This is a genomic window from Terrabacter sp. 2RAF25 (assembly GCF_052115265.1).
Taxonomy (GTDB): domain Bacteria; phylum Actinomycetota; class Actinomycetes; order Actinomycetales; family Dermatophilaceae; genus Terrabacter.
The window spans coordinates 563,557-620,616 of sequence record NZ_JBFRGJ010000001.1 but is presented as its reverse complement, the minus strand read 5'-3'; the positions used below and the strand labels follow the sequence as shown (position 1 = coordinate 620,616).

Annotated in this window: 49 protein-coding genes and 1 pseudogene (2 of these 50 cut by a window edge); 22 read left to right on the top strand and 28 right to left on the bottom strand. The window is 71.0% G+C overall.

What is annotated here, in order from left to right; translation table 11 throughout:
- From AB4091_RS02960 to AB4091_RS02945, 4 genes are all read left to right on the top strand, one after another.
- Positions 1–651 carry the 3' portion of an ABC transporter permease gene (locus tag AB4091_RS02960; RefSeq protein ID WP_442290218.1) on the top strand. The gene continues 351 nt to the left of window position 1, outside the view, so 651 of the gene's 1,002 nt are visible here — the last part of the coding sequence; its start codon lies beyond the left edge, outside the window; the stop codon is at positions 649–651.
- Positions 648–1,826: an ABC transporter ATP-binding protein gene (locus tag AB4091_RS02955; protein WP_442290217.1), complete on the top strand. Its 1,179-nt coding sequence runs from the start codon at positions 648–650 to the stop codon at positions 1,824–1,826. Before AB4091_RS02960 ends, AB4091_RS02955 begins: the two co-directional genes overlap by 4 nt.
- Before the next feature lie 67 nt (positions 1,827–1,893).
- Positions 1,894–3,030 (top strand): ABC transporter ATP-binding protein, encoded by a 1,137-nt coding sequence (locus AB4091_RS02950; protein WP_442290216.1) that lies wholly within the window; start codon positions 1,894–1,896, stop codon positions 3,028–3,030.
- A gap of 69 nt (positions 3,031–3,099) precedes the next feature.
- A complete protein-coding gene (locus AB4091_RS02945; RefSeq protein ID WP_442290215.1) occupies positions 3,100–3,819 on the top strand; it encodes a DsbA family oxidoreductase in 720 nt (239 codons plus the stop codon).
- 29 nt (positions 3,820–3,848) lie between these two features.
- Here the strand turns inward: AB4091_RS02945 and AB4091_RS02940 are convergent, their stop codons facing one another.
- Both AB4091_RS02940 and AB4091_RS02935 read right to left on the bottom strand, forming a co-directional pair.
- Positions 3,849–4,256 (bottom strand): SCP2 sterol-binding domain-containing protein, encoded by a 408-nt coding sequence (locus AB4091_RS02940; RefSeq protein WP_442290302.1) that lies wholly within the window; start codon positions 4,254–4,256, stop codon positions 3,849–3,851.
- 33 nt (positions 4,257–4,289) lie between these two features.
- Positions 4,290–4,426: pseudogene (locus AB4091_RS02935) on the bottom strand (winged helix-turn-helix transcriptional regulator); the annotation flags it as partial.
- A gap of 303 nt (positions 4,427–4,729) precedes the next feature.
- Here AB4091_RS02935 and AB4091_RS02930 point away from each other — a divergent pair.
- Positions 4,730–5,572, top strand: a complete 843-nt coding sequence (locus tag AB4091_RS02930; protein ID WP_442290214.1) for a class I SAM-dependent methyltransferase — start codon at positions 4,730–4,732, stop codon at positions 5,570–5,572.
- On the opposite strand, the gene AB4091_RS02925 is transcribed toward AB4091_RS02930, so the two are convergent.
- Genes AB4091_RS02925 through AB4091_RS02910 form a run of 4 tightly spaced genes read right to left on the bottom strand, consistent with a single transcriptional unit; the run spans position 5,567 to position 9,604 of the window.
- Positions 5,567–6,385, bottom strand: coding sequence for an ABC transporter permease (locus AB4091_RS02925; protein ID WP_442290213.1), 819 nt, complete (start codon positions 6,383–6,385; stop codon positions 5,567–5,569). The two genes, AB4091_RS02930 and AB4091_RS02925, sit on opposite strands and share 6 nt — an antisense overlap.
- A gap of 40 nt (positions 6,386–6,425) precedes the next feature.
- Complete coding sequence (locus AB4091_RS02920; protein ID WP_442290212.1) at positions 6,426–7,238, bottom strand: ABC transporter permease; 813 nt, start codon at positions 7,236–7,238, stop codon at positions 6,426–6,428.
- A gap of 27 nt (positions 7,239–7,265) precedes the next feature.
- Complete coding sequence (locus AB4091_RS02915) at positions 7,266–8,480, bottom strand: ABC transporter substrate-binding protein (RefSeq protein ID WP_442290211.1); 1,215 nt, start codon at positions 8,478–8,480, stop codon at positions 7,266–7,268.
- An 11-nt stretch (positions 8,481–8,491) separates the two neighbouring features.
- Positions 8,492–9,604 carry an ABC transporter ATP-binding protein gene (locus AB4091_RS02910; RefSeq protein ID WP_442290210.1) on the bottom strand — a complete coding sequence of 371 codons (1,113 nt, stop codon included), beginning with the start codon at positions 9,602–9,604 and terminating at the stop codon, positions 8,492–8,494.
- A 119-nt stretch (positions 9,605–9,723) separates the two neighbouring features.
- Between AB4091_RS02910 and AB4091_RS02905 the strand changes: the two genes are divergently transcribed.
- Positions 9,724–10,476 carry a FadR/GntR family transcriptional regulator gene (locus AB4091_RS02905; RefSeq protein WP_442290209.1) on the top strand — a complete coding sequence of 251 codons (753 nt, stop codon included), beginning with the start codon at positions 9,724–9,726 and terminating at the stop codon, positions 10,474–10,476.
- Between the two features lie 5 nt (positions 10,477–10,481).
- Complete coding sequence (locus tag AB4091_RS02900) at positions 10,482–11,213, top strand: cache domain-containing protein (protein WP_442290208.1); 732 nt, start codon at positions 10,482–10,484, stop codon at positions 11,211–11,213.
- Positions 11,214–11,235: 22 nt separating this feature from the next.
- Here the strand turns inward: AB4091_RS02900 and AB4091_RS02895 are convergent, their stop codons facing one another.
- Together AB4091_RS02895 and AB4091_RS02890 are read right to left on the bottom strand one after the other, a co-directional pair.
- Positions 11,236–12,087, bottom strand: coding sequence for a hypothetical protein (locus tag AB4091_RS02895; RefSeq protein ID WP_442290207.1), 852 nt, complete (start codon positions 12,085–12,087; stop codon positions 11,236–11,238).
- Positions 12,088–12,093: 6 nt separating this feature from the next.
- A complete protein-coding gene (locus AB4091_RS02890) occupies positions 12,094–12,690 on the bottom strand; it encodes a hypothetical protein (RefSeq protein WP_442290206.1) in 597 nt (198 codons plus the stop codon).
- A 121-nt stretch (positions 12,691–12,811) separates the two neighbouring features.
- On the opposite strand from AB4091_RS02890, the gene AB4091_RS02885 reads away from it, so the two are divergent.
- Together AB4091_RS02885 and AB4091_RS02880 are read left to right on the top strand one after the other, a co-directional pair.
- Positions 12,812–13,567 carry a DUF5995 family protein gene (locus AB4091_RS02885; RefSeq protein ID WP_442290205.1) on the top strand — a complete coding sequence of 252 codons (756 nt, stop codon included), beginning with the start codon at positions 12,812–12,814 and terminating at the stop codon, positions 13,565–13,567.
- Between the two features lie 119 nt (positions 13,568–13,686).
- Complete coding sequence (locus AB4091_RS02880; protein ID WP_442290204.1) at positions 13,687–14,559, top strand: alpha/beta fold hydrolase; 873 nt, start codon at positions 13,687–13,689, stop codon at positions 14,557–14,559.
- Positions 14,560–14,580: 21 nt separating this feature from the next.
- Here AB4091_RS02880 and AB4091_RS02875 read toward each other — a convergent pair whose 3' ends face one another.
- Positions 14,581–15,714 carry an ROK family transcriptional regulator gene (locus AB4091_RS02875; protein ID WP_442290203.1) on the bottom strand — a complete coding sequence of 378 codons (1,134 nt, stop codon included), beginning with the start codon at positions 15,712–15,714 and terminating at the stop codon, positions 14,581–14,583.
- Between the two features lie 87 nt (positions 15,715–15,801).
- Here AB4091_RS02875 and AB4091_RS02870 point away from each other — a divergent pair, with 87 nt between their 5' ends.
- Positions 15,802–17,094: a DUF1479 domain-containing protein gene (locus tag AB4091_RS02870; protein WP_442290202.1), complete on the top strand. Its 1,293-nt coding sequence runs from the start codon at positions 15,802–15,804 to the stop codon at positions 17,092–17,094.
- Positions 17,095–17,141: 47 nt separating this feature from the next.
- Here the strand turns inward: AB4091_RS02870 and arsC are convergent, their stop codons facing one another.
- A complete protein-coding gene (gene arsC, locus AB4091_RS02865; RefSeq protein WP_442290201.1) occupies positions 17,142–17,501 on the bottom strand; it encodes an arsenate reductase (glutaredoxin) in 360 nt (119 codons plus the stop codon).
- 142 nt (positions 17,502–17,643) lie between these two features.
- On the opposite strand from arsC, the gene AB4091_RS02860 reads away from it, so the two are divergent.
- On the top strand, positions 17,644–18,441 hold the full coding sequence (locus AB4091_RS02860; RefSeq protein ID WP_442290200.1) for a hypothetical protein: 798 nt from the start codon (positions 17,644–17,646) through the stop codon (positions 18,439–18,441).
- A 14-nt stretch (positions 18,442–18,455) separates the two neighbouring features.
- On the opposite strand, the gene AB4091_RS02855 is transcribed toward AB4091_RS02860, so the two are convergent.
- From AB4091_RS02855 to AB4091_RS02835, 5 genes are all read right to left on the bottom strand, one after another.
- Positions 18,456–19,298: a DinB family protein gene (locus AB4091_RS02855; RefSeq protein WP_442290199.1), complete on the bottom strand. Its 843-nt coding sequence runs from the start codon at positions 19,296–19,298 to the stop codon at positions 18,456–18,458.
- A 61-nt stretch (positions 19,299–19,359) separates the two neighbouring features.
- A complete protein-coding gene (locus AB4091_RS02850; protein ID WP_442290198.1) occupies positions 19,360–21,585 on the bottom strand; it encodes an acyltransferase family protein in 2,226 nt (741 codons plus the stop codon).
- A 236-nt stretch (positions 21,586–21,821) separates the two neighbouring features.
- Positions 21,822–22,907: a redox-regulated ATPase YchF gene (gene ychF, locus AB4091_RS02845; protein WP_442290197.1), complete on the bottom strand. Its 1,086-nt coding sequence runs from the start codon at positions 22,905–22,907 to the stop codon at positions 21,822–21,824.
- Positions 22,908–22,974: 67 nt separating this feature from the next.
- Positions 22,975–23,514 carry a histidine phosphatase family protein gene (locus AB4091_RS02840; protein WP_442290196.1) on the bottom strand — a complete coding sequence of 180 codons (540 nt, stop codon included), beginning with the start codon at positions 23,512–23,514 and terminating at the stop codon, positions 22,975–22,977.
- A gap of 16 nt (positions 23,515–23,530) precedes the next feature.
- Positions 23,531–24,370, bottom strand: coding sequence for a thioesterase family protein (locus AB4091_RS02835; RefSeq protein ID WP_442290195.1), 840 nt, complete (start codon positions 24,368–24,370; stop codon positions 23,531–23,533).
- An 85-nt stretch (positions 24,371–24,455) separates the two neighbouring features.
- Between AB4091_RS02835 and AB4091_RS02830 the strand changes: the two genes are divergently transcribed.
- Together AB4091_RS02830 and AB4091_RS02825 are read left to right on the top strand one after the other, a co-directional pair.
- Positions 24,456–25,688 carry a DNA recombination protein RmuC gene (locus tag AB4091_RS02830; protein WP_442290194.1) on the top strand — a complete coding sequence of 411 codons (1,233 nt, stop codon included), beginning with the start codon at positions 24,456–24,458 and terminating at the stop codon, positions 25,686–25,688.
- Positions 25,689–25,778: 90 nt separating this feature from the next.
- Positions 25,779–27,467, top strand: a complete 1,689-nt coding sequence (locus AB4091_RS02825; RefSeq protein ID WP_442290193.1) for a substrate-binding and VWA domain-containing protein — start codon at positions 25,779–25,781, stop codon at positions 27,465–27,467.
- Between the two features lie 25 nt (positions 27,468–27,492).
- Here AB4091_RS02825 and AB4091_RS02820 read toward each other — a convergent pair whose 3' ends face one another.
- Positions 27,493–28,527, bottom strand: a complete 1,035-nt coding sequence (locus AB4091_RS02820; RefSeq protein ID WP_442290192.1) for a 4-hydroxy-3-methylbut-2-enyl diphosphate reductase — start codon at positions 28,525–28,527, stop codon at positions 27,493–27,495.
- An 82-nt stretch (positions 28,528–28,609) separates the two neighbouring features.
- On the opposite strand from AB4091_RS02820, the gene xseA reads away from it, so the two are divergent.
- Positions 28,610–30,157 (top strand): exodeoxyribonuclease VII large subunit, encoded by a 1,548-nt coding sequence (gene xseA / locus AB4091_RS02815; RefSeq protein WP_442290301.1) that lies wholly within the window; start codon positions 28,610–28,612, stop codon positions 30,155–30,157.
- Between the two features lie 10 nt (positions 30,158–30,167).
- On the top strand, positions 30,168–30,458 hold the full coding sequence (locus AB4091_RS02810) for an exodeoxyribonuclease VII small subunit (RefSeq protein ID WP_442290191.1): 291 nt from the start codon (positions 30,168–30,170) through the stop codon (positions 30,456–30,458).
- 9 nt (positions 30,459–30,467) lie between these two features.
- On the opposite strand, the gene AB4091_RS02805 is transcribed toward AB4091_RS02810, so the two are convergent.
- Positions 30,468–31,187, bottom strand: a complete 720-nt coding sequence (locus AB4091_RS02805) for a DUF4245 domain-containing protein (protein ID WP_442290190.1) — start codon at positions 31,185–31,187, stop codon at positions 30,468–30,470.
- A gap of 95 nt (positions 31,188–31,282) precedes the next feature.
- On the opposite strand from AB4091_RS02805, the gene glpX reads away from it, so the two are divergent.
- The 3 genes from glpX to AB4091_RS02790 all read left to right on the top strand — a co-directional run bounded on the left by glpX (position 31,283) and on the right by AB4091_RS02790 (position 35,107).
- Positions 31,283–32,275, top strand: a complete 993-nt coding sequence (glpX, locus tag AB4091_RS02800; RefSeq protein ID WP_442290189.1) for a class II fructose-bisphosphatase — start codon at positions 31,283–31,285, stop codon at positions 32,273–32,275.
- A gap of 7 nt (positions 32,276–32,282) precedes the next feature.
- Positions 32,283–33,218 carry a carbohydrate kinase family protein gene (locus AB4091_RS02795; protein ID WP_442290188.1) on the top strand — a complete coding sequence of 312 codons (936 nt, stop codon included), beginning with the start codon at positions 32,283–32,285 and terminating at the stop codon, positions 33,216–33,218.
- Positions 33,219–33,382: 164 nt separating this feature from the next.
- Positions 33,383–35,107 carry a substrate-binding domain-containing protein gene (locus AB4091_RS02790; RefSeq protein WP_442290187.1) on the top strand — a complete coding sequence of 575 codons (1,725 nt, stop codon included), beginning with the start codon at positions 33,383–33,385 and terminating at the stop codon, positions 35,105–35,107.
- Positions 35,108–35,195: 88 nt separating this feature from the next.
- Here AB4091_RS02790 and AB4091_RS02785 read toward each other — a convergent pair whose 3' ends face one another.
- From AB4091_RS02785 to AB4091_RS02775, 3 genes are all read right to left on the bottom strand, one after another.
- Positions 35,196–36,125 (bottom strand): carbohydrate ABC transporter permease, encoded by a 930-nt coding sequence (locus AB4091_RS02785; RefSeq protein WP_442290186.1) that lies wholly within the window; start codon positions 36,123–36,125, stop codon positions 35,196–35,198.
- Positions 36,122–37,105, bottom strand: coding sequence for a carbohydrate ABC transporter permease (locus AB4091_RS02780; protein WP_442290185.1), 984 nt, complete (start codon positions 37,103–37,105; stop codon positions 36,122–36,124). Before AB4091_RS02780 ends, AB4091_RS02785 begins: the two co-directional genes overlap by 4 nt.
- A 78-nt stretch (positions 37,106–37,183) precedes the next feature.
- A complete protein-coding gene (locus AB4091_RS02775; protein WP_442290184.1) occupies positions 37,184–38,509 on the bottom strand; it encodes an ABC transporter substrate-binding protein in 1,326 nt (441 codons plus the stop codon).
- 416 nt (positions 38,510–38,925) lie between these two features.
- Between AB4091_RS02775 and AB4091_RS02770 the strand changes: the two genes are divergently transcribed.
- Positions 38,926–40,638, top strand: coding sequence for a fumarate hydratase (locus tag AB4091_RS02770; protein WP_442290183.1), 1,713 nt, complete (start codon positions 38,926–38,928; stop codon positions 40,636–40,638).
- Between the two features lie 4 nt (positions 40,639–40,642).
- The gene (locus AB4091_RS02765) at positions 40,643–41,158 is read left to right on the top strand and encodes a beta-class carbonic anhydrase (protein WP_442290182.1); all 516 of its coding nucleotides are present in this window, start codon (positions 40,643–40,645) and stop codon (positions 41,156–41,158) included.
- Between the two features lie 48 nt (positions 41,159–41,206).
- Here the strand turns inward: AB4091_RS02765 and AB4091_RS02760 are convergent, their stop codons facing one another.
- The 6 genes from AB4091_RS02760 to rplM all read right to left on the bottom strand — a co-directional run bounded on the left by AB4091_RS02760 (position 41,207) and on the right by rplM (position 49,818).
- Positions 41,207–42,397, bottom strand: a complete 1,191-nt coding sequence (locus tag AB4091_RS02760; RefSeq protein WP_442290181.1) for a low temperature requirement protein A — start codon at positions 42,395–42,397, stop codon at positions 41,207–41,209.
- Between the two features lie 40 nt (positions 42,398–42,437).
- On the bottom strand, positions 42,438–44,471 hold the full coding sequence (locus AB4091_RS02755) for a M3 family metallopeptidase (RefSeq protein WP_442290180.1): 2,034 nt from the start codon (positions 44,469–44,471) through the stop codon (positions 42,438–42,440).
- Between the two features lie 150 nt (positions 44,472–44,621).
- Positions 44,622–45,968, bottom strand: a complete 1,347-nt coding sequence (glmM, locus tag AB4091_RS02750; protein ID WP_442290179.1) for a phosphoglucosamine mutase — start codon at positions 45,966–45,968, stop codon at positions 44,622–44,624.
- 174 nt (positions 45,969–46,142) lie between these two features.
- Positions 46,143–48,560 carry a hypothetical protein gene (locus tag AB4091_RS02745; protein ID WP_442290178.1) on the bottom strand — a complete coding sequence of 806 codons (2,418 nt, stop codon included), beginning with the start codon at positions 48,558–48,560 and terminating at the stop codon, positions 46,143–46,145.
- 271 nt (positions 48,561–48,831) lie between these two features.
- Positions 48,832–49,341, bottom strand: coding sequence for a 30S ribosomal protein S9 (gene rpsI, locus AB4091_RS02740; RefSeq protein ID WP_442290177.1), 510 nt, complete (start codon positions 49,339–49,341; stop codon positions 48,832–48,834).
- A gap of 33 nt (positions 49,342–49,374) precedes the next feature.
- Positions 49,375–49,818 carry a 50S ribosomal protein L13 gene (gene rplM, locus AB4091_RS02735; protein WP_442290176.1) on the bottom strand — a complete coding sequence of 148 codons (444 nt, stop codon included), beginning with the start codon at positions 49,816–49,818 and terminating at the stop codon, positions 49,375–49,377.
- A gap of 265 nt (positions 49,819–50,083) precedes the next feature.
- Between rplM and AB4091_RS02730 the strand changes: the two genes are divergently transcribed.
- Together AB4091_RS02730 and AB4091_RS02725 are read left to right on the top strand one after the other, a co-directional pair.
- Positions 50,084–50,731 (top strand): winged helix-turn-helix domain-containing protein, encoded by a 648-nt coding sequence (locus tag AB4091_RS02730; protein ID WP_442290175.1) that lies wholly within the window; start codon positions 50,084–50,086, stop codon positions 50,729–50,731.
- On the top strand, positions 50,728–52,065 hold the full coding sequence (locus tag AB4091_RS02725) for an MFS transporter (protein ID WP_442290174.1): 1,338 nt from the start codon (positions 50,728–50,730) through the stop codon (positions 52,063–52,065). Before AB4091_RS02730 ends, AB4091_RS02725 begins: the two co-directional genes overlap by 4 nt.
- Here AB4091_RS02725 and AB4091_RS02720 read toward each other — a convergent pair.
- Positions 52,046–52,987: an aldo/keto reductase gene (locus AB4091_RS02720; protein ID WP_442290300.1), complete on the bottom strand. Its 942-nt coding sequence runs from the start codon at positions 52,985–52,987 to the stop codon at positions 52,046–52,048. The two genes, AB4091_RS02725 and AB4091_RS02720, sit on opposite strands and share 20 nt — an antisense overlap.
- A 118-nt stretch (positions 52,988–53,105) precedes the next feature.
- Positions 53,106–57,060, bottom strand: partial view of a pullulanase-type alpha-1,6-glucosidase gene (pulA, locus tag AB4091_RS02715; RefSeq protein WP_442290173.1) — the 3' portion only. The gene runs 1,865 nt beyond the window's last position; only the last 3,955 of its 5,820 coding nucleotides appear in the window; its start codon lies off the right edge, out of view; the stop codon is at positions 53,106–53,108.

The window sequence follows — 57,060 nt, the reverse complement described above, 5'->3', positions numbered from 1 at the left end:
TCGCTCGCCAGCGGAGCCGCCCTCCTGTGGCTCTTCGGCGGCGTCGCCACCGGGGTCGTGTCCGCGCTTCGCCGCGGCAGCGCGCTCGACCGCTCCGCGATGGGCGTCGCCCTCGCGGGCGTCTCGCTCCCGATCTTCTTCACCGGACTGCTCTCGCTGTCGATCTTCAGCTACGGCCTCGGGTGGACCGCCCAGGGCGGCAGCTACACGCCCCTGCAGGAGAACCCTGCCAAGTGGGCCTACGACCTGCTCCTGCCCTGGATCACCCTCTCCTTCCTGTACGCCGCCGCATACGCCCGCCTGACCCGCGCGGGCATGCTGGAGACCATGAACGAGGACTACATCCGAACGGCCCGCGCCAAGGGCCTGCGCGAGCGCGACGTCGTGGTCAAGCACGGTCTCCGCGCGGCGCTGACCCCGATCCTCACGATCTTCGGTCTCGACCTCGGTCTGCTGCTCGGCGGCGCGATCCTCACCGAGACCACGTTCTCCCTCAACGGCATCGGCAAGTACGCCGTCGATGCCATCAACAACAACGACCTCCCCAAGGTGCTGGGTGTGACCCTCATCGGTGCCACGTTCATCATCCTGGCCAACCTGGTCGTGGACCTCCTGTACGCCGTCGTCGACCCGAGAGTGCGCACCGCATGAGCGAGCCCACCGAGCAGACCGCCCCGTCAGCCGACAGCTCGCCTGTCATGGCCGGCGAGGCCTCTCCTGCTCCCGACAAGCTGGACCGCCGGCGCAACCGGAGGGCCGGCACGACGGTCAGCTCCGACGGCATCGGCGGCTTGGGCGCGCCGGCGCCCGATGCCTTCCTGTCGGTGCGCGACCTGCGCGTCCACTTCCCAACGGACGACGGTGTGGTGAAGTCCGTCGACGGGCTCTCGTTCGACCTCGCCAGGGGCAAGACCCTCGGCATCGTCGGCGAGTCCGGCTCGGGCAAGAGCGTCACGAGCATGTCGATCATGGGCCTGCACAAGCCGGGCTCGGTGCGGATGACCGGCTCGATCCGGCTGGGCGGCGAGGAGCTCATCGGCGCCGGCAGCGAGAAGGTGCGCTCGCTGCGCGGCAAGCGCATGGCGATGATCTTCCAGGACCCCCTGTCGGCGATGCACCCCTTCTACACGGTGGGCCACCAGATCGTCGAGGCCTACAAGGTGCACCACCAGGTCAGCAACCAGGTCGCCCGCAAGCACGCTGTCGACATGCTCGACCGCGTCGGCATCCCGCAGCCGAAGACCCGCGTCGACGACTACCCGCACCAGTTCTCCGGTGGGATGCGTCAGCGCGCCATGATCGCGATGGCCTTGTCGTGCGACCCCGACCTGCTCATCGCCGACGAGCCGACGACGGCCCTCGACGTGACCGTCCAGGCCCAGATCCTCGACCTGATCCGCGACCTGCAGTCCGAGTTCAACTCGGCCGTCATCATCATCACGCACGACCTGGGGGTGGTCGCCGAGCTGTCCGACGACATCATGGTGATGTATGCCGGTCGAGGCGTCGAGTACAGCACCGCCGATGCCGTCTTCCGCGAGCCGCAGCACCCCTATACCTGGGGCCTGCTCAGCTCCATGCCGCGCCTCGACCGTGAACGCACCGAGCGCCTCATGCCGATCAAGGGCGCCCCGCCCAGCCTCATCAACGTGCCGTCGGGCTGTCCGTTCCACCCGCGGTGCGCCTACGCCGACCGTACGGGTGGCCTGAGCCAGAGCGAGCGCCCCCCCTTCGCGGAGGGGATCAAGGGGCACTACTCCGCCTGCCACCTCTCCCAGGAGGACAAGAGGTCCATCTGGGAGAACGAGATCCGGCCGACGCTGTGACCACCGCACCGTCCATCCACGCCACGTCCGGTCGCGTGGCACGTGACCTCAGCACAGGAGCCACATCGTGACCAGCACCCACGTCGAGCCGACCGCGTCGAAGCAGGCGGGCGAGGCCCTGCTGCAGGTCCGGGGCCTGACGAAGCACTTCCCGATCCGGCGCGGACTGCTGCAGCGCCAGGTCGGCGCGGTCCAAGCCGTCGACGGCCTGAACTTCGACGTCCGTCGTGGCGAGACGCTCGCGCTCGTCGGCGAGTCCGGCTGCGGCAAGACGACGACGGGGCGCATGCTGACCCGCCTCATCGAGCCGACGGACGGCCAGCTGCTCCTCGAGGGCGAGGACATCACCCACTGGTCCACGTCGAAGCTGCGACCGCTGCGCCGTGACGTGCAGATGATCTTCCAGGACCCCTACGGCTCGCTCAACCCGCGCCACACGGTCGGCACCATCGTCGGGGCGCCGTTCCACCTGCAGAACATCAAGACCGAGAAGGGCATCAAGGCCACGGTGCAGGAGCTGCTCGAGGTCGTCGGCCTGAGCCCCGAGCACTACAACCGCTACCCGCACGAGTTCTCCGGTGGCCAGCGCCAGCGCATCGGAATCGCCCGGTCGCTCGCCCTGAGGCCCAAGCTCATCGTGGCCGACGAGCCGGTGTCAGCCCTCGACGTGTCGATCCAGGCACAGGTCATCAACCTCCTCGAGGACCTGCAGGACGAGCTGGGTCTGACCTATGTCGTCATCGCGCACGACCTGTCCGTGGTGCGTCACATGTCCGACCGCGTGGCCGTGATGTACCTCGGCAAGCTCGTCGAGATCGCTGACTGCGACGACCTCTACACCCGTCCGATGCACCCCTACACGACCGCCCTGCTCTCGGCAGTTCCTGTGCCTGACACCGAGCGCCGCACCAAGCGCGAGCGCATCCGTCTCGAGGGCGACGTGCCGAGCCCGGTCAACCCACCGCCGGCCTGCCGCTTCCACACGCGGTGCTGGAAGGCGCAGGAGATCTGCAAGACCCAGGAGCCGCCGCTGGTCCAGCTCGCCCCGGGCCACGGGGTCGCCTGCCACTTCCCCGAGAACGTCGACACCGTCGCCGGCGACTCGGGCAGGGGCAGCTCGCCCGCGGCGTCGGACGCCACGCCGGCGACCGACCACGGAGGCGGTTCGCACACGCCTGGGGACGGGACCCTCGACAACAGCTGACGGGGGCCCGCGCCACGATGGGACCGGACGGTGGGGAAGCAATCGTCCACGACGCTGGTTGAAGATTCCATGAAGGTCGAGATCTGGTCTGACATCGCCTGCCCGTGGTGCTACATCGGCAAGCGCCGCTTCGAGAAGGCGCTCGCCGCGTTCCCCCACCGCGCCGACGTCGAGGTGCACTGGCGCAGCTACCAGCTCGACCCCACGCTCCCCGACCACCACGACGGCAGCGAGCTCGACTACCTCGTCGACCGCAAGGGCATGTCACGCGCCCAGGTCAGCCAGATGTTCGACCAGGTGACCGCCATCGCCGCCGACGAGGGTCTCGCCTACGACTTCGGCTCGGTCGTCGTCGCCAACAGCTTCGCCGGTCACGAGCTGCTGCACCTGGCCACGGCCCGCGGCGTCGGCGACGCCGTCAAGGAGGCGCTCCTCTCGGCGCACTTCGAGCACGGCGAGGACATCGGCGACCGCGACGTGCTCGTGCGCATCGGTGTCGAGGCCGGCCTGGAGGCCGACGAGATCAGGCGCGACCTCGAGAGCCACACATGGCGCGCGGACGTCGTCGCCGACATCACGGCAGCGCAGCAGATCGGCATCCGCGGCGTGCCCTTCTTCGTGCTCGACGAGAAGTACGGCGTCTCCGGGGCCCAGCCCACCGAGCTCTTCGCGCAGGCGCTCGAGCAGGCGTGGCGCGAGTCGCACCCGCTCGTCATGCTCCAGCCCGCGGCAAGCGGTGTCACAGTCGACGCGACGGATGCCGCAGCCTGCGGTCCCGCCGGCTGCTGAGCGCGCCTGCGCGCCTCCGCACCTCGCGGTCAGGCGCTCGCCGCCGCCACGAACGGCGCTACGGGACTCAGCTGCAGCACCTCGTCGAGACGTCGCGTCACCCGTGTCGGACCCTCGAGCGTGACGCGACCCGAGCGAACGGCGATACCCAGCGGCATACGGCCGAGCCACACGGCATACAGCGACGCGACGTCCGAGCTGATGGTCACGTCGACGGGGAAGCCGGGGTCGGCCATGCACACCGAAGGGGTGCCGTGCTCGACGAGGATCCAGAAGCGGCGGGGGTCGTCGGCGAACCTGAGGTGCAGCACGTGCCGGTCGCCGTCGAGCCCCGATGTGTCCACGCGGGTGTGCATCCACCAGACGAGCAGCTGGGCGTCGAGCTCCTCGGGTTCGGGGTCGTCGCCGAACATCCACTCGGCGCCCCACTGAGCCATGCCGAAGACGATCGGCTCGAGCGCCCGTCCCGAGGGCGACAGCACGTAGCGCGAGCCCGAGCGCTCGACGACGCCGAAGCGCTCGAGGTGGCGCAGCCGCTTCGTCAGCAGGGTGCGTGACAGGCCGGGCAGTCCACGCGCGGGTCGTTGAAGCGGGTCGTGCCGGTCATCATGTCGCGCAGGATGAGCAGCGACCAGCGCTCCCCCACGACGTCGAGCGTGCGCGAGATGGGGCAGTACTGCCCGGCTCCGGGGTCGTGTCGTCCCATGCCCACCTCCGGTCGTGCTGGACGAGCCGGTCGCCACCGGTCCTGCGGGGGCGCCCGCTCCAGTATCGGTCCTGATCCTGCACCGCGTCAGTCCACAACGTGTACTGGGGCACGGCGCCTCGACGTCCGACTCTGGTGAGGACGGCACCGATGCCGTCCGGCCGAGGGGGAAGCACCGGGCCTACCGCGATGGAGGGAAGACGCATGACAACGCACACCGCCGTGTCGGAGGCAGCCGCCGCCGATACCGCCCTGAAGGCTCGGCACGCAGCGATGTGGGCGCTCGGCGACTACCCAGCCGTGGCCAGGGAGGTCATCCCGGATCTCGGCCGGGTCCTCGTCGAGGCGTGCCGCATCACGTCCGGTCAGGACGTCCTCGACGTCGCCGCCGGTTCGGGCAACGCGGCGGTCCCCGCCGCACGGCAAGGGGCTCACGTGACGGCCAGCGACCTCGCGCCCGAGCTGCTCGACGCGGGCCGGGGGCTCGCCGAGGCCGCCGGCGTGACCATCAGGTGGGAGCGGGCCGACGCCGAGGCGCTGCCGTACGCGGACGCGTCCTTCGACGTCGTGATGTCGTGCGTGGGCGTGATGTTCGCGCCGCACCACGACCGCTCGTCGGCGGAGCTCGTGCGGGTCGCGAGGCCGGGCGCGACCATCGGGCTCGTGAGCTGGACGCCGGAGGGTTTCATCGGGCGGATGTTCGCCGCCATGAAGCCGTATGCCGCACCGCCGCCTCCCGGTGCCCAGCCGCCACCCCTGTGGGGCAGCGAGGCGCACGTGCGTGAGCTGTTCCGTGACCGAGTCGAGTCACTGACCGCCGAGAAGCGAACGGTTGCCGTGCCCTTCTCGAGCGGCGAGGAGTTCCGCGACTTCTTCAAGCGGACCTACGGCCCGACGATCGCGACCTACCGGCTCATCGCCGACGACCCCGGCAAGGTCGCCGCGCTCGACGCCGCGCTCGCCGACCTCGGGTCGGAGTCGCTCGCCGACGGCGGCCCGATGCGGTGGGAGTACCTCCTCGTCACCGCTCGGCGGGCGAGCTCATAGGCGGCTCTCGGCGGCGTCCGCGCCACCGAGGCGCTGCGCGAGCCACACCGGCACGATCGAGAGGACGATGAGCACGACGGCGACGACGTTGACGACGGGCGCCTGGTTGGGCCGGAAGAGGTTGTCGAAGATCCAGATCGGCAGGGTCTGGCTCTGGGGGCCGGCCGTGAAGGTCGTCACCACGATCTCGTCGAAGCTGAGCGCGAAGGCGAGCAGTGCTCCGGCCAGCAGGCTCGAACGCAGCAGTGGGAACGTCACTCGGCGAAAGGTCGTGAGTGGCTTGGCGCCGAGGTCGGCCGATGCCTGCTCGAGTGAGCCACCGAGCCTGCGCAGGCGGGCCGTGACGTTGTTGAAGACGATGACGATGCAGAAGGTCGCGTGGCCGACGATGATCGTGAACAGGCCGGCGTCGATGCCGAACACGGGGCGCAGGACGTTCTGGATCACCGACTGGAGGGCGATGCCGGTGACGATGCCGGGCAGCGCGATCGGCAGCACGACGAGGATCGAGATGGCGTGCTTGCCGAAGAAGTCGTAGCGGCTCAGGGCCAAGGCAAGCAGGGTGCCGAGCACGATGGCGATCGCCGTGGCGCCCAGACCCGCTTGCACCGAGGTGAGTAGCGCGTCGCGAGGACCCTGTGCCTGCAGGGCCGCTCGCCACCACTGTGTCGTGAAGCCGGGTGGCGGCCACCCGAAGGTGCGGTCGCTGTTGAAGGAGTTGAGGGCCACCACGACGAGCGGCACGTAGACGAAGGCGAGCACGATGGTCGCGAACGCCGTCAGGGCCACCCTCGCGCCGCGTCCGAGCCTCATCGGAGGCTCCTCCTCGACGTCATACGGTCCATCGCAGGCCTCACAGGTTGTCGAGCGCGCCGGTGCGACGCACGGCGAGCAGGTAGAGGACCATGATCACGACCGACGCCGTGCCGAGCGCGGCCGCGAAGGGCAGGTCGAGCGTGATGTTCTGCAGCACCGCGGTGCCGAGCACCTGGAGCTTGCCGCCGACGATCTGCACCGCGATGTAGTCGCCGAGCGACAGCGAGAACGTGAAGACCGACCCTGCGGCGATCGCCGGCAGCAGTGACGGCACGACGACGCGCCGGAACGTCGCGAACGCGCGGCCCCCCAGGTCGGCGCTGGCTTCGAGGTGGCTCTCCGGCAGGCGTTCGAAGGCTGCGTAGACGGGCAGCACCATGTAGGGGAACCAGAGGTAGGTCAGGGTCATCACCACGGCCGCGAGCCCGTAGCCCGGCGTGGCCCCGAAGGTGCTGTCGATGACGCCTTCGGGCTGCACCATGGCGCGCCATGCGTACGCCTTGACGAGGTAGCTCGCCCACAGCGGCACGAGGATCCCGGCAAGGAGGAGACCTCGCAGGCGGCGCGACGCGACGCGTGCCATGAAGAACGCGAACGGCACCGCGATGAGCACGCACAGCACGGTCACGAGCACGGCGATGAGCAGGGTGCGCCCGATGATGCCGGCGTAGGTCCCACTGAGCAGCTCGCGGAAGTTCTCGAGCGTGAAGGTGCGCACGACGAGGTTCGTGAACGGGTCGGTGGTCCAGAACGCCGTCGCGAAGATGACGGCGAGCGCCCCGAGGTAGGCGACGACGAGCCAGAGCATGGGTGGGCCGAGCAGGGCGGCCAGGCCTCTGCGTCGTCTCATCGTCGCCTCCTCGGTCGGGCGGTGGGGTCAGCTGTTGCGGATCTCGGTCCAGGCCTTGGTCCAGGCCGCGTAGTCCGTGCACTTGACGTCGGTGCGACCGTCGAGGCACGCGCTGATGGGCGTGTTCCAGTAGTGGACCTTGGAGAAGTACTGCTCGTCGTCGGCGTGGAACACCTTGCAGTGGTTGGGGTCCGCCGTCTCGGCGCACGCCTTCCTGTTGCCGGGTGCCTCACCGAAGAACTCGGCGATCTGCGCGTTGACCTTCGGTGAGACGAGGTGGTCGATGAGCAGGTACGCGCACGTCTTGTTCTTCGACTTGGCCGACACCATCCAGGTGTCCGACCAACCGGTCGAGCCCTCCTTGGGCAGCACGGCCTCGACCGGGGCCTTCTCGCCCTGGGCAGTGTTCGCGATGACCTGCCACGTGGTGCCCACCGTCGCGGTGCCGGTCTTGAAGGCCTGCACCTCCTTGAGGTAATCGGTCCAGTACTCGCTGACGTTCGCCTTCTGCGCCTTGAGCAGGTCGACGGCCGCGGCGAGCTGGGTCTCGTCGAGGGCGTACGGATCCTTGATGCCGAGGTCGGGCTTGGTCGACATGAGGTAGAGCGCGGCGTCGGCGATGTAGATCGGCGAGTCGTAGGCGGTGACCTTGCCCTTCTGCGCGCCTACCTGGTCGAAGACGGCCCCCCACGAGTCAGGGGCGGGCTTGACCATGTCGGTGCGGTACATCAGCAGGTTGGCGCCGCGACCGTGCGGGATGCCGTAGGCGACGCCGTTGACCGAGTTCCACGGCTTCATCTTGAGCGCATCGAAGATGTCGGGGTAGTTCTTGATGAGCGAGGTGTTGACCGGCTCGACGTCACCGGCAGCGATGAGGCGCAGCGTCGCGTCGCCAGAGGCGGACACGGCGTCGTACTGGCCAGTGCGCATGAGCTGGACGGCCTCGTCCGACGTGCCGAAGGTCTTGATGTTGACCTTGCAGCCGGACGTCTTCTCGAAGTCGGTGACCCAGTCGGCCTTGGGGTCGTTGCTGCCGTCCTCGACGTAGCCGGGCCAGGCGAGCACGTTGACCTGGCCCTCGGGCGTGCCGAGCTTGTCGAGCGCCTTGAGGTTCGGCACCTGCATCCCGCCCGGGGCGGCGCTGCCGCCAGGGCTGCTCGGGGACGAGCTGCCGCACCCGGTCAGGGCCAGGACGGCCACGGCCGCGACGGTCCCGAGGAGGGACTTCCTTGACGTACGCACGCCGATCTCCTTCATGTGGTTGGGAATTCGTGTGATGAGGCGCCCTGCCCCTGCAGCTCGGGCGTGGGTGAGCCAGGCACGTCGATGACGTGCTCGGACCGCCACCGGAGGGCGACTCGGTCGCCCCGGCGCAGGGTCGCGCCGTCCGCCCGGACTCCGGTGTTCTGTTCGAGGGCCGTCAGCCGGCCCCCCGCGTCGAGCGCGACGACGTAGCGGGTGACGGGCCCGCCGTAGACGACCTCCTCGAGAGAGCCCTCGGCGCTCTGGTGCCCATCGCCGGCCCGGCCCCCGGCCGGCACGACGAGGAGCTTCTCCGGTCGGATCGCGACGGAACCGGCGCGGCCCAGGACCGAGCGCGCCGCCTCCCCGGTGAGCAGGTTGGAGGTGCCGACGAAGCCCGCGACGAACGCGGATGCCGGGCTCTCGTAGACCTCCTGGGCCGTACCGACCTGCTCGATGCGGCCGGCGCTGAAGACCGCGATGCGGTCGGAGAGGGTGAGTGCCTCCTCCTGGTCGTGGGTGACGAAGAGGAAGGTGATGCCGACGTCGCGCTGGATGGCCTTGAGCTCGACCTGCATCTGCTCGCGCAGCTTGAGGTCGAGGGCGCCGAGGGGCTCGTCGAGCAGGAGCACGGTCGGCCGGTTGACGAGGGCCCGGGCGAGGGCGACGCGCTGCCGCTGGCCGCCCGAGAGCTGCGACGGGCGTCGCGAGCCGTGGTCGCCCAGGCGCACCTGCTCTAGCGCCTCCGCCACGCGGGTGCGCCGCTCCGCCCGGCCCACCTTCTTGACGAGCAGGCCGTAGGCGACGTTCTCGGCCACGCTCATGTGCGGGAAGAGCGCGTAGTCCTGGAACACCGTGTTGACGTCGCGCTCGTACGCCTGACGCCGCGTGACGTCCGTGCCGGCGAGCTCGATGGCACCGGCCGTCGGCTCCTCGAAGCCGGCGATCATGCGCAGCACGGTCGTCTTGCCGGACCCGGAGGGCCCGAGCATCGAGAAGAACTCCCCCGACCGCACGTCGAGGTCGATGTCGTCGACCGCGACGACCGGAGGGCTGCCGGGGAACTCCTTGCGCAGCCTGCTCAGCCGGATCGCCGGCACACCGGGCGCCTGGTCGGCCGCCATGGTGACTCCTCGGGTCGTCGGGGCGCCCGTCGTCGAACGCACTTCTGCCTCTGGACGGAAAACGTATGGGTCCATATGTTTATGCGCAAGCGGTGTGCCCAAACTGTTGCGGAGGCTCCATGGCGGATCGGTCGATGCCCCTCGGCCCGTATGCCGCCGTGTTCGCCCCGCTGCCCGCCGCGGGCCGTGCGGAAGCCGTACGCCGTCGCCTCGGAGAGGCCATCGCGATGGGCCTGCTGCCCGACGGGAGCATGCTGCCGGCCGAGAGCGACCTCGCCGACCGCTTCGGTGTCGCCACCGTGACCGTGCGCGAGGCGCTCGGCACGCTGCGTGACGACGACCTCATCGTCACGCGGCGCGGCCGGGGCGGCGGTTCGTTCGTCAAGGCACCCCACGACGGAGGCAGGGCCGCCCTGCTGGCTCGCCTGGCCCATGTGGGACTGGGAGAGCTGCGCGACCTGGCCGACCACTACTGCGCCATCAGCGGGCACTGCGCGGCGCTGGCGGCGGAGCGGTCCGATCCCGACGACGTCGCGCGCCTCCGGCGGCTCGCGAGCGCGCGTGCCGACCCGGACGAGCCCAGCGGCATACCTCGTCTCGAGGGCAGCTTCCACCTCGAGCTGGCCGCGGCGGCCCAGTCAGCCCGCCTGACCCGAGAAGAGATGGTGCTCCAGCGCGAGATCGGACCCGTGCTGTGGCTGGCCGACGTCGAGCTGGGGGCTGCGACCGCAGCCGCCCACGGCGCCATCGTCGATGCGGTGGCTGCCGGCGATCCCGGCACGGCCCGGGACCGCGCGGAGGATCATGTCAGGCAGCTCTTCGAGGCCGTGAAGGCCCTGCACCGCCTCACCCGATCACGAAGGACCCGGTGACGAGCATGACGACCACCACGACCGACACCGACGTGGCCCGATGGGTGTCCGACTTCGGGCAGTGGGTCTTCGGCCAGCTCGACGACCTCGGCGACCTGCTCACCGGACGACTCTCGGGCGCAGCACCACGTCGCGCCGACCTCGACATCGAGGAGCGCTGCCGCGCCATGCTCGCCGACCCGCAGACTCCTGTCGCCGGCGCAGGGGCCGTGATGGCCCCCGGCACGCTCGCAGACGCCCCCTACTGGCTCGAGTGGTGGACCACCGAGAGCCGGGGAGGCTCCACCACCATCGCCAAGCTCGCCGCGGAGACCGACCCACGTGCAGTCGGCTTCCGCGACTACACCGAGCTGCCTTGGTACGCAAAGCCGCTCGAATCCGGACAGCGACAGGTCACGGGACCTTACGTCGACTACCTGTGCACCGACCAGTACACCCTGACGTTCACGCAGCCGTTCCTCGTCGACGGCGTGTTCGCGGGTGTGGTCGGGGTCGACGTGCTCGTCGCGTGGTTCGAGGAGCACCTCCTCGACGTCATGGGCACGCTCGACCGCACGTGCGTGCTCGTCAACGCGTCCGGACGCGTCGTGACGTCGTCCGACCCGACCTGGGTGACCGGCGACCTGCTGCGTGGCCTGCCGGTCGAGGCCTGGCTGGCGGGCCGGGCCGCCCCGCACCCGGACTGGAGCGCCACGCACTGCACCGGCCTGCCGTTCCTCGTGCTGACGCCGCTCTGAGGACCTCGTCCGGTCGTCTGGGTCACGGGGCGCGCTCGCGCCGGCCCATCCGCGCCCAGAGCGCCACCGAGGCGGCGAGCGTGGCGACGAATCCTCCGACGAGCAGCCAGGTGAGCACGCGGTCGGTGCGCAGGTCCGTGCGGGCCCGGGCCAGGGCGACGAGCATCAGGGCCAGCATCACGGTCTCCACCTCGACCATGAGCCGCACACGCACCCACCGCGGGTCCCTCACGACGACGAGCCCGGCGCTGCCCAGACAGAACACCGCCCCGACGACGCGACACGTCAAGGGGGTGAGCACCCACGGCCAGACCGGGATCACCGTCGCCGGCGTCACCTCCATGACGAGCCCCGTGGCGAGGGCGAGCCCGGCGCCGACGGCCACGACAGTGCGAGCGAGCCCTCCGAGACGGAGCTCAGCGGGGCGAGGCGGTGACGCAGTGCGCTGGTTGGCCAGCCAGGCTGCGAGGACGAGCACCGGGGCCGTGAAGTAGAGCGCCGCCCACAGCCAGAAGGCGACGTGGCGGTGGTTGAAGCGGTCCCAGTGCAGCATCGTCGCGACGCCGAGCAGCCCCGCGAAGAGCGTCACGGCGACCAGCCCGGCGCCCACCCGGGCCCAGCGACGCTCGCGCAGCACTCGCACGAAGAACCAGGCGCCGCCGAGGTAGGCCGAGGCGAGGACCATGGGGGTCAGGTCCGGGCGGATCGTCCACGCGAAGAGCCGCTCCGTGTCCGACGGGAAGCCGTAGAGGATGACGAAGGCGGTGACGAGGATCGGCACGAGCACGCCCGAGAGGACCCTCGTCGTCGGCAGCACGCGGTCGTCACGCGCCGACGGGGACGCTGGGTCAGTCTCGAACGGCCGCGCGGACATGCGGCGTCACGAGCCGACCCGGCCGATGGCGGCGAGCAACGCGGCATACGACGCGACGAGGGCGCGCCGCTCGGCCGCGAGCAGGGGGTCGTCGAGCACGCACCCGGCGCGCACCCAGCGGTCGGAGAGGTCCATGGCCTCGACCCGGTGCTGGGCGGCGGGCCACACCAGGTCTGCCTCCGCGCCGTAGACGTACGCGTAGAGGTCGACGAGCGCTCCGACGAGGTCATCCGTCGTGACCGCCCCGTCGTGCTGGTGCTCGCGGTGGACCCGCCACCACTCGACCTCGAGGGTCGAGGCCTGAACCGGGTCGAGGTCGAGGTCGCTGGAGCTCACGACGAGTGCGTAGAAGTCGCGCATGAGCTCGCGCGCCCGATCGGGCTCGTTGTCGGGGAAGGGAGCCCACGCCTGGTTGGCACGCAGCACCAGCCAGGCGCCGCGCAGGGTGTCGCGACGGTTCATGCCGAACCCGGCGGCCACCATGCCGACCGATGCCCTGAGGAAGCTCGCCCACTCATGGCGGTAGTAGGCGGCCCAGGCGTCGGTCTCCCGCTGCCCGACCTCGACCGCGTCGAAGGACCGCGGGCCGTGCCTGCGTCCCATCCGGCCTCCTCGACACTGGGTGACCTCGTCGGCAGCGGCTGCCCACGCACCGAATCCCCTGACGCCGCTCGACTCTCGTTCCAGACTAGGGACAGGGGCCGACCCGGGTGAGGAGAACGCGATGACCCAGACGGGCCAGCGGGGCATCGGCGACGTCGTCGACCGGATGACGCGGCTGCTCGACGACCTGCCGCCGCAACTCGCGGCTCGTCGGGCGTTCCTCGCCACCTACCTGCGCACCACGCAGGCGGTCGCCCAGGCGATCGACGATGCCTCGTTCGAGGACCCGGCGTGGGTCGAGGCCTGGGACGTCGTCTTCGCGGACCTCTATCTCGACGCCCTGGAAGCCGACCTGTCGGCCGGCCGACGCGCACCTCGGCCGTGGGCGCTCGCCTTCGCGGCGCCCGCCGAGCTGCCGCCGCTCCGCCAGGTGCTGCTCGGCATCAACGCGCACATCAACTACGACCTCCCGCAGGCCCTCCTCGCGGTCATCAGTGATGCTGACTTCGCCGACCCGGTGCTCCTGGACCGGCGGCGCCGGGATCACGAGCGGATCGACGGCGTGCTCTCCGGGCGGGTCGCGGCGGAGGAGGACGTGCTGTCGCAGCAGTCGGCCAGGCGGACCCTCGACCGCGCCCTCAGGCCCCTCAACCGGCGGGCATCTGCGCGGTTCCTGCGGGAGGCACGGAACAAGGTGTGGCACAACGCGATCGAGCTCCAACGCACCCGACTCGAGGGACCTGGGGCGTATGCCGTCCGGCTCGCAGAGCTCGAGCTGCTGAGCGCCGCTCGCATCGCCGACCTGCTGGCGCCGGGGCAGGTGCTCCTGCGCCTCGCCGTCGCCGGTTTCGGCGTCGTGCTGCCTCCGGCGGTTTGAGTGGTCGCAGCCCGCTGGTGCGTCGACCGGCGCACGGGGCGCCGTGCACGATTCGGGTCATGCGAGTCGCCCGGCGGGTCTAACCTCGAAGCAGGGGTTCGCGGACGCGAGGGGGTGTCGTGAGCGTGCTACAGCCGCAGGTGATCTCGCTGCACGGCCATGCCCTGTCGTTCGTCGACAGCGGGGCCGGTGAGACGGTCCTGTTCGTCCACGGGCTGCTCGGGTCGCACTCGAGCTGGGGGCACCTGATCGACCGCCTCGACGACCGCCACCGTGTCGTCGTGCCCGACCTCTTCGGCCACGGCGCCTCGGCGAACACGAACGGGGACTACTCGCTCGCCACCCACGCCGCGACGCTGCGCGACCTCATCGACCGCCTGGGGATCGACCGGGTGACACTCGTCGGGCACTCCCTCGGGGGCGGCATCTCCCTCGAGTTCTGCTACCTCTTCCCGGAGCGCGTCGAGCGTCTCGTGCTCGTCGGCAGCGGGGGCCTCGGCAGGGAGGTCAACCCGGCCCTCCGGGCCGTGACCCTGCCCGGCGCCGAGTGGGTGCTGCCCGCCCTCGCGTCGGGGTGGGTCCGGGGCCGCGTCGAGACGATCGGCCGCACGATGGCGCGCGTCGGCTGGCGCGCGAGTCATGACATGCGGGCCGCCTGGGACGGCTTCGCCCGGCTGAGCGACGCCGAGAGCCGTCGGGCGTTCCTCACGACGACGCGGGCCGTGCTGGACGCCCGTGGTCAGACCGTGACGGCGCGCGAGTACCTGCCCGACCTCGTGGGCCTGCCGGTGCTCGTCATCTGGGGCACGAACGACATGGTCATCCCGTCCCGTCACGCCGCACGCGCCAAGGAGGCCATCCCGGGCTGCCGGATCGAGCTGTTCGACGGTGCCGGCCACTTCCCGCACCTCGACGACCCCGACCGTTTCGCCGACCTCGTGCGCGACTTCATCGCGACGACAGGTCCGGGCCTGACCGAGACCGCCAGCTGACGACGCCCGGCACCCTTGCGGCTAGGGCGCGCTCGGCTCGCGAGCGGCCAGCACGATGAGGTCACGCAGCTGCTCGAGCGCTGCCGAGCGGGCACCTGCGAGCGGCGGGCGCTCGACCACGCCGGCGGGGGCCACGGGCACCGGACGCGGCAGCCGGGCAGCCTGACGGGACAGCTCGGCGAGGAAGTCCGTGTCGCGCCCCCACCCTCCGCCCACGACGACGATCTCGGGGTCGGTGAGCGCGACGACCGCAGCAAGGACTCCGCAGAGCGCAGTGCCGAGGGACACGCAGGTCGCCCGGTCGGCCGTCCGGACGAGCTCGAGGTCGACCGCGGTGGACCCCGCTCGCCGCAGACCGAGCTCGGCGAACACCCGGGTCAACGGCATGGCCCGATCGCCCGGGCCCGTCGTGACGAGGTGGGCGATCTCGCCGGCCAGGCCCGAGTGACCGCGCCTCACCTCGCCGTCCGCGACGACCGCACACCCGAGACCCTCGTCGAGGTAGAGGTAGACGAAGTCGCGGCATCCTGCGGCGCCGCCGGCTGCCGCAGACTGCTCGGCGCGCGCGGCCCAGTTGACGTCGTTGTCGACGAGAACCGGCCCGTCCACCGCTTCGGCGAGCAGCGACGCGGGGTCGAGGTCGCCCACGAGGAAGGGCGAGTCGGGGAGGTGGACGAGGCGCCCGGATGCGCGGTCGACGGGGTCGGCGGCGCTGACGGCGGCCGTCCGGATGGGCAGCGCCCCCGGAACGCCGGCCACGGCAGCGACCGCCTGGGCCACCGCCCGTGCCGCCCCGCCGGCGTCGGCGTCCCGGTCGAGCGCCACCTCGGCCGTGCCGGTGCGGTCACCGTACGCGTCCACGGTCTCGGCGACGACGCCCTGGGCGGTGATGCCGACGACGAGGGCGGCGCCGCACGCCGGCGAGAGCGAGTAGTACGAACCGGCTCGACCGCGTCCCCGGCTGCGCTCCCCCGTGTCGACGACGACGCCCGCGTGCTCCAGTCGGCGGAACGCCTCGGAGATCGTCGGCTTGGAGATGCCTGTCAACCCGGCGACCTCGGCCCTGGTCAGCTTCCGATGCGCCATCAGGGCGCGGAGCACGTGCTCGTCGGTGAGGGACCTCAGCAGCTCGAGGCTCGGCTTCGCGGACGACATGCCACCACTCTAGTTAGGACTCTTGCCCAAATGCTCGCGACGCGCTACCGTTCTTGTTCGTAAGGAGTCCTCACCAAAGGAAGAGCCATGACCGCAGCACCCGTCAGCCCGTCCGTCTCCGCCCTGCCCCAATGGGAGAGCACGCCCGACGACCTGCCTCGCGCGGTCCGCGAGATCAAGCAGGCGATCCGCGCGCGCATCGAGGCCTCCGGCCGCACCGTCGAGGAGGCCTTCGCCGTCGTGGCGCGCCGGGTCACCGAGCGCGTCGCCGAGATCAGGACGGCCAGGGAGCGCGGCGAGGACGTCTGGCCGGTCATCGCCTACGCCGACATCGCCGACGGCACCGTGACGCGCGAGCAGCTCGCGAAGCTGCAGCGGCGCGGCTGCCTCGTCGTCCGAGGCCACTTCCCTCGCGAGCAGGCGCTCGGGTGGGACTCCGGCATCGTCGACTACGTCGAGGGCAACGGGTTTTTCGAGAGCTACCGTGGGCCCGGCGACGACTTCTTCGGCAGCGTCGGCTCCAAGCCCGAGATCTATCCCATCTACTGGTCACCGGCCCAGATGGAGGCCCGTCAGAGCGAGCGCATGGCGACCGTCCAGTCCTTCCTCAACAGCCAGTGGAAGCACGAGTCCGACGGGATCACCTGGTTCGACCCGGACCGCGACTCGCTCTACCCCGACCGCATCCGTCGACGGCCGCCGGGCGCGGACTCCAACGGCCTCGGCGCCCACTGCGACCCCGGCACCCTCGACCTGTGGATGACCGAGGGCTACCAGCAGGCCTTCCGGCACCTCTTCGACGGCAGCGTCGAGGAGTACGACCCCTGGGACGCAGCCCACCGCACGTCCGGCCCGCAGTACCCGGGCACGACCATGTGCTCGGCGTTCCGCACCTTCCAGGGCTGGACTGCCCTGTCGGACATGGCGCACGACCAGGGCGTGCTGCACACGGTGCCGATCCCAGAGGCGATGGCCTACCTCATGCTGCGCCCGCTCCTCGACGACGTCGCCGAGGACGACATGTGCGGCGTCACCACCAACCAGGTCTTCCCCGTGAGCGAGAAGTGGCACCCACTGCTGCTCGAGGCGCTGAGCGGCATCCCGGACGTCCAGGCCGGCGACTCGGTCTGGTGGCACTGCGACATGATCCACAGCGTCGCACCCGTGCAGGACCAGCAGGGCTGGGGCAACGTCATGTACGTCCCGGCCGCCCCGTGGTGCGAGCGCAACGAGAGGTATGCCACGGAGGTGCGTGAGGCCTTCGTCAGCGGTTCCAGCCCGAGCGACTTCCCGGAGGAGCACTACGAGCGCAGCTGGCCCGACCGGTTCACGCCGGCTCAGCTCAACGACACCGGTCGCCGCGGCCTCGGCCTCATCTGACGAGTTCCGTTGTGCTGCACGCGGATTGACCCGCCCGACGAAGCGGGTCAGTCCGCGAGGAAGGCGGCGACCCGCTCCTTGGGTCGGCCGATGATCGCCCGGTCGCCCTTGACGAGGACGGGTCGCTGCATGAGCCGCGGGTGCTCGACGAGCACCTCGATGACCTGTTCGCGCGTCGCGACGTCGGCCTCGGTCAGGCCCAGCTCGGCGAAGTGGGGATCGCGCCGGACGAGGTCGCTCGGCGCGTCCTCGAGCTTGTCGAGCAGCTCGCCGAGGGCGGCCGCGTCGAGCGGCTGGCGCAGGTAGTCGACGACCTCAGCCTGCACGTGCGCCTCGTCGATGCGCTCCAGCGCGGCTCGTGAGGTCGAGCAGCGGTTGTTGTGCAGGATCGTCAGGTCGTCGCTCATGAGCCGACTCTAGTGAGGCCCGCGCGCTCGCGCGCCGGGCGTCGGAGCCGTCGGCGTCGCTGTGTCCCCGCTGGGTTCGGGGGGACACTGGGAGCAGGCGGTTCCGACGCCACGGGGCCGCAGGACCTGGGCAGGAGGCGCGGTGGCAGGCAGAGCGATCGTCGGGCTGGCCGTGGGAGTCGTCGTGGGGCTGAGCGCCTGCACCGGGGCGCCGGGCGCAGGTGCGGGCTCGACGGCCACGCCGACCGGCGCGCCGGTCGCCAGCAGCGGCGCCGCGCCGACGACGGATGCCCAGCCCAGTCCCCCGCCCGCGGCGGTTCCCGAGGCCCCGCACGTCGTCGACCGCGACGCGTACGCCTTCCGCACCCCTCGTGCCCTCCGCGCCGGGGCGACCTACCGCCTGCGCATGCCCGGCAACCTCTTCGCGACGTTCCCTGGGTCGGCCCTGACCGTGGAGATCACGCCCTCCGATGACGCGTGGTGGCTCTTCGAGCAGGGGATCGTCGTCGAGACACCGACCTTCGTCAGGGAGGACGCAGGCATCCGCGTGATGGAGCTGGACGGGCTGCCGTTCGGACCCTGCCGGGCGCAGACCAGCGTGCCGACGGACCCCGGGCCCACCCCCGGCGACCTCGCCCGCGAGGTGCTGTCGCGGTATCCCTTCAAGGTGATCGAGCCGATCACGGCGACGGCACGGTTCGGCGGATCCGGCGTGCACCTGACCGCGCAGCTCGACGACCCCGAGGCAGGCCTCTGCGACAACGGCGGCGTGATGACCTACCGCCCCATGGCGGCCCAGCAGGAGCTCGTCGAGCTGTGGGTCGTCGTCGTGCACGGCGAACGGGTCGTCGTCGAGCGGTCCTGGTTCCCCGACACCAGCCGGAAGGTCCTGGCAGCCCAGCAGGCCACCCTGGACTCGCTGCGCCTCGTGCCGCTCTGACCCCGGCGGCGAGGTCAGCGGCCGGCGCGCGCCACGGAGTCGAGGTCGCGCACGGCATACCGGTGGTGCTCCCACTCCTCCTCGAGGATGGTGTGCAGGCACGACAGGACGGTCTCGCCGTGCTCGGGGGCGTGGGGGTTGCTCCGGCCCTCCTCGAGCTCACGAGCCGAGACCCGGCCCAGGAAGTCACGCACCATGGCCTGGCGACCCGCCCGCGCCTCGAGCACCTGCTCGAAGGGCGGCGCGGGGGCGGTGAAGGCGGACTCGTCGTATGCCTCGGTGTCGTGGTCGTCGTTGGGCAGCCCCAAGGGATGATGGGGCTGCTCCACCCGGAGGACCGCCCTGCCCAGCCACACGTCGGTCGCCATCACGAGGTGACGCAGCGTCTGGGCGAGCGACCACTCGCCGCCCACCGACGCGTCGACCGTGCCGTCCGGCATGCTCGTGGCGCGCTCGAGGGTGGCTGCCCACGCCTGCTCCACCGCCGCCCAGGCCTCACGCAGGCCCGACGGGCTCGTCGCCGAGCGCAGCTCTCGTCCGGGAAAACGCCGGTTCAGCTCGGCGTCGACGAGAGGCACCACGTCCACGCCGTTGACCAGCAGCCGACTCCCGCCCTCCATCAGCCACGGTGAGTCGATCTCCATGCCGGCGACGTCGCAGCCGCGCACGACGACGTCGCTCAGGTCGCAGCCGACGAACCTCGTGCCACGCAAGCGTCGCCCGCGAACCAGCCTGCCACCGTCGGCGCTGTCGGCACCGTCGGCGCTGTCGGCACTGTCGGCACTGCCACCGTCAGCGCTGCCACCACCCACCAAGGCGTCGAGCCCGCCGTGGTCGTCGCGCCGCCCCTCGTCCATGGTCAGACGATGGCACAGGCCGCCGACACCGGCCACCGGCCCGCTCACCCACGCAGGACGGTCAGAGGCCGAGCTCCTTGCCGAGGACCGGCTTGAGTCGCTGGGCGTACGTGCTCGTGATGTGGTTGCTGTCGCGGTAGACGATCGTGTTGCCGACCACGATCGGGCAGGTCTCGGCGCAGAAGTAGGGCAGCAGGTCGAGGTAGCGCGCTCCCGTGGCCGCGGTCGCCGACTTCCAGCCGCTGTTGCGCGAGGCGACGGCGGAGGACATCGGCTTGACGCACGTGCCCATGGTCGCTCGCTTGGAGCCCAGGCACTTGCCGGCGTCCTGATCGAGGATCGACACGTCGCTGAACACGGTCACCGTGGTGCCGGGGAGACGGGAGTGCACCTTGGAGAGCATCCGCTGCGCGCCCGCCGTGAACCGCTCGGTGTCCTGGCCGACCTGCAGCGGCCCGGTGCCGGCCTCGTTGACGAGAGGTGTGCCGAGGAAGCCGCTGATGAGGATGTGGTCCGGCTTGAGGCGGGCGATCTGGTCGAGAGCCCACTGACCGAACTTCCGGCACTCGGGATAGGCCTTCCCCCGGTACCACTCCACCTCGTCGAGGGGCACGCAGCTGGCCTTGGTGAAGGGGACGATCCTGTAGCCGCGCTCCTTGGCGAGCTGCTCGAGGGGACGCATCCACATACCGATGTGGGAGTCGCCCCACAGCACGATCGTCCGCGACGCCTTGGTGTCGCCGCTCGGGCAGATGTCGACAGTGAGGGCCTCTCGTGAGGCCGAGCAGGTGCCCATCGGGTGGGTGATGTCGCCGAAGAGGTCGGGCAGGGCCGGAACGAGCGGTGTGGCCAGGGGCGCGTTCTGGCGAGCGAGGGCCGATGCCCGGGCCACGTCGGCGATCAGCTGCTGGGGCGTCTCGGGTGCGCTGTTCGACGCGGGGAGAGCGGCCGCGGACCCTCCGGTCCGGCTCGCGTCGTACGCCCAGACGCCGGCCACGCCGGCCAGCACCATGGCCACGGCCGCCGGCCACAGCAGCAGCGAGCGGTTGACGGAGCGGCGGCGGGCCCGGGCGGTGCCGCGGACGTCGGCCCGCGACGCGGCGCCGCCCTCCGGCTGCGCGGCGGCGCTCGCCTTCGCCGGGTGGTGGAACGGCGTCTCGACCCATCGGTAGCTGGCCCAGGCGAGCAGGACGGACGCAGCCAGGGCGAGCAGCCGCTCGAGGAGCCCGAGGTCACGCACGAGGTAGGCGCCGGGGAGGATCAGCAGCGGCCAGTGCCAGAGGTAGAGCGAGTAGGAGATGTTGCCGACGAAGCGCATCGGACGCGTGTCGAGCAGCAGGCGCGCTCCGGCGCGGGGACCGTCGATGCCGCCGCCGAGCACGAGGGCCGCGCCGACGACGGGCAGCGCCGCGTGCCATCCGGGGAACGGCGTCGCCGAGCTGAACGTGAGCACGGCCACGGCGATGGCGAGCAGGCCGGCCCAGGAGGCCACCCCCTTCACCGCGGCCGGGAGGCGGGCGATGCGGCCGGCCGAGAGCGCCAGCAGCGCGCCCACGCTGAGCTCCCACGTGCGCGTGAAGGTCGAGTAGTAGGCCATCTGCGGGTTGGTTCCGGTGCGGTGGACCGACCACCAGAAGGAGAGCAGCGCGAGCAGCAGCACGAGGGCCGCCGAACGACGGAGGGCGACGGCGCGGGTGGCCGGCCGAGACGAGCCCGACGCCCCTCGGGCCCGGGCACCGAGGTACATGATGAGGCCGATGACCGCGGGCCACACGAGGTAGAACTGCTCCTCCACGGCGAGCGACCAGAAGTGCTGCACCGGCGAGACGAACGCGCTCGTAGAGAAGTAGTCGGTGCCGGCGAGGGCGAAGTCGATGTTGGCCGAGAAGAGGGCGGCCGCCCCGATGTCCTGGAGGACCAGGTGCAGGTTGTTCGTCGTGTACACGAGCAGGGAGACGAGGCAGACGACGAGCAGCGCCACCGTGGCGGCAGGAAGGATGCGCAGGGCACGCCGGGAGTAGAACCCGGTGATCGAGACCCGACCGCTCTTGGTGACCTCGCGCGCGAGGATCCCGGTGATGAGGAAGCCGGAGATGACGAAGAAGACGTCGACGCCGACGTAGCCGCCGGCGAAGCCGACGATCTCGGCGTGGCTGAGCATGACCGAGAGAACGGCCACCGCACGCATGCCCTGGATGTCACCCCGTCGCTGCGCGCGCGGGGCGCCCGTGGCCGCCTCCGCGGACTCCTGCCGCTGACGGGGCGGCATGTGGACCTGCTGGGACACGGTGCTCCTTGTCGGTCGGCGGTGGGTGTCGGCTGAGGGGGCTGGTGTCGGCTCGTGGGGCCGCACCGACGTCTGTCGGCGGCGCTCAGATTACCGCCTTGCGGCTCCCGCTCCCGGGACGAGCGCCGTGGGCGAGACGGCCCTGTGGCGGTGGGTGACGGGAGTGACGGCTGGGACGCGCCCTGCGGAACGCACAGCGGTCGCGCTGCCGCTCGGACGAGGACCCCCGGCGGCGGTTACACGTTGAAGCGGAACTCCACCACGTCGCCGTCGGCCATGACGTATTCCTTGCCCTCGATGCGGACCTTGCCGGCCGACTTGGCGGCGTTCATCGACCCCGCTGCGACGAGGTCGTCGAAGCCGACGACCTCCGCCTTGATGAAGCCGCGCTGGAAGTCGGTGTGGATCACGCCGGCAGCCTGCGGGGCGGTCCAGCCCTTGCCGATCGTCCAGGCCCGCGACTCCTTGGGGCCCGCGGTGAGGTAGGTCTGCAGGCCGAGCGTGTGGAAGCCGGTGCGCGCCAGCTGGTCGAGGCCGGACTCCTCGGCCCCGAAGCTCTGCAGCAGCTCGAGCGCCTCGTCGGGCTCCATCTCCATGAGGTCCATCTCGAGCTTCGCGTTGAGGAAGACGGCGTCAGCGGGAGCCGCGAGCTCTCGCAGCGACTGCTGGAGGGACGCGTCAGCGAGCTGGTCCTCGTCGAGGTTGAACACGTAGATGAACGGCTTGGTGGTCAGCAGACCCAGCTGCTTCGCCTCGGCGAGGTCGACCCCGGCGGCCGGCCCCGCGGCATACAGGGTGTGGCCCTCCTCGAGGACCTTCTGCGCGGCCTGCGCGAGCTCGAGCGCGGCCTTCTTGTCCTTGTTGATCCGCGCCTCCTTCTCGAGGCGCGGCACGGCCTTCTCGAGCGTCTGGAGGTCGGCGAGGATGAGCTCGGTGTGGATCGTCTCGATGTCGCTGGCCGGGCTGACCTTGCCGTCGACGTGCACGACGTCGCCGTCCTCGAACGCACGCACGACCTGGCAGATCGCGTCGGCCTCGCGGATGTTGGCGAGGAACTTGTTGCCGAGGCCCTCGCCCTCGCTCGCGCCGCGGACGATGCCGGCGATGTCGACGAAGCTCACGGTCGCCGGCAGGATCTTCTCCGAGCTGAAGATCTCGGCGAGCGCGCCGAGCCTCGGGTCGGGCAGCGGCACGACGCCGACGTTGGGCTCGATCGTCGCGAACGGGTAGTTCGCTGCGAGCACGTTGTTCTTGGTCAGCGCGTTGAAGAGCGTCGACTTGCCGACGTTGGGGAGACCGACGATTCCGATGGTGAGTGCCACGGGGACAAGAGTCTAACGGCGCTCGGGCGGGCTCCCGACCACGATCACGTATGCCGTCACGCCGGGCTCACTCGAGCGTCCACTCCCAGCCCGGCCGCCAGTCGAACGGCGCGTCGACGAGCTGCTCGAGCGGAGTCGCGTCGAGCAGGTGCTGGATCGCCCAGCGGTTGGCCGAGTGGGCGATGAGCAGGACGCGCTCGCCCTCGTGGTCGCGGCGCAGGTCCGCGAGCAGGCCTGCGGTGGCCACGACGACGTCGCGGTAGCTCTGGCCGCCCCCGGGGAACGGCTCGTCGACGTGGTGGGCACGCACCTTCGCCAGCGCCGAGACCGGCGCACCGTTGAGCGTGCCGTAGTCGCACTCGCGCAGCCGGTCGTCGAACCGGACCCGGGAGTCGCCCTCGCCGAAGGCGATCCGGGCCGTGTCGACAGCGCGGCCCAGGTCGGAGACGTAGACGGCGGCGAGGCCGTCGTCGCGGCGCCGCTCACCGAGGGCGGATGCCTGGTGCCGGCCCTCCTCGGACAGCCGGCCGGGCAGCCACCCCGTGGCGATGCCGGCCTCGTTGTCCTCGGTGGTGGAGTGGGTCTCGTAGACGAGCCGGACGGTCACGTCATGACCAGACCCGTCACCGCGGCATCCGCACGCCGCACAGCTGGCGCGACTGGGCCACGAGGTCGCCGGCGGAGTCCCAGATCATGGCGTCCTCCTCCATCATCCCGCCGCCGAGGGTCTCGCTCGACAGCGAGACCCGCAGCCAGCCCGGCGCCGGCCGGCGGCGGATGTGGCCGGTGAACTCGAGCGTCGGCGTCCAGCCGAGGAGGCCGAGGTCGAACGCGACCGGCGGCAGTGCGTCGAGCGCCATCATCAGCATCGTCGTGTCGGGTTCACGACCATCGCGCAGTCGCAGCCACCCCCGCATGACACCGCGCATCGAGGGCTTGCCGAGGGCCCAGCCGGCGGTCGAGGGGTCGAGCCGCAGGTCGAGCCGCTCGAGGAACTTCGCGTTGGCGAGGAAGTCGGGGGGCGCCTGCTCGGCCGAGAGGCACTGGTCGGGCGGCGGCAGGTCGGGCGGCCCGGCCTGGCGTTGCACCTCGAGGTCGGTGAGGTTGCCGAAGGATCCGATGGCGCGCATGCGCTCGACCGGCTGCCCGTCGTCACCGACCTGGTGGATCGCCATCTGCCCGGTCGAGAGCTTGCGGCCGCAGCGCATCACCTCGGTGGTCACCGTGAACGGCCCGGGCCGTGAGGCGGTCATGAAGTACGCGGACAGCACCACCGGGTCGACGTGCTCTGTGGTCTCGGTCGGGTCGCCCGCGAGGTGCTCGCCCAGCGCGCGCAGAGCCGTCGCCATGACCAGCCCCCCGTTGACGGCGTTGCCGATCATCCACTCGTCGTGGAAGGTCCCGCGCCTGCGCGCCGGGTCGTCGCCGGCCTCGAGCCGGGTCGCGTCGTCGTACTCGCTCACCGTCCAAGGTCTAACAGAAGCCCCCGACGGGGTATGCCGGGGTGTCGCCTCCGTCACTGTCGGCGCCCTCTGCGACGGTGTGGCCATGGACACCACCGCGCTGCTCGTCGGGCTCCTCGTCGGAGGACTGGTCGGCGCTGTCGTCGCCTGGCTCTCGGCGCGATCGGCCCTGCTCGCCCGCTCCGCCGCGGCCGAGGCCGAGCGCGACGTCCTGCGCGAGCGGGTCGGCGACCTCGAGGCGGCTCGTGAGGTCGACGACGCGACGGCCGCCCTGCTCGCCCCGCTGCGCGACACCATCGGCAGGGTCGAGCGCCAGGTCGGGGCGCTCGAGCGCGACCGTTCCCTCCAGTTCGGGCAGCTGGGCGAGCGACTCACCGACGTGAGCCGCTCCACCGAGTCGCTGCGCACCGAGACGGCCACGCTCGCGAGCGCCCTCAACGCCTCGACGGTGCGCGGCGCGTGGGGCGAGGTGCAGCTTCGCCGGGTGCTCGAGCTGTCGGGCCTCATCGCCCGCTGCGACTTCGACGAGCAGGTCACGCGCACCAGCCGGCACGGCGCCACCGTGAGACCCGACGCCGTCATCAACCTCCCGGGGTCGCGCCACGTCGTGGTCGACTCCAAGGCGCCCATGGCGCACTTCCTCCAGGCGCACGGCGACACCGTCTCCGAGATCGAGAGGGCCGAGCTGCTGGCCGCCCACGCCACCTCCGTGCGCCGCCACGTCGAGAGCCTGGCTGCCAAGGCCTACTGGACCGCCTTCACCCGCTCCCCCGAGGTCGTCATCTGCTTCGTCCCCGGTGAGGCCATCCTCGCCACGGCGCTCGCGGATGACCCCGGCCTCTACGAGCACGCGCTATCGCGCAAGGTCGTCCTGGCCTCGCCGGGCACCCTCTTCGCGGTGCTGCGCACCATCGGGGCCATCTGGCAGCAGGACGCCCTCGAGCAGAACGCCCGCGAGCTGCTCGCCATCGGGCAGGACCTCTACTCCCGCCTCTCCACTCTCGGCGGGCACGTGACCACGATGGGCCAGTCGCTGGCGCGCTCGGTGGAGCAGTACAACAAGTTCGTCGGCACGCTCGAGTCGCGGGTGCTCGTCACCGCACGACGCATGCACGAGCTGCACCTGACGAGCGACCGCCCGCCCGCCCTCGAGCCCCTCGAGGTGGCGCCCCGCTCGCTCAGTGCGACCGAGCTCACCGACGACCTCGGACGCGACGCGCGCGACGACGCCTTCCTCGGGCGCGCGACCGGCGAGCCCGGCAGCCGGGACGCCGCAGGGTCCGCACGCGACACCGGCGCGAGCGAACGCTCCGCCTGAGGGTCAGACCCGTCGCGGTGTCCGCTTTGTCCAGAAAATGGACACCCGTTGGGCTGCACCGGAAAATACGCGCGTGGGAACAGGTAGAGCATGACCGGGGCGGGGGGCCCGGGTTCTGGAGAGTCCGGCGGACCGGGTCGACGCGTCGGCCCCTACGAGCAGAGCCTGCGTGAGTCGCGCGAGCGGGTCGAGGCTGCTGCACGCCAGCGAGCCCGGCGTCGCCGGCGCACTCGACTGGGCGGCGCCGCCGCGATCGTCGTCGTCGCCGCAGCCCTGGGCTTCGGCGCCTACCGCTACCTCGGCGCGACGGACGTCCCGACCGCCCTGCCGACGACAGCCGCCCAGCCCACGTCGTGCACCGACCCCGTGAAGGTCCGGGTCTCGGCCGCGCCGGCCATCGCTCCTGCGGTCGCCGCCGCGGCCGAGGACCTCGCCAAGCAGACCGACGGCCCGTGCGCCGCCTACACGATCGACTCCGAGGAGCCCTACGCCGTCTCCGGCTCGCTCATCGGAACTGCACGGCCGGACGCCTGGGTGACCGACTCCGGCTCATGGACGAGCCGTGCGGGCAACGTCTCGGGCACACCGGTCGAGGCCGGCGCGCCCTTCGCCTCCAGCGCGGTCGTCATCGCGATGAAGGACTCACGGGCATCCACCCTCGGCACCCGTCTGGGCTGGGCCGACCTGCTCGGTGGGCCGGTCGCGGTGCGGATCCCCGACCCGCGCCGATCCGCCGTCGGCGAGGCAGCCCTCTCGGTGGCGACCCCGCTCGTGCTGGAGGCACGGCTGCGCACCGTCGCGGCCGCCGGCGACGCGTCGCTCGACCAGGTGGCGGCGTCGGACGGCCGCGCGGGCGCTGTGGTCACCCAGGCCCAGCTCCTCGCCTGGAACGCCGAGCATCCAGACCAGTCCCTCGCTGCCGTGGCACCAGCCGAGGGCGCGCCCGCCGTGGACTACTCGGTCGTCTCTCTGACCACCGATGCCGCCAAGAAGCCCCTGGTGGCAGCGCTCGAGAAGCACCTCACATCCGACTCGTCACGAAAGCTCTTGCAGGACAGCGGGTTCCGCACCTCGGGTGGTGATCCCGCTGATCCCTCACCCCTCTACGGCACCATCTCGGTCGCGGGCAAGGCAGGCGGTGCCCCGCTCGCGAAGGCCACAGGCCTGTGGGCCACTGCGTCGAAGCGCACGCAGGCGCTGCTGGCCGTCGACGTCTCCGGGTCGATGCTCGAGCGCGACAAGGAGGGCAAGCGACTCGACGTCCTCCAGCGAGCCACCGTGCGCGCCGTCGGGGGCGCGAACCCCGGCACGCTCGCGTCGCTGTGGATCTACTCGCAGCACATCGGGTCGCGCGGCGACGACTTCCGCCAGCTCATCGACTTCACACCGCTCGGGGACGCCAAGCGGGTCGCCGGGTTCGACAAGGCGGTGGCGGGCCTCGACTCGTTCGTCGGCGGCGGCAGCGGCCTGTACGACACCATCGCGTCGACCTACGACCGCGCCCAGAGCGCCTGGCGAGCCGGCTACACCAACACCGTGGTCATCGTCGCCGACGGCCCGAACGAGGACGACTACGGCCTCACGCTCGACCTGCTCAAGCAGCGTCTCGCCGCGACCAAGGACGCCGCGCGCCCCGTTCAGGTCGTCGTGCTCGGCCTGGGCGCCCGGGTCGACGCGGCGGCGATGCGCCAGGTCGTGGCGATCACGGGTGGGCAGTACGTCGCCGGCCCGTCGCTCGACCGCCTGCAACCCGCCCTCGTGGCCGCCCTCGGCGGCTGAACGACCCGGGCGCGAGCCGCGCCCCTCAGTGCAGCGAGCCGGCGTCCTCGAAGGCCGCGTCGTGGCGCACCGTGCCGGACTCCTCGCCCTTGCGGGCCTTGAGGTCGCGACGCAGCTCGTTGGGCAGCGAGAAGAGCAGGGACTCCTCGGCGGCGATGACCGCCTCGACCTCACCGTAGCCGCGCTCGGCGAGCCAGGTCAGCACGTCGCGCACCAGCACCTCGGGCACGCTGGCTCCGGACGTCACGCCGACGGTGGTCACGCCCTCGAGCCAGGCCTCCTCGATCTCGTCGGCGAAGTCGACGAGATGGCCGTCGCGCGCGCCGTGCTCGAGCGCGACCTCGACCAGCCGGACCGAGTTCGACGAGTTGCGTGACCCCACGACGATCATGAGATCGGTGTCCTGCGCCATCTGCTTGACGGCGAGCTGACGGTTCTGGGTGGCGTAGCAGATGTCGTCGGACGGCGGGCTCTGCAGCGCCGGGAACTTCTCCTTGAGGCGCGCGACCGTCTGCATCGTCTCGTCGACCGACAGGGTCGTCTGCGAGAGCCAGACGACCTTCTCGGGCTCGCGGACCGTGACGTTGTCGACGTCGTCGGGGCCGTCGACGAGGGTGATGTGCTCGGGGGCCTCCCCGGCGGTGCCGACGACCTCCTCGTGGCCCTCGTGGCCGATAAGCAGGATGTCGAAGTCGTCATCGGCGAAGCGCACCGCCTCGCGGTGCACCTTCGTCACGAGCGGGCAGGTGGCGTCGATCGTCTTGAGGCTGCGCGCCTTCGCCTCCTCGTGCACGACGGGTGCGACGCCGTGCGCCGAGAAGATGACCGTCGCACCCTCGGGCACCTCGTCGGTCTCGTCGACGAAGATCGCACCGCGCTTCTCGAGGGTGTTGACGACGTGCTTGTTGTGCACGATCTGCTTGCGCACGTAGACCGGCGGGCCGTAGAGCTCCAGGGCCTTCTCGACGGTCACGACCGCCCGGTCGACACCGGCGCAGTAGCCACGCGGCGCCGCGAGGAGGACCTTCTTGGCGGACGTCTGGTCGGCGGGCTGGCTCATGGCCCCATCGTAAGGGGCGGTGCCTCGCGCACCCGATTCACGGCCCGGGGGCCACGACACCCTTAGGGTGGCGCGGGTGAGCATGACGAGCCCGCTGCCCGACAAGGCCGCCGACACCACGGCCGAGCAGCCATGGCCGGTGCGGGTGCTCAGCCTCAAGATCTCCGACTACGTCGAGCGGATGAGCCAGCTCTGGGTCGAGGGCCAGGTCGTGCAGTTCAATCCGCGCGGAGGCACGGCGTTCCTCACGCTCCGCGACCCCGACGTCGACATGTCGCTGTCGGTGTCGGTGCCGATGAACGCCGTCAACGCGATGCCCATCCCGCTCGCGCAGGGCGCCCGGGTCGTGCTGCAGGCCAAGCCGACCTTCTGGACCAAGCGCGGCACCCTGCAGCTCGAGGCCCGTCAGATCCGTCCAGTCGGCATAGGCGACCTGCTCGCGCGCGTCGAGATCCTCAAGCGCACCCTGGCCGCCGAAGGGGTCTTCGACGCCGAGCGCAAGCGACCGATCCCGTTCCTGCCGCACCGCGTCGGGCTCATCACGGGGCGCAGCTCGGCAGCCGAGAAGGACGTCGTCGAGAACGCTCGGCGCCGTTGGCCCGCAGTCGTCTTCGAGATCCGCGAGGTGGCCGTCCAGGGAACGTCCGCCGTCACCGAGGTGGTCGCGGCCCTGCGCGAGCTCGACGCGCTGCCGATGGTCGACGTCATCGTCATCGCCCGCGGCGGCGGTGCCCTCGAGGAGCTGCTCCCCTTCTCCAACGAGGCGATGATCCGCGCCGTGGCGCAGGCCCGCACCCCCGTGATCAGCGCCATCGGCCACGACGTCGACCAGCCGCTGCTCGACTTCGTGGCCGACTGGCGTGCCTCGACCCCGACCGACGCCGGCAAGAAGGTCGTGCCCGACGCGGCGCGCGAACGCAGCACCGTCGACGGGGCACGCGACCGGCTGCGACGCGCCCTCGCGCGCCGCGTCGAGTCCGAGCGGTCGGGACTGCGCGCGCTGGTGTCGCGCCCGGTCATGGCCGACCCCGTCGCGCTCGTGCGGGCGCGACGTCAGGAGATCTCCTCGCTCCGGGTGAGGGCTGCAACGCGCGTCGAGGCCCGCCTGCACCGCGCCGCCGACCAGACCGAGCACCTGCGCCGGCAGGTCGTCGCACTGTCGCCGCAGTCGACCCTCGAACGTGGGTATGCCGTGGTGCAGCATCGCGACGGACGCATCGTCATGGACCAGGACGACGTCGGCGTGGGCGAGCTGCTGCGCGTCCGCGTCGCGCACGGCGACTTCGGGGTGCGGCCGGTCGGCGACGGCGCCGACGAGACCTCGGAGCGTGGCACGACGCGTACGCGACCGGCGGGCGACGGCACATCGGCGGCGCGGACGACGGCGCGCACCACCACCAGGGCGACGACCCCCCGGAAGACGGCGGCGTCCCGGAGCGCGACGGAGGCCGCCGTCAAGCAGGGCGTGAGAAAAGCCGCCAGGGCGACGTCCAAGGGCGCGAGCAAGGGCGCCAGCAAGGCTGCGGCGAAGACGGCGGCGGAGGCAGCGGTCACCCCGCCGGTGGAGCCCCTCCCCCTCGATCCTGGCAGCGATGCCGGCGACGCCGACCGCAGTGACGGGACGTCGTAGGGTGACGCCCATGGCTGACGCGACCTCGACCGACGGCACGTTCCCTGACATCGCGGCGATGCGCTACGAGGACGCCCGCGAGGAGCTCATCGGCATCGTCGCCAAGCTCGAGGCCGGACAGGCTCCGCTCGAGGACTCCATGCACCTGTGGCGGCGCGGCGAGGCGCTGGCGGCGCACTGCGGCACCTGGCTCGACGGCGCCCAGGCCGAGATCGAGCGGGCGACGAGGCCGGCCCCGGCAGCCGATGCCGCCACGCAGGTCCACGCCGACGACGCCGTCTTCGACGACGACGACTCCTGACCGACCGGCTCAGCTCGTGGGCGGCGGCGCCGGGCTGACGCCCGGAGCAGGTGACACGGGAGCCAGCGCCGCGACGAAGGACTTGAGCTCGTCCTCGGGCGCCGTTCCGCTCGCCACCAGGGTGAGTCCCTTCGCGCCGGCGCCGCGGGCGACGTAGGCGATCTGCCCCGCGTCCCGGGCGACGAAGCGCTCGAAGGCACGTCCCGACACCTGCACGGAGCCGGAGGGCGCACCGTCGTTGACCGAGCGGCGCACCCAGCCGTCGGGGACACCGACGGCCTGCTTCAGCGCGATGTCCTTGCCGCTGGGCGTCGCCCAGACCGTGGTGAAGGTCGGCACGCCCTCGGTGCCGGGGGCGTACGTCGCGACCGTGGAGACCCAACCCTCGCCCAGGCCCTTGGGCAGCTGGATCGGCCACGTCGTCTGGGCCGCGACCTGGCCGGCCTTGCCGGCGGCGTCGACGGCCGGCCGCTGCACCGAGGTGATGCGCGGCACGATGGCCACGAGCGCGAGGACGAAGAGCCCGATGACGAGCATCGAGCGCAGCATGTTGGGCAGGGTCCCCATCGAGTAGCGGCTCTTCGCCGGCGCCGGCGCCGCGTCGCTCCCCTGCGCCGAGGGCGCGCCGGTGGCCGCATCGGCCGCCTCGGTGGCGGCGGACTCGGGCTCCGGGGGCGTCGAAGGTGCCGCGGACGTCGGTGGTGTCGACGGCGTCGACGGGGTGCTCATGCCTCAATGGTCCCCGACCTGCGGACGCCGTCCAAACCCGGGTGGGCCCACCGCTAGGCTGGCGCCGACTCGTTCTGCGCCGACGGAGGACCTTGATGAAGCACAGCCAGCCGGATCGCAACCTCGCTCTCGAGCTGGTTCGTGTGACAGAGGCAGCCGCCATGGCCGGCGGCCGCTGGGTGGGTCGGGGTGAGAAGAACAAGGCCGACGGCGCCGCCGTCGAGGCGATGCGCGCCATGATCTCGACCGTCAGCATGCGCGGGGTCGTCGTCATCGGCGAGGGCGAGAAGGACAACGCCCCGATGCTCTTCAACGGCGAGCAGGTCGGTGACGGCACCGGTCCCGAGGTCGACGTCGCCGTCGACCCGATCGACGGCACGACGCTCACCGCCAAGGGCATGAACAACGCCGTCGCCGTCATGGCCGTCGCCAACCGCGGCGCCATGTACGACCCGTCCGCAGTGTTCTACATGGACAAGCTCGCGACCGGTCCCGAGGCGGCCGACGTCGTCGACATCCGCCTCCCCGTCTCCGAGAACATCCGGCGCGTGGCCAAGGCGAAGAACGAGACGCCCGCCGACGTCACGGTCGTCATGCTCGACCGGCCCCGGCACGACGGCCTGGCCCAGGAGATCCGCGACACCGGCGCCCGCATCCGCTACATCGTCGACGGCGACGTCGCAGGCGCCGTCATGGCGGCCCGTCCCGGCACCGGTGTCGACCTGCTGCTCGGCATCGGCGGCACCCCCGAGGGCATCATCGCCGCGTGCGCCATCAAGTGCACGGGCGGGGTCATCCAGGGTCGCCTCTGGCCCAAGGACGACGACGAGCGGCAGAAGGCCCTCGACGCCGGCCACGACCTCGAGCGGGTGCTGTCCACCGACGACCTCGTCACCGGCGAGTGCTTCTTCGTCGCGACCGGCATCACCGACGGCGAGCTGCTGCGCGGCGTGCGCTACGGCGCCAAGTCCGCGCGCACCAACTCCCTCGTCATGCGCTCCCGCAGCGGCACGATCCGCACCATCGACAGCGAGCACCGCTTCGACCGGCCCGGCTGGTTCGGCAGCGCCGACATGATCGAGGACTGACCACCCCATGAGCGAGCCGACCACCGTGCGCACCCTCGTCATCGGCGAGGCTCTCGTCGACGCGGTCACCAGACCCGGCGGTGATACCGAGGAGCACGTCGGCGGCAGCCCGGCCAACGTCGCGTTCGGCCTGGCCGCCCTCGAGCACCCCGTCGACCTCGCCACCTGGATCGCCACCGACGAGCGCGGCCGGCGCATCGAGGACGTATGCCGTGAGCGCGGGGTGACCCTGACCGCGGGCTCCCAGGGCGCTCCCTTCACGTCCGTGGCCCACGCGACCGTCGACGCCACGGGGGCGGCGACGTACGTCTTCGACCTCGAGTGGCAGGTGGCCTCGGTCCCCGGCCTGACGGCATACGGCCACGTGCACACCGGCAGCATCGCCGCCGTGCTGGAGCCCGGTGGCGGCCAGGCCCGCGAGATCCTCACGGTCGCCCGCGACCTCGGGGCCACCGTCTCCTACGACCCCAACGCCAGGCCCTCCCTGATGGGCCTGCCCGAGCAGGCCCGGCGCACCATCGAGGACTCCATCCGGCTCTCCGACCTCGTCAAGGTCAGCGACGAGGACATCGCCTGGCTCTGCCCGGGCGAGCCGGAGGAGGACGTCCTGCGTGCCTGGAGCGAGCTCGGCCCGGCGGTGATCGTCATGACCCGCGGCGCCGAGGGCGCCGTCGTCCGGGTCAGCCGCACCGGCGAGCAGCAGGCGCTCCCCGCGCCACGCGTCGAGGTGGTCGACACCGTCGGTGCCGGCGACTCGTTCATGGCGGGCCTCGTCTCGGGCCTCATCGACGCCGGCCTGCTCGGCGGACCCGACGCGCGCACCCGCCTGCAGCGGGCCCGTCTCGCCGACGTCGTGCCCGCCGTCGAGCGCGCGCTGGCCACCGGCGCCCTCACCGTGCAACGGGCCGGCGCGCACGCTCCCACCCGCTCCGACCTGGCCTGACGGGGGCCACCGAAACGCCCCGAGGACGGCTCCTGGGGGACAACTCGGACATTCGACAAGATGCCTCGGGGTCAGGCACCATTCTGCGCGAGCCGCCGGGTAGTTTTGGCCGGTGGTTCACCCTGACGCCCCGGTGCCGGGGCGTCCTCATGTGAGGAAACCTCGTGTCCAACCCCACCCCTCCACAACGCCCGGTGGGCCCGTACGAGAAGAGCCTGGTCGAGAGTCGGGCCAACCGTAAGGCGCTCGAGGCCAAGATCGCCGCAGCACGGCGCAACCGCATCATCGCGGCCGTGCTCGGCGTCGTGCTGCTCGCCGGCGCCGGTCTCGGCGGTTTCATCTGGTGGAGGGGGCGCGAGTCCACGCCGGTGGCCGCCCTCACCGCGGCCCCGAGCAAGAGCTGCCCCGACCGCACGCCCGTGTCGCTGTGGGTGTCCGAGGCCGCACAGCCCGCGGTGCTCGCGCTGGCGAAGGAGTACCAGGCCGACCCGGCGTCGCCGTGCGTCGACTACGTCGTGCGTGGCAAGGCACCCATCGAGGCCATGATCGGTCTCGGGCAGGGCCAGCCCGATCGCCCCGACGGCTGGATCCCCGACTCACCGCGCTGGGTGGAGCGGGTCAACGAGACGGCGAAGCTCAACGCCAAGCCCGCGAGCGCCTTCGCGAAGAGCCCCCTGGTCATCGCGATGGACCCGAAGCAGGCCAGCACGCTCGACGGGCAGCCCAAGTGGCTCGACCTGGTCGCGTCCGACAACCCGATCCGGATGAGCGACCCCCGCTCGACGACCGCCGGCATGCTGACCCTCGCGTCCGCGCTCCCGAAGCTGTCGGCCGAGCAGGGCCGTGTCGTCATCCCCAAGCTCGCCAAGGGCGCCGCCCCCTCGATCGACGACCTCTTCGGCATCTACGACGCCACGCCCGACAAGGCCCCTGCCTTCCCGGTGGCCGAGGCCGACCTCATCGACCACAACCGGATCTTCCCCGACCACAAGATGGTCTCGGTCACCCCGAGCGAGGGCACGCCGGCCTTCGAGTTCTCGCTCGTCAACGTCGCGACCGACCCGGTGCGCGACCAGGCGGTCGAGCTGCTCCGCGCGTACCTCATGACGCCCCGGGCGGCGAGCATCTTCGCCGCGTACGGCATCCGCTCGACCGCCGTGCCGGTGACGATGCCCACCCCGCAGGGCAGCGTCGGCGAGGTGAAGATCGGCGACACGCCCGACGCGGCCGCCGTGACCGCCGCCACCAACGTCTGGCAGTCGGCCACGACCGACTTCTCGATCCTCTCGGTCTTCGACGTGTCCGGCTCGATGAAGGACAAGGTCGGCAACACGACCCGCGTCGCCATCACCCAGGAGGCGGCGGGGATCGCGCTCGCCGCCCTGCCCAAGACGACGAAGCTCGGTCTGTGGGCCTTCTCCATCGGCCTCGGCGGCAGCGTGGACTACAAGGAGCTGGCACCCATCGGCCGACTCGACGACGACAGCCACCGGGCGCAGGCGGCCACCGCGGTCGCGTCCCTGGCCCAGAACGTCGGCGGAGGCACCGGCCTCTACGACACGATCTGGGCGGCGTACCAGAAGGTGAAGTCGCAGTACGACCCCGATCGCGTCAACGCCGTCGTCATCCTCACCGACGGGCGCAACGACGACCCGAACGGCATCTCGCTCGAGCAGCTCAAGGCCAACCTGCGTGCCGCGAGCGACCCGAACAAGCCGATCGCCATCACCACGATCGGCATCGGTCCCGACGTCGACCCGAACGCGCTGACCCAGATCTCGAAGATGACCTACTCCGACTTCTACGCAGCGCCGTCGCCCGCCGACATGACGACGGTGCTGGCCCGGGCCCTGTTCGACCACCAGTGCCAGAACGGTCGCTGCGTCTGACCTCGCTGGCACGTCCGCCGATGACTGAAGGCCGTGACCCCTCGGGGAGCCACGGCCTTCGGTCGTTCGGGGTGGGGTCGGCCGGGGCTCAGCCCTTGACCGCGCCCGAGGTCATGCCGCGGATGAAGTACCGCTGCAGGGCCAGGAACACGAGGATCGGGACGATGATCGTGATGTAGCCGGCCGCGGGTATGAGCTCCTTGCCCTGGCCGGTCTGCCCTTGCAGGCCTTGCAGGGCCACCGTGGCCACGGTGTTGTCGCCACGGCCGAGGAAGATCAGCGCGACGAGCAGGTCGTTCCAGACCCAGAGGAACTGGAAGATCGCGAACGACGCCAGGGCCGGTGTCGACATCGGCATGATGAGGCGCCAGAACGTCGTGAAGTGGCTGGCTCCGTCGATCTTGGCCGACTCGATGACGGCGTTCGGCAGACCCGACATGTAGCTGCGGAGGATGTAGACCGCGAGCGGCATGCCGAAGCCGATGTGGGCCAGCCACACGGCGAGGAACGTGCCGTTGAGGCCCAGCGACCCGTAGAGCTTGACCAGGGGCACGAAGGCCACCTGGTTGGGCACGACGAGCAGCCCGACGATGATGACGAAGACGACGTCGCGGCCCTTCCACTGCATGAAGGTGAAGGAGTAGGCGGCGAACGCCGCGATGAGGATCGGGATGACCGTCGCCGGCAGCGCCACGATCAGGCTGTTGATGAACGCCTGGGACATCGGGATGCCGGCGGCGTCGTTGGTCAGCACGTCGCTGTAGTTCTGGAGGGTCCACGACGACCCGAAGGGGTTGAAGAACGCGGTCCACCAGCCCGAGCCGAACTGCTCGTCACGCGGGCGGAACGAGTTGATGAGCATGCCGAGAGCGGGAATCATCCACGCGATGCAGAGGATGAGGAGCCCGACGCGCACCGGCCACGTGGCCGAACCGGCGCCGCTGCCCGGCTTGCTCTGCTTGATGATCTGGGGCTCGTCGGCGGGGGTGCCGGTGCCCGGCTGGAGCGTGGTGGTCATCGTGCTGCCTCCTCGGCCTTGAAGTGGCGGACCTGGTAGATCAGGATCGGGATGACCGCGATGAGCAGGATCACGACGATCGCGGCGGCGTAGCCGTTGTTGCCCTGGGTGTAGAGCTCGTCGTAGAAGCGCCGTGCGATGACGTCGGTGTTGTAGGCGCCGTTGGTCGTCACGTAGACGACGTCGAACACCTTCATGACACCGATGAGCACCGTGATGAAGACGGTGATCACAGTGGGCCAGATCTGGGGAATGATGATGCTGAAGAAGATCCGGCGTTCACCGGCGCCGTCGATGCGTCCCGCCTCGACCGTGTCCTCGGGCACGCCCTTGATCGCGGCCGAGAGCAGCACCATCGAGTAGCCGACCTGGGTCCAGATCAGGATCACCATGAGCAGCAGGCTGTTGAGGTGCAGGGTGTCCGTGCCGAACCAGAACACGGGTGACTTGTTGAAGAAACCCAGCACGGCGTTGAGCAGGCCAGTCTGGGGGCTGCCTTCGGGTTGGAAGTCGTAGATGGTCCGCCAGATGGTCGCCGCACCGACCATGCTGATCGCCATCGGCAGGAAGATGAACGTCTTCGCCGACTTCTCGCCCCGTGGCCGGAGCCGGTCGGCCAGCACGGCGACGCCGAGTCCGAGCACCACCGTCAGAGCCGGCACGATGACGATCCACAGCACGTTGTTGAACAGCACCTGCAGGAACGTCTTGTCGGTCAGGACGTCCGTGTAGTTCTTGAAACCGACGTACGCCGTGGAGTCCTCGTTGGCGAAGCTGTACTGGATCGTGACGATCGCCGGGTAGATGAGGTACACAGCGATGGCGAGGATCGCCGGACCGGCGAACATCCACGGCTTGACCCGGTCTTCCCAGCGGCCCTTCAGCGACTCAGCGAGCTTGTTGAGGATCCAGAAGATGATGATGGCGCCGCCGATGCCCCCGAGGATCGCGATCACCGCGTTGAGGACCTTGATGGCCATGGCACTTCCTCTCTCGAATGGGAGAACGCGCTGTCGACCGCGGGGGGACCGAGCTGGTCCCCCCGCGGCCAGGCGGCGTCAGCTGCTGGTCTTCGGGAAGCTGTCGTCGATGTTGTTGAGTGTCGTGTCGAGGTCCTGCTGGCCCGAGAGCCACTTGACCGGCTCGGTCCAGAAGGTTCCCGCACCAACCTTGGCGGGCATGGCGTCGGATCCGTCGAAGCGGGCGGCCGTCGCCTTGTAGAGCACGTCGGTGGCGACGGTCTGGAGCGTCTTGTTGGGCAGCAGCGAGACGTCAGACGTCTTGTGCGGCGAGAACGCGCCGTTCTTGGCCTGCTGGGTGCCGTTCTCCTTGCTGGCGATGAAGTTGCGCAGCTTCAGAGTGTTTGGGTCGTTGTTGAAGGCGGCCGCAAGGTCGCCGGCCACCAGCACGGGGTTGTCGCCCTCGGTCTTGGCCGGGAAGGCGAGCGGCTTGGTCTCGGTGTCGACCTTGGCGATGACGGCGTCGGGGAAGCCACCCTTGTTGGCCACGAACGTCGCCTGCTTGAACAGGTAGCAGCCGGGGGGCTGGGTGAACAGGGCGTTGCCGCCGGTGCCGAACGCGGTGGCCACGATGGACTTCGTGCCGCCGCGGACGTAGCCGTCACCGAAGGCGATCTTCTGGAAGTACTCCCACGCCGGCTTGATCTCGGGGCTGTTGAACTTCAGCTGGCCCTTGACCCACTTGTCGTAGTTCTCGGGACCGGCGAAGCGCAGGACGAGGTCCTCGATCCAGTCGGTGATCGGCCAACCGGTGGCCGCCCCGGACTCGGCCGCGATGCACCACGGCGTCTTGCCCTGCGACTTGATGGTCTGCGTCAGGGTGAGCAGCTCGTCGAGCGTCTTGGGGTCCTGGTAGCCGGCTGCCTTGAACGCGGGCGCGTCGGTCCACAGGATGCTCTTGACGCTCACCTCGTTCGGCAGGCCGTAGACCTTGCTGTCGGCGCACGTGCCGGCGTCGACGAGGCCCGGGACGAGCGTCGCCTTGTCGGTGGCGACGGTTGCGTCGTCGTAGGGGATCAGCTTCTTCTGCTTGGCCAGGTCGCACATGAGTCCCGGCTGCGGGAAGAGTCCCACGTCCGGCGGGTTGCCGCCCTGGACGCGCGTGCGGATCTCGGTGTCCCAGGAACCGGCTTTCGTGAACTTCACCGTGACGTTGTTCTGCTTGGCCCAGTTCTGGACGTCGACCTTGAAGCCCGGCTCGGTGTCCGGTCCGAGGCCGTACATGACCTCGACGGTGCTCTTTCCAGGACCACTCGCGGCTCCGGCGTTGGTCGAGGTCCCCGAGTTGGACGACAAACAGCCTGACGCGAGTCCCGCGACGGTGATGCCGATCAGGGCGGTGAGCCCCGCTTTGCGGTTCAACATTCCTGCTCCTCCTCAGAGGGTTGGGGGCTGCGTTGGCCCCAAGCTGACCAGTCACACCGGGTGACCGGCTTCCACAGGAGCCCGACTCGGGAGCCGGGTGTCGTGCAGACGGGGCCCCTGGGGCCTCGTCCTGTTCCGTCACTCTCACCCAACACCAGAAGTGTGACCTCCGCCATAGTGGTGCAAATATTTGCGGAGTTGTGACCGGACCTGTCCACGGTTGTGCCACAGGTCCGCTCGCACGCGTCCTTTGCGGTCGGGATGTCCGTATCCGTCCACTACCCGGCGCGACCCGGTTCTCGAACAGCCCACGTCGCGGGCCGCTTCGCGGCGACCCGCGCCGACCGAATAGGCTCGGTGCGGCGTCAGGTTCGCGACGGCGTGACCTCGGAGCGCCGGAAGGACGAACGACGAACATGGCGGAATTCAGCTACGAGGACCTGCTGCCGATCGGCGCCGACGAGACGCCCTACCGGCTGCTCACGACCGAGGGCGTGCGCGCGGTCGACGGCCCCGGGGGTCGCACCTTCCTCGAGGTCGACCCCGAGGCACTGCGGCTGCTCACCGAGACGGCGATGCACGACGTCGCCCACTACCTGCGCCCGGCGCACCTGCAGCAGCTGCGCACCATCCTCGACGACCCCGAGGCGAGCAACAACGACAAGTTCGTCGCGCTCGACCTGCTCAAGAACGCCAACATCGCCGCCGGCGGCGTGCTGCCGATGTGCCAGGACACCGGCACCGCGATCGTCATGGGCAAGCGTGGCCAGCACGTGCTGACGGCGGGCACCGACGAGCAGGCCGTCAGCGAGGGCGTCTACGACGCGTACACGCGGCTCAACCTGCGCTACTCCCAGATGGCGCCGATCACCACGTGGGAGGAGAAGAACACCGGCTCCAACCTCCCCGCCCAGGTCGAGCTCTACGCCGACACCACGCCGGGCCACGAGGCGCAGTACAAGTTCCTCTTCATGGCCAAGGGAGGCGGCTCGGCCAACAAGAGCTACCTCTACCAGGAGACGAAGGCGATCCTGAACGAGGACGCCATGATGCGCTTCCTCGACGAGAAGCTGCGCTCACTCGGCACGGCGGCCTGTCCGCCCTACCACCTCGCGATCGTCATCGGCGGCACGAGCGCCGAGTTCGCCCTGAAGACAGCCAAGTACGCCTCGGCGAAGTACCTCGACTCGCTGCCCACCTCGGGCTCGATCACCGCGCACGGCTTCCGCGACACCGAGCTGGAGGAGAAGGTTCTCGAGCTGACCCGACAGTTCGGCATCGGCGCCCAGTTCGGCGGCAAGTACTTCTGCCACGACGTGCGCGTCGTCCGTCTCCCCCGCCACGGCGCGAGCCTGCCTGTGGCCATTGCCGTCTCGTGCTCCGCCGACCGCCAGTGCCTCGGCAAGATCACGGCCGAGGGGGTCTTCATCGAGCAGCTCGAGACCGACCCTGCGCGCTTCCTGCCCGACGCGGGCGCGGTCGACCTCGGCGAGCACGAGGACGACGCCATCGGTGTGAGCTCGACCAGCCGCAACGTCGTGGTCAAGGTCGACCTCAACCAGCCGATGGACGACATCCTCTCCGAGCTGAGCAGGCACCCCGTCAAGACGCGCCTCTCGCTCACCGGCCCCCTGGTCGTCGCACGCGACATCGCGCACGCGAAGATCAAGGAGCGCCTCGACGCGGGTGAGCAGATGCCGCAGTACCTCAAGGACCACCCCGTCTACTACGCCGGGCCGGCCAAGACCCCCGAAGGTATGCCGTCCGGTTCGTTCGGGCCCACCACGGCCGGCCGGATGGACTCCTACGTCGACCAGTTCCAGGCCGCCGGGGGCTCGAAGGTGATGCTCGCCAAGGGCAACCGGAGCAAGCAGGTCACCGACGCCTGCGGCACCCACGGCGGCTTCTACCTCGGCTCGATCGGTGGTCCCGCGGCGCGCCTCGCGCAGGACTGCATCAAGCACGTCGAGGTGCTGGAGTACGAGGAGCTCGGCATGGAGGCGGTGTGGAAGATCGACGTCGAGGACTTCCCCGCCTTCATCGTCGTCGACGACAAGGGCAACGACTTCTTCGCAGAGGTCAGCAAGCCGATGGCCTTCACCATTTCCAAGCGACCCGGACTGGAGTGAGCACGTGACTGAGAACGCCTCTGCTGCAAAGGGTTTCGACGACCTGCTCGCAGCCAACCGCGCCTACGCCGACAGCTTCGACATGGCCGGCTTCGACGGCATCGCGCAAGCCGGCGTCGCCATCGTGACGTGCATGGACTCCCGCATCGACCCTCTGGGCCTCGTGGGTCTGCGGCCCGGCGACGCGAAGATCTTCCGCAACCCCGGGGGCCGGGTTGACTCCGAGGCGCTCGAGGCCCTGGTGCTCGCCACCCACCTGCTCGGCGTCGAGCGCATCCTCGTCGTGCCGCACACGCGCTGCGCGATGGCCTCGAACTCGGAGGCCGAGCTGCGTGAGCGCATCGGCGAGAGCGCGGGTGAGGACGCCTCCTGGATGACCTTCCACGCGATCACCGACCAGGAGCGGGCACTGCGCGAGGACCTCGCCCGGGTGCGGTCGCACCCGCTCATCGCCAAGGGCACGGAGGTCGCCGGGTTCGTCTACGACGTCGACACGGGCCTCCTGCGCCAGGTCGCCTGACCCCACCTCCTCAATCGAGAGAACAGTTCGTCCTCCACCGCGTGAGGGTCACCCGACGCCGGAAGGGGACGGACTGTTCTCTCGGTCGGTCCACACGTGGTGCGCCACGGCGGCTGCGAGCACCAGTCCGATGGCGAGCACCGTCACACCCACCGGGGGCCCTGCTGCCGCGACCACGAGTGCGACGACGCCGACGGCCACCCCGACGCGGCGCTCGGCCACCGGGGCACCCGCCAGCGAGTGCATGGCCGTCAGGCACCAGACGTAGACGGCCACGGCGCCCGCGAGCGCCAGGCCGACGACGCGCGACGACGTGTGCGCCTCCCCCTGCACGAGGTCGACCGCTGCTGCGAGCCCGGCGCCCGTCGCCGCGACCGACGCGAACACGAGGTAGTGCCCGTAGCCGGTGAGGAAGATGCTGCCGATGGAGCCCTCGAAGAGCCCGGCGTGCTCGCGCTTGAAGTAGAGCCACCACATCGAGAAGACGATGAGCAGGCCGCCGACCACCAGCGTGAGCAGGCCTGTCCGCGCGCCGGTGCCCAGGGCTCCCTGCACGGCCTGGACCGCGGCCAGCACCACCTCGCCGAGCACGATCAGCGTCAGCAGCGCGTAGCGCTCGGCGATGTGGTGGGGGTGGAACGGCGTGAAGCCGCGGCGCTCGGCGACGACGGGCACGAGCAGCTCGAGGACCACGAGGGCGAAGAACGAGAGCATCAGCACGGCGACACCCTCGAGCAGCAGCCGCGCGATCCAGAGCGCCTGCACGGCACTGATGCCGACGGCGTACGTCAAGGCGGTGGGCCTGCCCTCCGCGTGCCCCCGCGCGGCGCGCAGCCACATCGCGACCATCGCGAAGCGCATCAGCGCATAGCCGGCCACGACGAGCCCCGATTGCCCGTCGTCGAAGAGGTCGGGGATGCCCGCCGCCAACATGAGCGAGCCAACCATGATCGCGAAGGTCAACAGCCGGTACGGCACGTCGTCACAGTCGTACGACGACGCGAACCACGTGTAGTTCATCCACGCCCACCAGATGGCGAAGAAGGCCATCACGAAGCGGACGAGGTCGTCCAGGTGCCCCTCGGCGAGGCCGTGGTGCCACTGAGCGGCCGCGCTCGCGATGGCGACGACGAAGACGAGGTCGAAGAACAGCTCGAGCGGCGTCGCGACGCGGTGCGCTTCGTGGGGGTCACGAGGCTGCATGCGTCGCGAGAGCGGCACGGCTCTGACGTGGCTCACGAGCCGAGTCTGCCAGCAGCCCGCACTCTCGACCGACGGGTCAGTCGAGTCCGCGCCGCTTCAGCAGGTGCCTGATGTCGGCGTCGGAGCCCCGGAACTCACGATAGGACTCGAGCGGGTCGGCCGCGCCGCCGATGCCGACGACGTGCCGGCGGTAGCGGTCGCCGTTCGACCGGGTGAGGCCGCCGTTCTCGCGGAACCACGCGACCGTGTCGGCGTCGAGCACCTCGCTCCAGATGTACGCGTAGTACTGCGCGTCGTAGGAGTACGAGAAGGTGTGCGCGAAGTACGTCGAGCGGTAGCGCGGGGGCACGAGCGGGTTCGCGAGGCCCACCTTCTCCAGCGCCCCTGCCTCGAACGCCTCGACGTCGGGCACCGCGGCGGCCTCGTCGACACCGAGCGCGTGCCACGCCTGATCGAGGAGCGACGCGGCGAGGTACTCCCCCGTGGCGAACCCCTCACCCCAGGACTGGGCCGAGACCAGTCGCTCGACGAGCTCCCCCGGAAGTCGCTCGCCCGTCTCGTGGTGCACGGCGTAGTTCGAGAGGACCTCGGGCCAGAGCATCCACATCTCGTTGACCTGGCTCGGGTACTCGACGAAGTCGCGGAAGACCCGGGTGCCGGCGAAGTGCGGGTAGGTGACCCGCGCCAGGAGGCCGTGCAGGGCGTGCCCGAACTCGTGGAAGAAGGTGCGCGTCTCGTCGTACGTCAAGAGCGTGGGCTCGCCCGCGCCGGGCTTGGGCACGTTGAGGTTGTTCACGACGACGGCGTGCGGCTGCTCGAGCAGCTCGTTCTGGTGGACGAGGCTGTTCATCCATGCCCCGCCCTTCTTCGTGTCGCGGGTGTAGAGGTCGAGCAGGTAGAGCCCGAAGGGCGACCCGTCGCCGTCGTGCACCTCGAAGACACGGACGTCGGGGTGGTAGCCGACGAGGTCGTCACGTTCGTGGAAGGTGAGGCCGTAGAGCTTCTCCGCCGCGAAGAAGATGCCGTCCCGGAGCACCCGCTCGGCCTCGAAGTAGGGCCGCATCTCGGCAAGGTCGACGGCAAACCTGGACGCGCGCACGCGCTCGGACCAGAACGCCCAGTCGTGGGCCTCGATCGGCTGGCCGGCCTCCTCCTCGAGGAGGGCACGCTCGGCCTCGATGTTGCGGGCCGCCGCGGGCGCCATCCGCCCGAGCAGCTCCATGACGCGCTCGGGCGTGCGGGCCGTCGAGTCCGCCAGTGCCGCACCGGCGTGCGTCGGGTAGCCGAGCAGACGCGCCCGCTCGGCGCGCAGCCGCACGATCTCGAGCACCAGGGCCTTGGTGTCGTGGGCGTTGCCGCGGTGGCCGCGAGCGCCCTGAGCCTCGTGGACGCGGCGGCGCAGGTCGCGGTTCGTCAGCGATGCGAGGTGGGGGTGACCAGTGGGCAGGACGAGCGTGATGAGCCACTTGCCGTCGTGGCCGTGCTCGCTCGCGGCCTCGGCCGCCGCCGAGACCTCACCTGCGGTGAGGCCGTCGAGCTCGGCGACGTCATCGACCACCACCGCGAGGTCGTTGGAGTCGGCGAGCAGCCGCTTCTCGAAACGCGTGCTGAGCGTCGCGAGGCGGCTGTTGAGGTCACGTAGGGCCGCGTTCGCGTCGTCGTCGAGACCCGCCCCGGCGACGGTCATCTCGGTGAGGTGCCGCTCGACGAGCCGACGGGACTCGGGGTCGAGAGCGGCCATCGAGTCCGCATCGCCGTGAACGGCCTCGATGCGGGCATAGAGGCGCGGGTCGAGCCGGACGGCGTCCCAGTGCGCGGTCAGCTTCGGCGCGTACTCCTCCTCGATGGCCTGCACGGCGTCCGTCGCGAGCGAGCTGGACGTGCCGAAGAACGCCAGGCTGACGCGGCTCAGCGTGCGTCCCGACCGCTCGAGCGCCGCGAGCGTGTTCTCGAACGTCGCCGCCTCGGGGTTCGTGGCGATGGCCTCGACCTCGGCGAGGTGCTCGGCCATGCCGCGGTCGAACGCCTCGGGGTAGTGCTCGTCGCGCACGAGGGCGAAGGGCGGCAGCGAGAACGGGAGCGGGCTGGGTGTGAGCAGCGGGTTGGGCATGACGGAACCCTACGCAGGGCGAGCGGGCTTGCTCCACGGAGTTTGGCCGGGTACGCCGTCACGCACCCGGAAGTGCGCCACGGCGCGGTTCCAGCCGCCTGCGTACGCGTGGAGCACCCGGAAGTGCGTCACGGCGCGGCTGTCAGTGCCTCAGAGTGACAGCTCGGCCTTGACGACCCCGACGAGGCGGTCGGCCAGCGTGCGCGCCTGGTCACCGTCGGCTGCCTCGACCATGACGCGCACGACGGGCTCGGTTCCGGACTTGCGCAGCAGCACGCGCCCCGACTCGCCCAGCTCGCCCTCGGCGGCGCGCACTGCATCGGCGACGGCGGTGTTGGCCTCGAGGGCGGACTTGTCGACGTCCTTGACGTTGACGAGCACCTGCGGGAAGTGGGTCATGATCGAGGCGAGGTCGGACAGCGTGCGGCCCGTGGCGGCGACCCGCGAGGCGAGCATGAGCCCGGTCAGCGTGCCGTCGCCCGTGGTGCCGTGGTCGAGCATGACGACGTGGCCGGACTGCTCGCCACCGAGGGAGTAGCCGCCGTCCTTCATGCCCTCGAGCACGTAGCGGTCACCCACCGCCGTCTGGAGCACCTTGATGCCGGCGCTGCCGAGGGCCTGGATCATGCCGAGGTTGGACATCACGGTCGCGACGAGCGTGTCGCCGCGCAGGACGCCCTGCTCCTTCATGGCCAGCGCGAGGATCGCCATGATCTGGTCGCCGTCGACCTCACGGCCCGCGGCGTCGACGGCGAGGCAGCGGTCGGCGTCACCGTCGAGAGCGATGCCGAGGTCGGCGCCCACCTCGAGGACGGACTGCTTGAGGTGGTCGATGTGGGTGGAACCGTAGCCGTCGTTGATGTTGAGGCCGTCGGGCTCGCCGCCGATCAGCGTGACCCGGGCCCCCGCTTCACGGAACGCGCGGGGCGCGACCTCGAACGCGGCCCCGTGGGCAGCGTCGACGACGACGTGCAGGCCGTCGAGGCGGTGCGGGAGCACGGAGAGCAGGTGCGCCACATAGCGGTCCGCGCCGTCGACGAGAGGCGTGATGCGGCCTACGGCTCCTCCCGTGGGGCGCTCCCAGTCGGCGCGCAGCCGCTTCTCGATGCGGTCCTCGAGGTCGTCGGCGAGCTTGTGACCGCCGCGGGCGAAGAACTTGATCCCGTTGTCGGGCATCGGGTTGTGGGAGGCCGAGAGCATCGCCCCGAGGTCGGCGTCCTGCTCGGCCACGAGGTACGCGATCGCCGGGGTGGGGAGCACGCCTGCGTCACGCACGTCGACGCCGGCGGAGGCGAGGCCTGCCGTCGTGGCAGCGGTGAGGAACTCGCCCGATGCCCGCGGGTCGCGTCCCACGACCGCCACGGGCCGGTGGCCGTTGAAGGCACCCACCTCGGCGAGCACGTGCGCTGCCGCGACCGAGAGGTCGAGCGCCAGCTCGGCGGTGATGTCCTTGTTCGCCACACCACGGACGCCGTCCGTGCCGAAGAGTCGAGCCACGCTGTGTGCCTTCCGGTCGGGGTGGCCCCCTGGCCTCCCGAGTTCATGTGCTGGCCATGTGCTGACCACGTGCTCGGAAGACGATACCGCCCGAGCAGGGAACCGCCCGACCAGCCGCTCCGATCTTCCCCGTGCGGGACGAAACGGACAACAGGGGCGAGCCGGTGCAGCGGGTCAGCTGCTCGGTGCTCGTAGGCGCGCGAGCCACACGCCGTCGGAGTGGCTGACGAGCTCGGTCAAGGTCGCGAGCTGCGGCGAGACCGGCCCCGAGCGCTCGTCGGCCACGATCCAGCGCACACCCCGGGTGCGGTAGGCCGCTGAGAGGGCTTCTGCGGTCGGCTTGGTGATGAGGGCCAGCTCGGCGTGGAGGCGCGGCTGGTCCCAGAACGGCGCGACGACGTAGCCCTGGCCCGGCCGGTCCTGCTGGAGCATGCGAGGCGCGTAGCCGTAGCCGCCGACGTCGGTGCGCAGCCCCGACAGCGCAGAGACCGAGAAGTCACGGTTGTCCGGCTTGCCGGCTGCTGACACCCCGTTGTAGATCCTGTTGGTGGCCACCACGTCGCTCGGGTCGGCGTGCAGCCTGAGGTACTGCCCGGCCTCGAAGAGCGCGGGCGTGACGGCAGGGCGCCGCCCGGCGTCGGTCGTCGCAGCGGGGCTCGTGGCGACGCGGGGGTTCTTGGTCGGCGAGAGGGCCGGGGCAAGGGCCCGCACCCCACCCGCGGCGGCTGCCAGGACGAGCAGGGCGATCCACGTCCCGCGAAGCACCGGAACGCCCGAACGTCGCCGGATCAGCCAGGCGAGAGTCACCACCAGCACCAGCCCGACCAACAGGCCCGCCGTGGGAAGGAACCATGCCGTGAGGGCGCGGCCGTCGCTGTGCGGCTGCGCGAGCGCCGCCGGGCGACGCCCCCCGGACCGGAGCAGCCGGCGGACGACCAGGACGACCGCAAGGCCGCCCGCGGCGACCGCGAGCGAGATCAGGGCGCGGCCCCGGACGTCTCGCCACCGAGCCGTCAGCGTGGCCCGGACGGGTGGGGGGGCGGGCTCGTTCGACTCCGTCATGGCGCCGGCCCGGCGGGCCGCCAGCTCGTCTCGCACCCAACCGCCGACGGCGGCGCCGGACAGGGCGTAGCCGATCGGCAGGGCCGCGATCACGAAGTAGTACTGGCTCCCGCTCGGGTGCCGGAAGGTCAGCGCGGCGAGGATCCCCCCGACCAGGGTCCCGATGCCGAGCCAGCCGGCGGGCTCGCTGGGACGTCGCCGCACCAGCACGAGCAGGCCGAAGGCCGGGAGCAGGGTCGGCGTCCACCGGCGGATGAAGGCGACGACCACGGCGGCGACCTCGGCGGCGGTGCTGCCGTTCGCACGGCCGAGGACCAACGACTTCTCGAACCGCGGCCAGAAGGCGGGGTCGAACCGCAGACCGTAGGACCCGGGGTAGAGGAAGAGCACCGCCAGCACGGTGATGACGACGAGGGTGCCGAGCTGGAGCAGGTAGGTGCGCGCCACCGAGGAGAGCTGCCCGTGACCGCGGCGCCGCCACTCGCCGGCGAGGACGACGACACCCGCCAGGCCGAGCCCACAGATGATGACCGGCAGCTGGGCCGACTTCGCCCCCGCCGCCCCGAGGGCGAAGACCGGCAGCAGGACCGCCGGAGCCGAGCGGTCGGACGGCGCACGGCGCAGCGCGGCCACGAGGCACCCCACGAGGGCCAGACCGAACACCCAGCCCAACGTCGCGGTCGGACTCAGCTGCCAGTAGTTGGGCACGGCGGTGATCGCGGGCTGCACCCACGTGTCGACCGAGATGGGGCGCACCACGGCGAGGGCTGCGGCGGCGCCGACGGCACCGGACCAGTGCCCGACCACCTGCTGCCCGACGGCCGCCGCGAGCAGCAGCAGGAGCACCACCAGCGTGGCCGGGAGCACCCGCGTCGCGATGTCGAGGTCGTCGATGCCGGTGCCGCTCAGCTGGGCGGCGACGGCGTGGAAGAACCAGTGGTAGCCGAGGGGCTCGCCGTCGACCATGGGGTAGCCGGGGACCAGCTGGCGCCGCAGCTCGCCGGTCAGCGCCGTCTGGTAGAGCACATCGGTGTTCCACAGCTCATAGGTCGGGGTCGGCTTCGGTGGCGCGAGCGCGAGACCTCCAACCCAGAGCCAGCGCACGGCCGCGAGCACGAGCACCGCCAGAGACGCCCAGGCCACCGCTGGCCAGGACGCTGCGGCGTCGCCCTCGGTGCCGACGCGCCCGAGCACGCGGTTGCGGGTCGCCGGGACCGCGAGCAGCCCGGCAGCGACGACGGGTCCGACGACCAGCGTCGGCAGCGAGTGCCCCACGAGGTGGGCGACGAGCCAGGTCACCAGGGCCAGCGCGAGTCCGGTAGGACCGGCCCAGCCGAGGTCCGTGGCGGCGACGCGACCCGCCCGGACCGCGCGCACGAGCGTCCAGCCGGGCAGCAGCACACCGACGAGCACGACGGCGAGCCACCACAGCGTCATGGTCGGGTCGGAGCCCGTCTGGGTCAGGGCCAGCAGGAGGCCGGCTCCCGACACGACGAGCAGCCCGACCTCACCCAGCCCCCTGTAGCGCATGGCACGAGGGTGCCATGCCGGCCGGGGAGATTGCCTCAAGGGGTGCCTTTCTCGTCGCTCTTGGAGGCAATCTGACAGGTCGCGCGCGGTCACGTCTCAGGAAGGGACAGCTGTCCCGCCCCTGCCGGTGACCGACGGGACGCGTAGGCGGCCGTCGAGCCCCGTGGACGGCACAGGCCCCCGAGCGTTGCTCGGGGGCCTGTGGGCGGCTGCTCTGCAGCCACGCTGGGACGGCCGGGACGGGCAGGTGGGCTCGTCGCCGGGTTCGCCGTCAGCGCTTGGAGTACTGAGGAGCCTTGCGGGCCTTCTTGAGACCGGCCTTCTTGCGCTCGGGGACGCGGGCGTCGCGAGAGAGGAAGCCGGCCTTCTTGAGGGCGGGACGGTTCAGCTCGGAGTCGACCTCGTTGAGCGAGCGGGCGACGCCGAGACGGACGGCACCGGCCTGGCCGGAGGGGCCACCGCCGTGCACGCGCACGAGCACGTCGTAGGAGCCGTCGAGCTCGAGGAGCGTCAGAGGCTCCTTGACGATCTGCTGGTGCACCTTGTTCGGGAAGTAGCCGTCGAGCGTACGGCCGTTGATCTTCCACTCGCCGGTGCCCGGGACGATGCGCACGCGGGCGATGGCCTGCTTGCGGCGACCGGTGGCGGCGCCGGGGGTCGAGACCTGCCGGGCGCGCTTGGGCTCGCCCAGGGCGGAGTCGGAGGCCGAGGACTCGCTGGTGTACTCGGTCAGCTCGGGCTCTTCGGTGTCGAGGACGTCCTCGTTCACGATGTCAGTCACGTGTCTAGTCGCTTTCTACGCAGCAGCCGGGGCTTACTGCGCAACCTGGGTGATCTCGAAGGGAACGGGCTTCTGCGCCGCGTGGGGGTGCTCGGAGCCGCGGTAGACCTTGAGCTTGGAGAGCTGCTGGCGGGCCAGCGAGTTCTTCGGGAGCATGCCGCGAATGGCCTTCTCGATGGCCTTCTCGGGGCTCTTGGCGAGCAGCTCGGTGTAGGAGGTGGCACGCAGGCCGCCCGGGAAGCCGGAGTGGCGGTAGGCCTTCTTCTGCTCGAGCTTGGCGCCGGTGAGGGCCACCTTCTCGGCGTTGACGATGATGACGAAGTCACCGGTGTCGACGTGCGGCGCGAACTGCGGCTTGTGCTTGCCCCGGAGGAGCACAGCGGCCTGGCTCGCGAGGCGGCCGAGGACGACGTCGGACGCGTCGATGACGTGCCACGTGCGAGTGACCTCGCCGGGCTTCGGGGTGTAGGTGCGCAATGGAGTCTGCCTTCGCTTCTGAAATGGTGGAGCCACTGGTGTGACGCTGGGCTCGGTCCGCGTCGCCCGCTTCGCGCCGATGGTGCGGAGCGTGGTTCGCCTGACGGCCCGGTGCACAACCTCACCAATGTTACGGGTTGGTGCCGTCGCACCCAAATCGTGCTGTCACTCGCCCAAAACAGCCTCTGACCTGCGAAGACGCCCTCCGGCCCGAAGAGTGCACAACTCTTGTGCAAACGAACTGTGCAAAGGTATTGTGCACACTATGGCTGCACAGGAACGCACCGCACCCACCCCCCAACCCTCGTCCTCCGGCGCGGGGGCTCCCGACCCCGACAACCTCTGGCTCACGGCCGAGAGCCTGCGGGTGCTCGCCCATCCCCTGCGATCACGCCTCCTCGGGGCCCTGCGCCGGCACGGTCCGTCGACCGCCACCCACCTGGCGACCCTGCTGGGCACCAACTCGGGCGCCACCAGCTACCACCTGCGCAAGCTCGAGTCCGTCGGCCTCGTCCACGACACCGAGGAGGGTGAGGGCAAGCGCCGCCTCTGGCAGGCCAGCTCGGAGTACCACTCGTGGCACCCCAGCGACTTCGAGGGCGACGAGGACTCCGAGACCGCCCTCAACTGGCTCACGCGTGACTACGCGCGCCACTTCAGCGAGCAGTACGACAAGTGGCTCGACGTCTCCACGACCTGGCCCACCGCGTGGCAGGACGCCTGCGGCTCGAGCGATGCCTCGGTGCTCGTCGACGCCGAGTCCCTCGAGGCCATGCGCGAGGAGATGTGGCAGCTCATCGAGCGCTACCGACGCGTCGGGCAGGGCAACCCCCAGGCCCGGCGCATCGCCGTCTACGCCTTCGCCTACCCCCTCGACCTCGACCGTCCACCGACAACCGGAGCACGACGATGAGCCACCCGACCGGCCGCGAGGCCGCCCCGAAGCCGTATGCCGTCCTCTCCCCCGCCGCGGCCCGCCGCGTCTTCCTCGCGCTGACCTTCACGCGCTGGTTCCCCGTCGGCCTGGTCGTCGGGCTGCTCACGCTGTGGCAGCTCGAGCGTGGACTCACCATCGCCCAGGCGATGACCGTGTCGTCGGCAGCCGGCCTCACGATCTTCGCCCTCGAGCTGCCCACGAGCGGCTTCGCCGACGCGTTCGGCCGCCGGCCGGTCTTCGTCGTGTCGGCCGTCGTCAACGTCGTCGCCAGCCTCGTGCTGCTTCTCGCGCACGCGTTCTGGATGTTCCTGGCGGCCGCGGTGCTCACCGGCATCTTCCGGGCGCTGGACTCCGGGCCGCTCGAGGCGTGGTTCGTCGACACCGTGCACGCCTCCGACCCCGGCGCCGACGTCGACGGGTCGCTGGCCGCGCAGGGCACCGTGCTCGGCGGCGGCATCGCCACCGGAGCCCTCCTGTCCGGCGCCCTCGTCTGGTGGCACCCGTTCGACGGCGCGTCGGCGCTCGTGCTGCCCGTGGCGGTCTTCGTGGCCCTCAACGTCGTCCACCTGCTCGCGGTCCTCGTGCTGCTCCGCGAGCCCCGGGCCGCCGAGCACGTCGACTCCTCGGGCGTCCGTCGCGCCCTCGCCTCGGCCAAGGAGTCACCGGTCGTCGTGCGCGAGGGCCTCGGGATGCTCCGCACCAACGCAGCGCTGCGCGGAATCGTCTGCGTGGAGATCTTCTGGTCGGTGGGCATGCTCGTGTTCGAGACCTTCCAGCCGATCAGGCTCGCCGAGCTCGTCGGCGGCGAGGAGCGCGCCGGCGCCATCATGGGCCCCGTCGCCGCCGCCGGCTGGGGCGTGTTCGCCCTGGGCGCCGCCCTGTCCGGGTGGACGAGCAGGCGCGTCGGCGTGGCCCGCACCGCGATCCTCGCGCGCATCCTCAACGGTCTCGGCGCCGTCGTCATGGGTCTCGTGGCCGGCCCGGCTGCGCTCATCGCCGCCTACGGCGTCACCTACCTGCTCCACGGGTCTGCGGGTCCCGCCCACTCTGCGCTGCTGCACCGCGAGGCCAAGGCCCGCAACCGGGCGACCGTCCTGTCGATCAACTCGATGGTGGCGTCGGTGGCGTTCGGCGTCTCGGCCCCGCTCTTCGGCCTGCTCGCCGAGCGCGCGTCGACGCAGGTGGCGATGGTGTGCGCGGGCGCGTTCAGCGTGCTCGGGGCCTGGTTCTACCGCAGCGCCCGGCGAGCAGAGAAGGCACGCGCCACCGCGACGATCTCGACGCCGGAGGTCACACCGGCGGCGACGTGATCTCGTCGAGCTCGACGAGGTCCTCGGCCGTCGGCTCCCACAACCCGGCACGCACGTTCTCGACGACCTGCTCGGGACGCGTCGCGCCGGCGATGACGGAGGCGACGGCCGGCTGGGCCGCCAGCCCGCCGATGGCGACGTCGATGGGGCGCAGGTCGCGCTGGACGGCATACGCCTCGAGGCGCTCGATGGTGTCCCAGTCGGCGGCCGCGAGCCGGTCGGGCAGCCCTGCGAGCCGCGTGCCGGTCGGCGCCGACTCGCCACGGCGGTACTTCCCGGTCAGCAGCCCCGAGGCGAGCGGGAAGAACGGCAGCAGGCCGACCCCGACGTGCTCGCAGGCCGGCACGAGCTCGTCCTCGACGTCGCGCTCGAGCAGCGAGTACTCGTTCTGGGCGGAGACGAACCGGGCCGAGCCCTCGGCGCGCGCCGTCCAGTCCGCGTCGACGACCTGCCAGCCGGTGAAGTTGCTGCTGCCGATGTAGCGGACCTTGCCCTCCCTGACGAGCTCGTCGAGAGCCGCGAGCGTCTCGTCGATCGGCGTCCGGGGGTCGGGCCGGTGCAGCTGGTAGAGGTCGATCCAGTCGGTGCCGAGCCGGCGCAGGCTCGCCTCGACGGCCTTGCGGATGTAGCGGCGGGAGCCGCGCACGCCCCAGTCGGGGCCGTTGCTGCCCTGCATGTCCATGCCGAACTTCGTTGCCACGACGACGTGCTCACGCTCAGACCCGAGGGCCAGACCGAGCATCTCCTCGCTGGCGCCCTGACCGTAGATGTCGGCCGTGTCGAACAGCGTGATGCCGCTGTCGATCGCCTGCCGCACGACCGCGTTGGTGCCGTCCTGGTCGACGCGTCGACCGAAGTTGTTGCAGCCGATGCCGACCGTGGAGACGGTCAGCCCGCTGTCGCCGAGCTGCCGGTAGGTCATGTCAGGAGTCGTCACCCGCCCAACCTATGCCCCGGCCCGCGGGCTCGTGAGCACGCCCGCACGCGCGAGCGCCGGCCGCCTGCGGGTGCAGGGGGCGGCGCTCGCGTGGTCGGACCGGTCAGCTCGGCTGCACGAAGACGGCCACGGTGCGCGCGGGCACGGAGAACGTGCCGCTGCCGGCGTCGTAGGCCGCCTGCTTGACGACTCTGTCTGCGCCCCCGGCCTGCACCGGGCTGAGGGCCACTGACCCGGTGAGACCGGGCACCTTCTGCGTGATCGTGCTCGGCGTCGCGTTGAACACGACGACGAGGCCGCGCAGCGCCGGGTCGACGTCGGCACCCTTGGTGTCGTCGACCCGCATGACGATCACTCCCTGCTTCGCGTCCGCAGTGCCAGAGACCGGGAAGCTCACCTTGGTGTTGATCGCATCAGCGTTCCCGAGACGGAACAGCTTGGTGCTGAAGCGAAGTCGCAGCAGGTCCTGGGCCATCGCGTCGGCTGCGCGCACGTCGGCCGGGGCCGGCTTGAGCGCGCTGTTGGCGAGCAGCGGCTTCATGTACGGCCACTTCGCGGAGTTCTGCTCCTGCGGCGGGAGGCCGTGCCCGAAGCCGTTGTCGGCCCCGGTCCAGTCGAGCCGGTTGAACCAGTCTCCGCTGTCGTAGGAGTCGCGGTTGAGCGACTTGCTGCGGAGCAGGTCGGCACCGGCGTGCCAGAACGACGGGGTCTGCGCGAGTGCGGTCGTCGCGAGCGACAACGTGTTCATCCGCACCCGGTCCCGCATCGACGTCGCGACGGGCAGCTTGTAGGTGAGCGAGTCGAAGAGCGTCTCGTTGTCGTGGGCGTCGACGTAGCTGACGACTTCGTCGGGCTGGTCTGCGTAGCCGGCCGGCGAGCCGTTGTAGTCGACCTGCGTGCCGTTCACCGCCTGACCGCTCTTCTGGCTGCTGAAGGTGAACGTCTTGAGGTTGCCCGCGAGCCCGAGCTGGACGAGGTCGGTGTCATGGGCGAGCCGACCGGCGGCGTCGGCGTTGACAGGCTTTCCGTCCTTGTCGACGGCGCCGTTGTCGTCGGTGGCCTCGCCCGAGCCGAAGCCCTGCCTGCGGGGGTCCTCGTCGAACGGACCGCCGCCGCGGACCGCGTCGCGGAGCCGGTCGGAGAAGGTGCCGATGCCGGTGCCGCCGAGCTGGCCCTGCGTCGCCTGGACGAACAGCGCGTTGTCGGCGACCTCGCCGAAGTTCCAGCCCTCGCCGTAGAGGTAGATCGCCTTGCCGTCCACGCCGTCCTTGGACGGGGTGAGGGCATCGAGGGCGGCACGCACCGCGAGCATGTTCGCCCTGCTGTGGTGGCCCATCAGGTCGAAGCGGAAGCCGTCGACCTTGTAGTTGCGCGCCCACGAGACGACGGAGTCGACCATGAGCTTCTCGGCCAGCGCGTGCTCGGTGGCGACGTTCTGGCAGCACGTGGACGTCTCGACCGCGCCGCGCGCGTTGAGCCGCTGGTAGTAGCCGGGCACGACCTTGTCGAGCACCGACTTGTCGGCCTGGCCCGAGGCGTTCGTGTGGTTGAAGACCTGGTCGAGCACGACGCGCAGGCCGTCCTGGTGCAGCGCCCCGACCATGGTGCGGAACTCGGCGACACGCGCGCCGCCGTCAGCAGCCTTGGCGCTCGACGCGTACGAGCCGTCGGGCACGTTGTAGTGGAACGGGTCGTAGCCCCAGTTGAAGGCATCCTTCGACGCGACGGCGCTGGTGCACTTCTGCTGCTCCTCGCTGTCCGGCGCGAAGGAGGCGAGGTCGCACTTCGGGGTCTCCTGCTTCGCGCGGTCCTCCTCGATCGAGGCGATGTCGAAGGTCGGGAGCAGGTGGACCGTGTTGAGCCCGGCCTTCGCGAGGGCCTTGAGGTGCGCACGTCCGTCACCGTCGGCAGCGAACGCCAGGTAGCTGCCGCGTATGCCGGCCGCCACCTTCGCGTCGGAGGCCGAGTAGTCGCGCACGTGCAGCTCGTAGATGGTCGAGTCGACCGCCTGCTTCAGGGTGGGCGCACTGGTGGTGCGCCACGCCGAAGGCATGAACGCGGGGTCGCGCAGGTCGACGGCGACGGACCGGGTCGAGTTCGGTGTCAGCGCAACGGAGCCGGGGTCGGTGACGAGGTTGGACTCGACCTTGCCCGTCGTCGGGGCGTAGACCTTCACCTCGTAGAGGTAGCGGGCGTTGCGGGCCGAGCCGTCCAGCGAGGCCGACCAGGAGCCGTCCGTCGCTCGCGCCATCGCGGTGCGTCTGGCCGTGCTCGCGGGCTGGTCGGCGCTGCCGGCGGGCCAGGTCAGCAGGCTGACCGACTGGGCGGTGGGCGCCCAGAGCGAGAAGCCGACCCGACCGGCGCCCGAGAAGCTCGGCCCGTAGCTGCGGCCCCGTGCCGATGCGGCATACAGGGCGTCGAGCGCGATGGCGGTCTGGGCACCGGTGGCGTCGAGCAGGCGACCCGTCGTGTCGTACATGCCGACGGCCACCTGACCCTTGAGGATCTCGGGCAGCCGGCGCGCGGTGGCCTTGTCCGTCCGCAGGGCCACGGCACCCTTGAGCTCGGGGTGGGCGGCGACGAGTGATGCGGGCAGGCCGGCCGGGTCGCGGGTCAGGGTCGCGACGGACCCGCCCGTGACGGCCTCTGCGTCGACGGCGAGGCCGCCGTCCGCCGACCAGTGCAGTCGCCAGCGCAGCGTCGCCGGGTCGGTGTCGGGGGGCAGCGCCGAGGCCGGCCACGCCACGAGGTCGGGACCGACGACGAAGGCCTTGGACTTCGCGAGGTCGGGGGCAGCGCCTGCCTTGGACGTCTTGACGCTGACCTCGTGCGTCGAGGCCCGGTAGGTGATCGTCGTGACGACGCCGGCGCTCGGGACCGTGAAGGCGACGTTGGCGGCCGGGTAGGACTCGTCCCACTTTCGGCCGACGGCGACCTTGAACTCGTAGCTGCCGGCCGGGATGCGGTCGGTGCTGAAGGTGTAGGTGCCGTCGCCGTCGGGGTCCTGCAGCCAGGAGCGCATGCAGTCGGGGGCCCAGTCACCGGGACAGCCGAGCTCGCTCTGGAAGCTGCCCGGGGCGGTGAGGATGGCGCCCTGTGCCGTGCTCGTCACCCAGTGGGTGCGGTGGTCGTAGAAGAAGTCGACCGAGCCACCGGGGGCCTTGTAGCCGATGTTGCCGCCGCCGGGTGCGCCACCGACGCCGTAGTTCTCGTCCCACTTCTTGTTGATCGCGGCCTTGTACTCGTAGTCGCCGGCGGGCACGGTCGCCGAGCCCTTCCAGATGTCGTCCTTGGGATCGAGCGTCAGCTGCGCCTGCGCGCACTCGGGCTGCCAGTCGCCGGGGCAGCCCATCTCGGAGTTGTGGCTGCCGGGAACGCTGACGGCGTCGGGCTGGGTGACGGGGCCGACGCCACCGGTGTCGCCGCCGCCCGTCGACGGGGGCTCGCCCACCACGCCGTACGTGGAGGTCGCCGAGACCTTGCCGTTGAGGTCCTTGGCCACCATGCGGTACTCGACGAGCGTGCCCTTGGCCAGGCCGGAGACGTCGTGGAAAACGCGGTAGGGGGCGTTGTCGTCGGTACCGATGGGCGTCCACTGCGTGGCACCGACCGGTCGCTGGAGGAAGGTCACCTCGGCGAACGTGCTGCCATCGAGTGCCGCGCCGATCTCGGCACGGCCACCCACGACGCCGCCGGCGCCCGGCGTGGTCGGGATGATCGTCGGCGCGCTGGGCGAGGACGCCATCGTGTCGTTCGCCCGGTAGACCGCGACCGACAGCGGCGGCACCGTCACGGTCATGCGACCCGAAGCATCGGCGCGAAGGTCACCCCCGGCGCCCAGCAGCGGCACGAACTTGCTTCCCGCAGAGTAGGTCTCGAAGGTCGCCGTCTTGGACGTCGTGGCGTTGTTCGTCGCCACGACGTACTCGCGCTTGGCCGCCTTGTCGATGCGGCTGAACGCGTAGATGCCGGCGGAGTCCGAGGCGTAGCGGTGCACCTGGGCACCGTCGGCGAGCGCGGGGTGCGCCTGGCGCAGCGCCGCGAGCGTGCGGATGTGC

Excerpts from the sequence above, each read along its gene's own strand:
- AB4091_RS02810 (WP_442290191.1), top strand. The coding sequence starts at position 30,168 with ATGGCTGACGCGACCTCGACCGACGGCACGTTCCCTGACATCGCGGCG.
- AB4091_RS02925 (WP_442290213.1), bottom strand. The coding sequence starts at position 6,385 with ATGAGGCTCGGACGCGGCGCGAGGGTGGCCCTGACGGCGTTCGCGACC.
- AB4091_RS02725 (WP_442290174.1), top strand. The coding sequence starts at position 50,728 with ATGAGCCACCCGACCGGCCGCGAGGCCGCCCCGAAGCCGTATGCCGTC.
- xseA (WP_442290301.1), top strand. The coding sequence starts at position 28,610 with ATGACGAGCCCGCTGCCCGACAAGGCCGCCGACACCACGGCCGAGCAG.
- AB4091_RS02805 (WP_442290190.1), bottom strand. The coding sequence starts at position 31,187 with ATGAGCACCCCGTCGACGCCGTCGACACCACCGACGTCCGCGGCACCT.
- AB4091_RS02785 (WP_442290186.1), bottom strand. The coding sequence starts at position 36,125 with ATGACCACCACGCTCCAGCCGGGCACCGGCACCCCCGCCGACGAGCCC.
- AB4091_RS02755 (WP_442290180.1), bottom strand. The coding sequence starts at position 44,471 with ATGCCCAACCCGCTGCTCACACCCAGCCCGCTCCCGTTCTCGCTGCCG.
- AB4091_RS02870 (WP_442290202.1), top strand. The coding sequence starts at position 15,802 with ATGACCGCAGCACCCGTCAGCCCGTCCGTCTCCGCCCTGCCCCAATGG.
- AB4091_RS02890 (WP_442290206.1), bottom strand. The coding sequence starts at position 12,690 with ATGGGACGCAGGCACGGCCCGCGGTCCTTCGACGCGGTCGAGGTCGGG.
- AB4091_RS02795 (WP_442290188.1), top strand. The coding sequence starts at position 32,283 with ATGAGCGAGCCGACCACCGTGCGCACCCTCGTCATCGGCGAGGCTCTC.
- AB4091_RS02905 (WP_442290209.1), top strand. The coding sequence starts at position 9,724 with ATGGCGGATCGGTCGATGCCCCTCGGCCCGTATGCCGCCGTGTTCGCC.
- AB4091_RS02910 (WP_442290210.1), bottom strand. The coding sequence starts at position 9,604 with ATGGCGGCCGACCAGGCGCCCGGTGTGCCGGCGATCCGGCTGAGCAGG.
- AB4091_RS02930 (WP_442290214.1), top strand. The coding sequence starts at position 4,730 with ATGACAACGCACACCGCCGTGTCGGAGGCAGCCGCCGCCGATACCGCC.
- AB4091_RS02920 (WP_442290212.1), bottom strand. The coding sequence starts at position 7,238 with ATGAGACGACGCAGAGGCCTGGCCGCCCTGCTCGGCCCACCCATGCTC.
- AB4091_RS02820 (WP_442290192.1), bottom strand. The coding sequence starts at position 28,527 with ATGAGCCAGCCCGCCGACCAGACGTCCGCCAAGAAGGTCCTCCTCGCG.
- AB4091_RS02780 (WP_442290185.1), bottom strand. The coding sequence starts at position 37,105 with ATGGCCATCAAGGTCCTCAACGCGGTGATCGCGATCCTCGGGGGCATC.
- arsC (WP_442290201.1), bottom strand. The coding sequence starts at position 17,501 with ATGAGCGACGACCTGACGATCCTGCACAACAACCGCTGCTCGACCTCA.
- AB4091_RS02745 (WP_442290178.1), bottom strand. The coding sequence starts at position 48,560 with ATGCGCTACAGGGGGCTGGGTGAGGTCGGGCTGCTCGTCGTGTCGGGA.
- AB4091_RS02775 (WP_442290184.1), bottom strand. The coding sequence starts at position 38,509 with ATGTTGAACCGCAAAGCGGGGCTCACCGCCCTGATCGGCATCACCGTC.
- AB4091_RS02720 (WP_442290300.1), bottom strand. The coding sequence starts at position 52,987 with ATGACCTACCGGCAGCTCGGCGACAGCGGGCTGACCGTCTCCACGGTC.
- AB4091_RS02940 (WP_442290302.1), bottom strand. The coding sequence starts at position 4,256 with ATGGCTCAGTGGGGCGCCGAGTGGATGTTCGGCGACGACCCCGAACCC.
- AB4091_RS02955 (WP_442290217.1), top strand. The coding sequence starts at position 648 with ATGAGCGAGCCCACCGAGCAGACCGCCCCGTCAGCCGACAGCTCGCCT.
- AB4091_RS02830 (WP_442290194.1), top strand. The coding sequence starts at position 24,456 with ATGGACACCACCGCGCTGCTCGTCGGGCTCCTCGTCGGAGGACTGGTC.
- AB4091_RS02900 (WP_442290208.1), top strand. The coding sequence starts at position 10,482 with ATGACGACCACCACGACCGACACCGACGTGGCCCGATGGGTGTCCGAC.
- AB4091_RS02945 (WP_442290215.1), top strand. The coding sequence starts at position 3,100 with ATGAAGGTCGAGATCTGGTCTGACATCGCCTGCCCGTGGTGCTACATC.
- AB4091_RS02855 (WP_442290199.1), bottom strand. The coding sequence starts at position 19,298 with ATGGACGAGGGGCGGCGCGACGACCACGGCGGGCTCGACGCCTTGGTG.
- AB4091_RS02730 (WP_442290175.1), top strand. The coding sequence starts at position 50,084 with ATGGCTGCACAGGAACGCACCGCACCCACCCCCCAACCCTCGTCCTCC.
- AB4091_RS02885 (WP_442290205.1), top strand. The coding sequence starts at position 12,812 with ATGACCCAGACGGGCCAGCGGGGCATCGGCGACGTCGTCGACCGGATG.
- AB4091_RS02895 (WP_442290207.1), bottom strand. The coding sequence starts at position 12,087 with ATGTCCGCGCGGCCGTTCGAGACTGACCCAGCGTCCCCGTCGGCGCGT.
- AB4091_RS02825 (WP_442290193.1), top strand. The coding sequence starts at position 25,779 with ATGACCGGGGCGGGGGGCCCGGGTTCTGGAGAGTCCGGCGGACCGGGT.
- AB4091_RS02875 (WP_442290203.1), bottom strand. The coding sequence starts at position 15,714 with ATGTCGTCCGCGAAGCCGAGCCTCGAGCTGCTGAGGTCCCTCACCGAC.
- glpX (WP_442290189.1), top strand. The coding sequence starts at position 31,283 with ATGAAGCACAGCCAGCCGGATCGCAACCTCGCTCTCGAGCTGGTTCGT.
- AB4091_RS02770 (WP_442290183.1), top strand. The coding sequence starts at position 38,926 with ATGGCGGAATTCAGCTACGAGGACCTGCTGCCGATCGGCGCCGACGAG.